52 protein-coding genes, 1 tRNA gene and 4 pseudogenes (2 of these 57 cut by a window edge) are annotated in these 57,671 nt (G+C 63.5%); 27 read left to right on the top strand and 30 right to left on the bottom strand.

The annotated features are described in order from the left end of the window. Positions 1 to 105 carry the 5' portion of an SDR family oxidoreductase gene (locus ACO07W_RS07905; RefSeq protein WP_421842194.1) on the bottom strand. The gene continues 738 nt to the left of window position 1, outside the view, so only the first 105 of its 843 coding nucleotides appear in the window; its start codon is at positions 103 to 105; its stop codon lies beyond the left edge, outside the window. 389 nt (positions 106 to 494) lie between these two features. Between ACO07W_RS07905 and ACO07W_RS07910 the strand changes: the two are divergent. Further along, a pseudogene (locus ACO07W_RS07910) lies at positions 495 to 2,249 on the top strand (TIGR00374 family protein); the annotation flags it as partial. A 21-nt stretch (positions 2,250 to 2,270) separates the two neighbouring features. Here ACO07W_RS07910 and ACO07W_RS07915 read toward each other — a convergent pair. After that, entirely contained in the window at positions 2,271 to 3,497 is a 1,227-nt protein-coding gene (locus ACO07W_RS07915; RefSeq protein WP_421845748.1) for an IS110 family transposase, read from the bottom strand. A 367-nt stretch (positions 3,498 to 3,864) separates the two neighbouring features. Between ACO07W_RS07915 and ACO07W_RS07920 the strand changes: the two are divergent. Together ACO07W_RS07920 and ACO07W_RS07925 are read left to right on the top strand one after the other, a co-directional pair. Continuing rightward, positions 3,865 to 4,485, top strand: a pseudogene (locus ACO07W_RS07920) (lysylphosphatidylglycerol synthase transmembrane domain-containing protein); the annotation flags it as partial. A 157-nt stretch (positions 4,486 to 4,642) separates the two neighbouring features. Then, the gene (locus tag ACO07W_RS07925; RefSeq protein WP_421842196.1) at positions 4,643 to 5,308 is read left to right on the top strand and encodes an LpqN/LpqT family lipoprotein; all 666 of its coding nucleotides are present in this window, start codon (positions 4,643 to 4,645) and stop codon (positions 5,306 to 5,308) included. Here the strand turns inward: ACO07W_RS07925 and ACO07W_RS07930 are convergent. Continuing rightward, positions 5,305 to 6,246: a class I SAM-dependent methyltransferase gene (locus ACO07W_RS07930; protein WP_421842198.1), complete on the bottom strand. Its 942-nt coding sequence runs from the start codon at positions 6,244 to 6,246 to the stop codon at positions 5,305 to 5,307. The two genes, ACO07W_RS07925 and ACO07W_RS07930, sit on opposite strands and share 4 nt — an antisense overlap. A gap of 232 nt (positions 6,247 to 6,478) precedes the next feature. On the opposite strand from ACO07W_RS07930, the gene ACO07W_RS07935 reads away from it, so the two are divergent. Next, on the top strand, positions 6,479 to 6,964 hold the full coding sequence (locus ACO07W_RS07935; protein ID WP_421842200.1) for a hypothetical protein: 486 nt from the start codon (positions 6,479 to 6,481) through the stop codon (positions 6,962 to 6,964). 332 nt (positions 6,965 to 7,296) lie between these two features. Beyond that, complete coding sequence (locus tag ACO07W_RS07940) at positions 7,297 to 8,550, top strand: alpha/beta hydrolase family protein (protein WP_421842202.1); 1,254 nt, start codon at positions 7,297 to 7,299, stop codon at positions 8,548 to 8,550. Positions 8,551 to 8,602: 52 nt separating this feature from the next. Here the strand turns inward: ACO07W_RS07940 and ACO07W_RS07945 are convergent. The 4 genes and pseudogenes from ACO07W_RS07945 to ACO07W_RS07960 form a co-directional block, all read right to left on the bottom strand. Then, positions 8,603 to 9,118 (bottom strand): annotated as a pseudogene (locus tag ACO07W_RS07945) (VOC family protein); the annotation flags it as partial. Positions 9,119 to 9,143: 25 nt separating this feature from the next. Further along, positions 9,144 to 10,288 (bottom strand): IS3 family transposase gene (locus tag ACO07W_RS07950; protein WP_421840069.1). Its coding sequence is split into 2 segments (ribosomal slippage): positions 9,144 to 10,021 and positions 10,021 to 10,288, totalling 1,146 coding nucleotides; the frame shifts between segments, so codons are not numbered across the junction. Between the two features lie 78 nt (positions 10,289 to 10,366). Then, a pseudogene (locus tag ACO07W_RS07955) lies at positions 10,367 to 10,675 on the bottom strand (VOC family protein); the annotation flags it as partial. A gap of 13 nt (positions 10,676 to 10,688) precedes the next feature. Then, positions 10,689 to 11,780: a TIGR03086 family metal-binding protein gene (locus ACO07W_RS07960; protein WP_421845866.1), complete on the bottom strand. Its 1,092-nt coding sequence runs from the start codon at positions 11,778 to 11,780 to the stop codon at positions 10,689 to 10,691. 287 nt (positions 11,781 to 12,067) lie between these two features. On the opposite strand from ACO07W_RS07960, the gene ACO07W_RS07965 reads away from it, so the two are divergent. Together ACO07W_RS07965 and ACO07W_RS07970 are read left to right on the top strand one after the other, a co-directional pair. Next, positions 12,068 to 13,588, top strand: coding sequence for a PE family protein (locus tag ACO07W_RS07965; protein ID WP_421842204.1), 1,521 nt, complete (start codon positions 12,068 to 12,070; stop codon positions 13,586 to 13,588). A 433-nt stretch (positions 13,589 to 14,021) separates the two neighbouring features. After that, on the top strand, positions 14,022 to 15,209 hold the full coding sequence (locus ACO07W_RS07970; protein WP_421842206.1) for an FAD-binding domain: 1,188 nt from the start codon (positions 14,022 to 14,024) through the stop codon (positions 15,207 to 15,209). Here ACO07W_RS07970 and ACO07W_RS07975 read toward each other — a convergent pair. The 4 genes from ACO07W_RS07975 to ACO07W_RS07990 all read right to left on the bottom strand — a co-directional run bounded on the left by ACO07W_RS07975 (position 15,189) and on the right by ACO07W_RS07990 (position 19,267). After that, positions 15,189 to 16,604, bottom strand: a complete 1,416-nt coding sequence (locus ACO07W_RS07975) for a cytochrome P450 (protein WP_421842208.1) — start codon at positions 16,602 to 16,604, stop codon at positions 15,189 to 15,191. The two genes, ACO07W_RS07970 and ACO07W_RS07975, sit on opposite strands and share 21 nt — an antisense overlap. Before the next feature lie 136 nt (positions 16,605 to 16,740). Next, a complete protein-coding gene (locus tag ACO07W_RS07980; RefSeq protein ID WP_421845867.1) occupies positions 16,741 to 17,736 on the bottom strand; it encodes a methyltransferase in 996 nt (331 codons plus the stop codon). 138 nt (positions 17,737 to 17,874) lie between these two features. Then, a tRNA-Tyr gene (locus ACO07W_RS07985) sits at positions 17,875 to 17,960 on the bottom strand. A gap of 80 nt (positions 17,961 to 18,040) precedes the next feature. Beyond that, a complete protein-coding gene (locus ACO07W_RS07990; protein WP_421845748.1) occupies positions 18,041 to 19,267 on the bottom strand; it encodes an IS110 family transposase in 1,227 nt (408 codons plus the stop codon). Between the two features lie 378 nt (positions 19,268 to 19,645). Here ACO07W_RS07990 and ACO07W_RS07995 point away from each other — a divergent pair, with 378 nt between their 5' ends. From ACO07W_RS07995 to ACO07W_RS08005, 3 genes are read left to right on the top strand one after another with little or no spacing between them, the layout of a single operon-like run. Next, positions 19,646 to 20,137, top strand: coding sequence for a YajQ family cyclic di-GMP-binding protein (locus tag ACO07W_RS07995; RefSeq protein WP_421842210.1), 492 nt, complete (start codon positions 19,646 to 19,648; stop codon positions 20,135 to 20,137). A gap of 44 nt (positions 20,138 to 20,181) precedes the next feature. Next, complete coding sequence (locus ACO07W_RS08000) at positions 20,182 to 21,705, top strand: flavin-containing monooxygenase (RefSeq protein WP_421842212.1); 1,524 nt, start codon at positions 20,182 to 20,184, stop codon at positions 21,703 to 21,705. Continuing rightward, a complete protein-coding gene (locus tag ACO07W_RS08005; RefSeq protein WP_421842214.1) occupies positions 21,686 to 22,711 on the top strand; it encodes an NAD(P)H-dependent glycerol-3-phosphate dehydrogenase in 1,026 nt (341 codons plus the stop codon). Before ACO07W_RS08000 ends, ACO07W_RS08005 begins: the two co-directional genes overlap by 20 nt. A 91-nt stretch (positions 22,712 to 22,802) precedes the next feature. On the opposite strand, the gene ACO07W_RS08010 is transcribed toward ACO07W_RS08005, so the two are convergent. The 4 genes from ACO07W_RS08010 to grcC1 all read right to left on the bottom strand — a co-directional run bounded on the left by ACO07W_RS08010 (position 22,803) and on the right by grcC1 (position 27,027). After that, positions 22,803 to 24,005 (bottom strand): nitroreductase family protein, encoded by a 1,203-nt coding sequence (locus tag ACO07W_RS08010; protein WP_421842216.1) that lies wholly within the window; start codon positions 24,003 to 24,005, stop codon positions 22,803 to 22,805. Between the two features lie 246 nt (positions 24,006 to 24,251). Beyond that, positions 24,252 to 24,938 carry an esterase gene (locus ACO07W_RS08015; RefSeq protein ID WP_421842218.1) on the bottom strand — a complete coding sequence of 229 codons (687 nt, stop codon included), beginning with the start codon at positions 24,936 to 24,938 and terminating at the stop codon, positions 24,252 to 24,254. A 124-nt stretch (positions 24,939 to 25,062) separates the two neighbouring features. Next, entirely contained in the window at positions 25,063 to 25,923 is an 861-nt protein-coding gene (gene htpX, locus ACO07W_RS08020; protein ID WP_421842220.1) for a zinc metalloprotease HtpX, read from the bottom strand. Positions 25,924 to 26,019: 96 nt separating this feature from the next. Further along, positions 26,020 to 27,027, bottom strand: coding sequence for a nonaprenyl/(2E,6E)-farnesyl/geranylgeranyl diphosphat synthase (gene grcC1 / locus ACO07W_RS08025; protein WP_421842222.1), 1,008 nt, complete (start codon positions 27,025 to 27,027; stop codon positions 26,020 to 26,022). Between the two features lie 21 nt (positions 27,028 to 27,048). Here grcC1 and menJ point away from each other — a divergent pair, with 21 nt between their 5' ends. The 3 genes from menJ (at position 27,049) to ACO07W_RS08040 (ending at position 29,400) form a co-directional block, all read left to right on the top strand. Beyond that, positions 27,049 to 28,278, top strand: a complete 1,230-nt coding sequence (gene menJ / locus ACO07W_RS08030) for a menaquinone reductase (protein ID WP_421842224.1) — start codon at positions 27,049 to 27,051, stop codon at positions 28,276 to 28,278. A 62-nt stretch (positions 28,279 to 28,340) separates the two neighbouring features. Then, the gene (locus ACO07W_RS08035; RefSeq protein WP_421842226.1) at positions 28,341 to 29,015 is read left to right on the top strand and encodes a class I SAM-dependent methyltransferase; all 675 of its coding nucleotides are present in this window, start codon (positions 28,341 to 28,343) and stop codon (positions 29,013 to 29,015) included. A 52-nt stretch (positions 29,016 to 29,067) separates the two neighbouring features. Further along, positions 29,068 to 29,400: a DUF732 domain-containing protein gene (locus tag ACO07W_RS08040; RefSeq protein ID WP_421842228.1), complete on the top strand. Its 333-nt coding sequence runs from the start codon at positions 29,068 to 29,070 to the stop codon at positions 29,398 to 29,400. 6 nt (positions 29,401 to 29,406) lie between these two features. On the opposite strand, the gene ACO07W_RS08045 is transcribed toward ACO07W_RS08040, so the two are convergent. The 7 genes from ACO07W_RS08045 to ACO07W_RS08075 form a co-directional block, all read right to left on the bottom strand. Further along, positions 29,407 to 30,099 (bottom strand): demethylmenaquinone methyltransferase, encoded by a 693-nt coding sequence (locus ACO07W_RS08045; protein WP_421842230.1) that lies wholly within the window; start codon positions 30,097 to 30,099, stop codon positions 29,407 to 29,409. Positions 30,100 to 30,188: 89 nt separating this feature from the next. Continuing rightward, positions 30,189 to 31,316 (bottom strand): glycosyltransferase family 4 protein, encoded by a 1,128-nt coding sequence (locus ACO07W_RS08050; protein WP_421842232.1) that lies wholly within the window; start codon positions 31,314 to 31,316, stop codon positions 30,189 to 30,191. A gap of 79 nt (positions 31,317 to 31,395) precedes the next feature. Next, a complete protein-coding gene (locus ACO07W_RS08055; RefSeq protein ID WP_421842234.1) occupies positions 31,396 to 31,923 on the bottom strand; it encodes a DUF3592 domain-containing protein in 528 nt (175 codons plus the stop codon). After that, entirely contained in the window at positions 31,920 to 33,578 is a 1,659-nt protein-coding gene (menD, locus tag ACO07W_RS08060; protein ID WP_421842236.1) for a 2-succinyl-5-enolpyruvyl-6-hydroxy-3-cyclohexene-1-carboxylic-acid synthase, read from the bottom strand. Before menD ends, ACO07W_RS08055 begins: the two co-directional genes overlap by 4 nt. Positions 33,579 to 33,641: 63 nt before the next feature. Then, on the bottom strand, positions 33,642 to 34,430 hold the full coding sequence (locus ACO07W_RS08065; protein WP_421842238.1) for an alpha/beta fold hydrolase: 789 nt from the start codon (positions 34,428 to 34,430) through the stop codon (positions 33,642 to 33,644). Continuing rightward, entirely contained in the window at positions 34,427 to 35,404 is a 978-nt protein-coding gene (locus ACO07W_RS08070) for an o-succinylbenzoate synthase (protein ID WP_421842240.1), read from the bottom strand. The genes ACO07W_RS08065 and ACO07W_RS08070 overlap by 4 nt, the downstream gene beginning before the upstream one ends. Beyond that, a complete protein-coding gene (locus tag ACO07W_RS08075) occupies positions 35,404 to 37,008 on the bottom strand; it encodes an amidohydrolase (protein WP_421842242.1) in 1,605 nt (534 codons plus the stop codon). The genes ACO07W_RS08070 and ACO07W_RS08075 overlap by 1 nt, the downstream gene beginning before the upstream one ends. A gap of 14 nt (positions 37,009 to 37,022) precedes the next feature. Between ACO07W_RS08075 and ACO07W_RS08080 the strand changes: the two genes are divergently transcribed. The 11 genes from ACO07W_RS08080 (at position 37,023) to ACO07W_RS08130 (ending at position 47,146) form a co-directional block, all read left to right on the top strand. Then, the gene (locus ACO07W_RS08080) at positions 37,023 to 37,196 is read left to right on the top strand and encodes a hypothetical protein (RefSeq protein ID WP_421842244.1); all 174 of its coding nucleotides are present in this window, start codon (positions 37,023 to 37,025) and stop codon (positions 37,194 to 37,196) included. A gap of 70 nt (positions 37,197 to 37,266) precedes the next feature. Continuing rightward, on the top strand, positions 37,267 to 38,877 hold the full coding sequence (fadD8, locus tag ACO07W_RS08085; protein WP_421842246.1) for a fatty-acid--CoA ligase FadD8: 1,611 nt from the start codon (positions 37,267 to 37,269) through the stop codon (positions 38,875 to 38,877). Between the two features lie 202 nt (positions 38,878 to 39,079). Then, a complete protein-coding gene (locus ACO07W_RS08090; protein ID WP_421842248.1) occupies positions 39,080 to 39,982 on the top strand; it encodes a 1,4-dihydroxy-2-naphthoyl-CoA synthase in 903 nt (300 codons plus the stop codon). A gap of 50 nt (positions 39,983 to 40,032) precedes the next feature. Beyond that, positions 40,033 to 40,899 carry an SDR family oxidoreductase gene (locus ACO07W_RS08095; RefSeq protein WP_421845868.1) on the top strand — a complete coding sequence of 289 codons (867 nt, stop codon included), beginning with the start codon at positions 40,033 to 40,035 and terminating at the stop codon, positions 40,897 to 40,899. 32 nt (positions 40,900 to 40,931) lie between these two features. Then, positions 40,932 to 41,561, top strand: coding sequence for a maleylpyruvate isomerase family mycothiol-dependent enzyme (locus tag ACO07W_RS08100; RefSeq protein ID WP_421842250.1), 630 nt, complete (start codon positions 40,932 to 40,934; stop codon positions 41,559 to 41,561). A gap of 338 nt (positions 41,562 to 41,899) precedes the next feature. Then, on the top strand, positions 41,900 to 43,153 hold the full coding sequence (locus ACO07W_RS08105) for an inorganic phosphate transporter (protein WP_421842252.1): 1,254 nt from the start codon (positions 41,900 to 41,902) through the stop codon (positions 43,151 to 43,153). Continuing rightward, positions 43,150 to 43,437: a hypothetical protein gene (locus ACO07W_RS08110; RefSeq protein ID WP_421842254.1), complete on the top strand. Its 288-nt coding sequence runs from the start codon at positions 43,150 to 43,152 to the stop codon at positions 43,435 to 43,437. The genes ACO07W_RS08105 and ACO07W_RS08110 overlap by 4 nt, the downstream gene beginning before the upstream one ends. Positions 43,438 to 43,492: 55 nt before the next feature. Then, on the top strand, positions 43,493 to 43,789 hold the full coding sequence (locus ACO07W_RS08115) for a DUF3349 domain-containing protein (protein ID WP_421842256.1): 297 nt from the start codon (positions 43,493 to 43,495) through the stop codon (positions 43,787 to 43,789). A 44-nt stretch (positions 43,790 to 43,833) separates the two neighbouring features. Then, positions 43,834 to 44,943 carry an o-succinylbenzoate--CoA ligase gene (gene menE, locus ACO07W_RS08120; protein WP_421845869.1) on the top strand — a complete coding sequence of 370 codons (1,110 nt, stop codon included), beginning with the start codon at positions 43,834 to 43,836 and terminating at the stop codon, positions 44,941 to 44,943. 11 nt (positions 44,944 to 44,954) lie between these two features. Then, on the top strand, positions 44,955 to 46,319 hold the full coding sequence (locus ACO07W_RS08125; RefSeq protein ID WP_421842258.1) for a hypothetical protein: 1,365 nt from the start codon (positions 44,955 to 44,957) through the stop codon (positions 46,317 to 46,319). A 77-nt stretch (positions 46,320 to 46,396) separates the two neighbouring features. Next, positions 46,397 to 47,146: a class I SAM-dependent methyltransferase gene (locus ACO07W_RS08130; protein ID WP_421842260.1), complete on the top strand. Its 750-nt coding sequence runs from the start codon at positions 46,397 to 46,399 to the stop codon at positions 47,144 to 47,146. A 70-nt stretch (positions 47,147 to 47,216) separates the two neighbouring features. Here the strand turns inward: ACO07W_RS08130 and ACO07W_RS08135 are convergent, their stop codons facing one another. The 3 genes from ACO07W_RS08135 to ACO07W_RS08145 form a co-directional block, all read right to left on the bottom strand. Then, positions 47,217 to 47,879 (bottom strand): TIGR04282 family arsenosugar biosynthesis glycosyltransferase, encoded by a 663-nt coding sequence (locus ACO07W_RS08135; protein WP_421842262.1) that lies wholly within the window; start codon positions 47,877 to 47,879, stop codon positions 47,217 to 47,219. Continuing rightward, positions 47,876 to 48,532: a glycosyltransferase family 2 protein gene (locus ACO07W_RS08140; RefSeq protein WP_421842264.1), complete on the bottom strand. Its 657-nt coding sequence runs from the start codon at positions 48,530 to 48,532 to the stop codon at positions 47,876 to 47,878. Before ACO07W_RS08140 ends, ACO07W_RS08135 begins: the two co-directional genes overlap by 4 nt. Positions 48,533 to 48,639: 107 nt before the next feature. Further along, entirely contained in the window at positions 48,640 to 50,622 is a 1,983-nt protein-coding gene (locus ACO07W_RS08145; protein WP_421842266.1) for a hypothetical protein, read from the bottom strand. 346 nt (positions 50,623 to 50,968) lie between these two features. On the opposite strand from ACO07W_RS08145, the gene ACO07W_RS08150 reads away from it, so the two are divergent. Then, a complete protein-coding gene (locus ACO07W_RS08150) occupies positions 50,969 to 52,507 on the top strand; it encodes a hypothetical protein (RefSeq protein ID WP_421845870.1) in 1,539 nt (512 codons plus the stop codon). Between the two features lie 17 nt (positions 52,508 to 52,524). On the opposite strand, the gene ACO07W_RS08155 is transcribed toward ACO07W_RS08150, so the two are convergent. Next, complete coding sequence (locus ACO07W_RS08155) at positions 52,525 to 53,565, bottom strand: NAD-dependent epimerase/dehydratase family protein (RefSeq protein ID WP_421842268.1); 1,041 nt, start codon at positions 53,563 to 53,565, stop codon at positions 52,525 to 52,527. Next, entirely contained in the window at positions 53,562 to 54,347 is a 786-nt protein-coding gene (locus ACO07W_RS08160) for an S-methyl-5'-thioadenosine phosphorylase (RefSeq protein WP_421845871.1), read from the bottom strand. Before ACO07W_RS08160 ends, ACO07W_RS08155 begins: the two co-directional genes overlap by 4 nt. 74 nt (positions 54,348 to 54,421) lie before the next feature. Between ACO07W_RS08160 and ACO07W_RS08165 the strand changes: the two genes are divergently transcribed. Beyond that, positions 54,422 to 55,300: a 1,4-dihydroxy-2-naphthoate polyprenyltransferase gene (locus ACO07W_RS08165; RefSeq protein WP_421842270.1), complete on the top strand. Its 879-nt coding sequence runs from the start codon at positions 54,422 to 54,424 to the stop codon at positions 55,298 to 55,300. A gap of 162 nt (positions 55,301 to 55,462) precedes the next feature. On the opposite strand, the gene ACO07W_RS08170 is transcribed toward ACO07W_RS08165, so the two are convergent. After that, positions 55,463 to 55,798, bottom strand: a complete 336-nt coding sequence (locus tag ACO07W_RS08170) for a DUF4229 domain-containing protein (RefSeq protein ID WP_421842272.1) — start codon at positions 55,796 to 55,798, stop codon at positions 55,463 to 55,465. Between the two features lie 46 nt (positions 55,799 to 55,844). On the opposite strand from ACO07W_RS08170, the gene ACO07W_RS08175 reads away from it, so the two are divergent. Continuing rightward, complete coding sequence (locus ACO07W_RS08175; RefSeq protein WP_421842274.1) at positions 55,845 to 56,006, top strand: hypothetical protein; 162 nt, start codon at positions 55,845 to 55,847, stop codon at positions 56,004 to 56,006. Here ACO07W_RS08175 and ACO07W_RS08180 read toward each other — a convergent pair. Next, on the bottom strand, positions 56,003 to 57,304 hold the full coding sequence (locus ACO07W_RS08180; RefSeq protein WP_421845872.1) for a MinD/ParA family ATP-binding protein: 1,302 nt from the start codon (positions 57,302 to 57,304) through the stop codon (positions 56,003 to 56,005). The two genes, ACO07W_RS08175 and ACO07W_RS08180, sit on opposite strands and share 4 nt — an antisense overlap. 41 nt (positions 57,305 to 57,345) lie before the next feature. Next, positions 57,346 to 57,671, bottom strand: the final stretch of a protein-coding gene (gene ccsB, locus ACO07W_RS08185) for a c-type cytochrome biogenesis protein CcsB (RefSeq protein WP_421842276.1). It continues 652 nt past the right edge of the window; only the last 326 of its 978 coding nucleotides appear in the window; its start codon lies beyond the right edge, outside the window — the gene reads right to left on this strand; it ends in the stop codon at positions 57,346 to 57,348.

Consider the following 57,671-nt stretch of genomic DNA (forward strand, 5'->3'; position numbering starts at 1 on the left):
CGCGTTACGGTCCACGGCCCCGACTCGCCAACCCCTGGCGTGGAATAGCCTTGTCCCCGCGTACCCTATGCCGCTACCAGCGCCGGTGACGAAGACCGATTTCACACCCTCCGACATATGGCGCCTTCCCGTCGCAGCCAGTAGTGAAGCGAACTCAATGTGGTGCAGCGTCTCGCTACCGATGATCAGGGCGCGTACCGACCCACAGCTGATTCTAGTTCTGTGACACCACTCGGCCACCTCGATACCCGACCGGTTGACCACGCGCGCCAGGCCGAAGGTCTACGTCCCGATCGCCATTCTCCCAATGCGAGCGACTTCGCTGGCGGGAGACCTCAACGAGCGGTGCGAGGTGGACGCGCTACCCGCGTCGTGGTCGCTGCGCCGCGGGACAGGGCAGCACCCCACGGCGAATATCCGGTTAACTTGTTCCGAGGCCGCTGACCGACGCGGCACGAAGCCGAGCCGAAGATCTCTAAGGACGCTTTGCCACTATGCGAGTCGACGGGCGCGACATCACCGTTTCCGGCAGCTTGCTGCAACCTCTACGACGGCGTACCAACGACATCCTGCGGCTCATCCTGGCGGCGGTCTTTCTCGCCGCCGTCATCACAAGTTCACTGATCACCAGGCCGCAATGGGTTGCGCTGGAAAAATCCGTCTCACAGATCATCGGGGTTTTGTCGCCCACTCAGTCCAACCTGGTTTACCTGGCTTACAGCATTACAATTTTGGCCTTACCGTTCGCGATCTTGATCGGCCTGATCGTCGCCCGCCAATGGAAACTGCTGGGCGCATACGCGATCGCTGGGCTGCTGGCCGTCCTCCCGTTTTCGATCAGCAGCAACGGCATCTCACCGCCCCGATGGCACTTCGATTTGTCCGACCGACTCGACACGGTGCCGGCCCAGGTCCTCGACGACCCGCGTTGGATCGCGCTGCTGGCGGCGGTGTTGACCGTCTCGGGTCCATGGCTGCCTGCGCGCCGACGACGCTGGTGGTGGGCGCTGCTGCTGGCCTTCGTTCCCATTCACCTCGTCATCAGCGCCGTAGTGCCCGACCGCGCCCTGTTAGGCCTGGCGGTGGGGTGGCTCGTCGGCGCTTTGGTCATCCTGGCAGTAGGCACGCCCGCACTCGAAGTGCCGCTTGATGGCGCCGTGCGCGCCTTGGTAAGGCGTGGATTCGCCGTCTCGGGGCTGACGGTGGTCCAACCAGCCGGCCGCAGCCCGCTCGTCCTTTCCGCGGTCGCCCAGACTCCCGGCACCACCGCGGTGATCGAGTTGTACGGCCCACATCAAAGCAGCGGTGGGGCGCTGCGCCAGCTGTGGCGGAAGCTAAGGCTGCGCGGCACGGAGACCGCTCCACTCCTGGCCTCAATGCGGCGCACCATCGAGCATCGTGCCCTCATGGCCATTGCCATCGGCGACGCAGGACTCGCCAACACGTCGACGATCGCCGTCGCCTCCCTCGACCGAGGCTGGACGTTGTACGCGCACGAGCCCGCTCGCGGCACCCCCATCGGCAAATGCGCGGAAACGACCCCCGTCGCCCGAGTTTGGCAAGCTCTGCACGGCCTGCACGATCAGCAAATCTCCCACGGCGACCTGCGCAGCGACGAGATCACGGTCGCCGGCGGCACCGTCCTTTTCGGGGGGTTCAGCACCGCCGAATACGGCGCCACCGACACCCAACTGCAGTCCGATCTTGCCCAACTCCTGGTGACCACCTCAGCGCTATATGATGCGGAGTCCGCGGTGAGCGCGGCGATCGACGTATTTGGCCAAGACACCGTCCTGAATGCGTCGCGCCGGCTTACCAAGTCCGCTGTTCCAAACCGCGTCCGCAGTTCGGTAGTCGACGCGAGCGCAGTAATCGCCAGCGCTCGGGCAGAAGTAAAGCGCCAAACGGGCGCAGACCAGATCAAAGCCGAAACCATCACTAGGTTCAGCCGCAGCCAGGTCATTCAGCTGATACTGATCGGAGCGCTGGTCTACGTCGCGTATCCGTTTATTGGCACCGTCCCGACGTTCTTTTCCCAGCTCAGAATCGCAAACTGGTGGTGGGCCCTGCTGGGCCTGGCGGTGTCGGCACTCACCTACGTCGGCGCGGCAGCGTCGCTATGGGCCTGCGCGGACGGACTGGTGGGCTTCTGGAAGTTGTCCATCATGCAGGTAGCCAACACTTTCGCCGCGACGACCACCCCGGCCGGCGTCGGTGGGCTCGCACTTAGCACCCGGTTCCTCCAGAAAGACATCTCACGAAGTTAAAAGTCAAGCCACGAGCGAGGGAGGAGGTGGAAAGGCTAGATGTTCGGTGTAGTGCTGGCCGGTTTGCAGGCAGTGGTGGAGTTGGCCGAGGAATTTGTTGAACAGATGTCGTTGGGCTTGGTGGTTCCAGTCTCCTGCGGCGCGGCGGGTGTCGTAGTGGCGACGGGCGCCCGGCGAGGCGCGCAGCGATGCCAAAGCCCAGATGGGACCCACGGCGGCCAGGCGCCGGTTCTTGATATGGCGGTGCAACACGAGGGTTTTCTTGCCGCTGGCGCGGGTGATCGGCGCGGCTCCGGCGAATGCTTTCAGTCCGCGGGCGTCGGTGAAGCGGGCGCGGTCATCACCGATCTCGGCGAGTACCCGGGCACCGGCCAGGTTCCCCAGTCCGGGGAAGCTGGTGATGATCGTGGAGTCCGGGTGCTGCTCAAAATGGGCGGTTGCCGCCTCGGCGAGATCAGCAGCAGTGGTGCAGGCAGCCTCGAACTGACCCAGCAGCCCTGCCAATTGGATACCCATCGCGTTCTCCACGACCGGTGGTTGGTGCAGGTAGGTGTCGGTGAACACCTCCCGCAACCGTTCGATGTCACGGTCGAGATGGCGGCGGCGGCCGGCCTTGGCCAGCAGTCGGCGCAGTCGGGCCGGGGTCAGCTTGGTCGCCTGGGTGGGGGTTGGTGCAGCAGCCAAGATGGTGCGCGCATCTCGACGAGCCAGCCCGCCCTCGGGCAGGTCGGCGAACGCGGTGATGGCCGCCGGGTAGAAATCTTTGAGCACATCGCGAATCTGGTTGCCGATGTGTTGACGTGCCCATACCGCGTCTTGCTGAGCGCGGGCCAGCACCCGGATCGCCTGGGCCAACTCGGTGTCGGCGGGCAATGGGCGGTGCGCGCCGGGGTCGGTGCGCACAATATTGGCCAGCAGCACCGCGTCGGCACCATCGGATTTGGCCCCCGACACCGCATACCGTGCCCGATACCGCGAAGCCGCCAACGGGTTGATCGGATAAATCACCCGGCCAGTTTCTCGCAGCGCCGCCACCCACAGGCCACGATCAGTTTCCATCCCCACTGGTATCGGATCAGCGGCACTGTCACCGGCCTCAGCCAGCAACGTCAACAGCTGCGCGAACCCGGCCGCATCATTGCCCAGCCGTGCACGGGCTACCACCCTCCCGTCGTCATCAACCACAGCAACATCGTGATGCTCAGTAGCCCAGTCGATTCCACAAAACAAGCCCAAGACGTCCTCACTTTTTCGTCGGTGGATGGTTGCGCCGTTACCGGTGGACTCACGCGGCGCCCTAATCGCGGGACTCCAAGGTCCGTCATCTCACTAGCCGTCCGTGACTCCAGCACATCGCAGGACTTCGTTCTGTCGAAGAGCTCAAGGCTCGAGAACAACCATCAGGAAGTCACCCCTGCGACGGGCTCGGGCAACGGAATCTCACCACCAACCCGACAAGACCTGCCGCCAGACGCGCCGCTCTTTCTCAAGTCGTCGAACGACGGGAACACCAGACGTCACCTGACGGCAGATCCCGCAAGAAACAGGCCCCGGTCACCAACACCCGGACCGGTAACCAATCCCTACTAAACGATTAGGAGGTCTGAACGCGTTGCGCGCCACGGCAGCAGTAGCGCTCCAGCAGTCGGTGCAGGTGATCGTCCACATCGTGTTGCTCGTCTCGTTCAGCACCGTCGCGGGTACCTCGACCGACCTGTCCCATTTCGTTCCCAACGCCACCGCGCTGTACCTGATCGCCGGCGTGGCCCTGGGCATCGTCGGCACCTTTCTCTTCGTGCCCAAGCTGCGGCGTTGGCTGGCAACGGCGGTGCGCCCGAAGCTCAAGGAGGTGGCAACCGATCTTGTCGAACTCGCTCGCGAGCCGCGCAGATTGGCGCTTATCGTACTCGGTTGCGCGGGAACAACTCTCGGTGCAGCGTTGGCCCTGTGGGCCAGTGTTGAAGCCTTCGGCGGCGGCACCACGTTCGTCACTGTGACCGTGGTGACGATGGTCGGCGGAACCCTCGCCTCGGCCGCTCCCACCCCGGGTGGCGTCGGAGCAGTCGAGGCGGCGCTGATCGGGGGGCTCGCCGCCTTCGGTGTGCCTGCGGCCGTGGGAGTGCCGTCGGTGTTGCTGTATCGGGTGCTTACCTGCTGGCTACCGGTGTTTGCCGGGTGGCAGGTAATGGGGTGGCTAACACGTAACGAAATGATCTGACTATCCCCGAACCGCCGCGCCAAACAGGCACAAAGGCAGGCGTCGGGGTATCTCAAGCGGAGGGTCTCAGCTACTCGCGCAGTTGCTGGCCTTTCGACTAGTCTCGATTTCGGCGGGGCGGCGACGGCGCCGACCCAGGTTCCGGGAGAAGCACGTCATGAAGGAGTTCACGGCAGCAATCGCGACTGTTGCATTGAGTCTGGCCCTGACCGGCTGCGGTTCCAACAGCAAACCCGACAGCAACCCATCCACAGCGGCGGCCACCACGAGCGCTACGTCGACGACCAGTTCAGTCCGGGCCTCTGGTTCCTACTACACCATCGCCGACTACATCAAAGACAACGACATCACAGAGACCACGGTCCACCACGGCGATCCGGGCTCCCCTACCATCGACCTGGCGGTGCCCAGGGATTGGCACGTGCTCGAAGAGAGCACCGGCGCGCCCTACGGGGGCATCGTCTACGACCAGCCCGCAAATCCGCGCGATCCCCCCACGATCATCGCGCTGGTATCCAAACTGACCGGGAACGTAGATCAGGCGAAGATCCTGCAATTCGCTCCGGGCGAGTTGCAGAATCTTCCCGGATTTGACGGCGGCGACGGAACGGAGTCAACCCTTGGCGGCTTCGAAGCGTACCAACTCGGTGGTTCATACACGCGCGATGGCACCGAACGCGCCATCGCGCAAAAGACCGTGGTGATCCCCAGCGGGTACGCCGTGTTCGTGCTGCAGCTCAATGCCGATTCGCCCAGCTCCGAGCAAGTCACGTTGATGGAAGCCACCGACATCATCGACAAAGAAACGACGATTAACCCCTAAGAACCCGATCGCACGGCGGAGACGAACACGCTCTGCGGCGGCCCATCTGGCAGCTCTGGAGTCGGACGTTGGTAGCGCGTCATCAATTCCTGCATCGGCACAGCCGACACGTCCCAGCCGTGGCCGCGTAGCCAGTCAGCGACGTCGGCGCGATCCTCGAAGTACCAGAGATCTTCAAAGTTCGGGATATCCCACTTTCCTGCTTTGGCGGCGGCTTCGCGGTATTGACGCATCTGCGATCGCTGCCGTTCACGAGCAGCTGGATCGTTGAATTCGGGGCCGGGTGCCTCGACGGCAATCCGACTTCCAGCCACCGACAGCGCCTGCACACGCTCAAACAGCAGGTCCTGGGCCGCCGCCGGCAGAAACGGCAACAACCCCTCAGCTAGCCATGCGCTCGCAGCACCGGCATCAAAACCAGCCCGTCGCAATGCGGTCGGCCAGTCGTGACGCAGATCAACCGGGACCGACACATGCGTGCACGACGGCTGGGCGCCATGATCCCGCAACGTCGACGACTTGAACTCCAGCACCTTGGGTTGATCGAGTTCATACACGATGGTGCCGTCGGGCCACGGCAACCGCCACGCCCGCGAATCCAGACCGGCCGCCAAGATCACCACCTGTCGCACGCCGGCATTGGTTGCGTCTGAGAAGAAACCGTCGAAGAATGCTGTCCGCGAAGCCAGGTAATCAACCATGGCCCGCATCCGCAGCGCCAGGTCGGGTGCGGCTTCGGCAAGCTCGGGCGGCAGCTCCGGACTCGAGAACATGTTCCATATGCCGTCGCCGGCAGCGTCGAGGAATATCCGCGCGAACCGATCGCTGATCAGCGGGTTCTCGCTCCCGGTTTCCGCGGCGCGGGCCGCCGCCACCGCCAGAGCCGTCGCCCCCACGCTCTCAGTGATATCCCAGCTGTCGTCATCTGATCTGGCCACATCGCTCCTTACAATCCGGCATTACCTCGACAGTACGTGAGCCGATTTGTAGCGATCGTGCACCGCAGCGCGGGGCCAGCGGCCGAATAGGGCTGAGCACGACACTGATGGCGTGCAGCTGCCATGCCGATAGCTTCTCCGCAATAACTGCCGTGAACCGCCTCGACCACGCAAACCTGTCGGCGCTTCGAATTCCTCACCGACCGCACCGAATTAGTCCTACGGTGTTGACATGACAGAAAAGTCTTACGCAGTCGAGATCGGACACCCACCGTCGAACCTGCTGCGCATTGTGAATCCCATTCTGGCCGCCCTGTTACACACGCCGCTTGTGGGGTCGTTACGCGAACAGCTCATGGTGCTGAGCTTCAACGGGCGGAAGTCGGGGCGGCAATTCTCAATTCCACTGAGCGCCCACATTATCGACGGTGAACTCTATGCGCTGACCAACGCCGCGTGGAAACAGAACTTCCTCGACGGCGCCCCCGCGCAGGTTCTCTACGACGGTAAGACGACTGCTATGCGCGGCGAGCTCATCCGTGACCGTGCAACAGTCGCCGACCTCGCCCTGCGGTGCGCTCAGTCCTACGACGTCAAGCAGGCACAACGCATGATGGGTTTGAAATTCCGCGACCAGCGCGTACCTACTCTGGAAGAATTCGGCGAGGCAGTCGAGCGGCTACGAATGGCGGCTATCCGATTAACTCCGGCCAGCTAGCTATCTCACCAGCAGCGCTTGACTCGGTTGCCTACCGCGATGTTTGACGCCCTCGCCGAGAACCCCTGGAGTCGTCGAGGGCAGCGGGCCGGACTGCGCGTCGGCTCGCAATTCGAGTCGTTGCCCCTTCCCTACCAGCTGATGAAGGCCTAGCGTCAACCTTATGACCGGGCGTCTTGCTCTCGATCGGATCGCTACGCAAGCGCGCCTGTCGCGTCTCCGTTCCACCTGGCCACCTCCAGGCGGGCCAACGATGACAACTCCGGATGCTCGCGCCAGTCTGACTGCGATCCAATATCGCGTCAGGCCGGCTCCGGCGAAGTGGAGGCCAGATGGAGACAGGTTCCTCGTCTGACGCGGCAGACGATACTCAACCCGAGCGACGTGGCGCCGCCTACCGGCGCGCCGGTCCATTAACCCAGGCGTTACGACCATTCACCAGGACCGGCGGCTTCTATGCTCGGTCCTGGGGTAGGTATCTCAATGGTGGGCCCGAGCTTCCCATGGCACGACCCACCATGATGCTTGCGGCGCAAGCGTTTTTTGATGAGGTCGTGCTGGCGGGGTTCCGGTCGGGCCCGCCGCTTAGCACGAACCCGGATGCGGTTGCGGATGCTCGCGAAGCCGTGATCGCAGCAACTGCGCTGTATGAGCAGCGGGGTTGGCTGCAGAACCCTGAAGGGTTCTTCGCGACGCCACCACCGCTAACTGATATCACTGTCAGGCCAGTGCACAGCCGAGGACGCAGCTACGAGCGCATCGCTTTTGCCAGCGGGTACGAACCGCACGACGGTGAGCCAGGCCGGGAACGTTGGCTGGGCTACACCGCCAACAGCCGGGTATACGGATTGATGCTGCGCCACCCCGAGCCAAGGCCCTGGCTGGTGTGTGTGCACGGCGCTCAGATGGGCCGAGCCGCAATCGACCTGGCGTTGTTCAGAGCCTGGCAGCTGCACGACGACCTTGGCTTGAACGTCGTACTTCCTGTCCTGCCGATGCACGGCCCGCGCGGGCGCGGGCTGCCGCCGGGAGCAGCGTTTCCTGGTAGAAACCTGCTCGACGATGTGCACGCCGCAGCTCAGTCGGTCTGGGATATCCGCCGAATGCTGTCGTGGATCCGATCGCGGCAACCCGACTCACCGATCGGACTGAACGGCCTCTCGCTCGGCGGCTACGTCTCGGCGCTCGTCGCCGAACTCTACGAGGGTCTCACGTGTGCGATTCTTGGAGTCCCGGTCGTCAACCTGGTCAAACTGATCGACCGTCACGCTGGCCTCGGCCGCAACGATCCCCGCCGAGAGGTACTGAGGCTAGCGAAGCCCATTGGTCAGATGGTCTCGCCGCTAGCACTTACTCCTCGGCTGCCCCTGCGAGGCCGCTTCATCTACGCGGGGGTCGCCGATCGGCTGGTACACCCACGCGAGCAGGTGACCAAGCTGTGGGAGCACTGGGGTAGACCCGAGATCATCTGGTACGAAGGCGGCCACGTCGGGTTCTTCCGATCCCGGCCGGTGCAGCAGTTCGTCCAGAACGCGTTGGTGCAGTCGGGGCTCGTAGAGGCGGAGCGAATCGGCCGCAACCGCTGAATGCCGCCACTTTGCTCGTCCTCACGATGACCTCGACAGCAATAGCCCCACCTTATTGCCCAGCCTCGGGCGTCATCACGCTGAACATCGCGCCCTGCGGGTCGGCCAAGACCGCGGTCCTGCCCACCGACGGGATGTCGAAGGGGTCCACGGCAACCTTGCCGCCGTGGGCGGCAGCCTTTGTCGCTACAGCATCGGTGTCATCTACCGCGAAGTAGACGTGCCAATGGTTCGGCACACCGGGCGCCGGCGGCTCCGCGCAGCCGCCAACATCGGTTCCGCCGGCATTGAGCACCCGGTAGCTCTGGCCGGCGGCCATCTCCATCGTCGTGTGTGTCATGCCAACCACGGCTTCGTAGAACGCTAGCGCCGAATCCGGTTTCTCGGTGATCAATTCGTTCCACATGACCGTCCCCGCCACGTTGACCAACGTTGCGCCAATGTGCTGATCGGCCTGCCAGAGCCCCACGGCCGCGCCGGCCGGATCCATGATGAAGGCCATCCGGCCGGCATCCCCGATGTCGAAAGCCGGTGGCTGGTCCCCGATATCGGGTCCACCTGGAATTAGAGCCAGGTTGTTGTTGATCTGGATTTTAGTTGATGTCGCAGGCTATGGGGTGATGGGTGTGGCTGCATTGGGCAGCGTATTCGGCCGGAGTGCGATAACCCAGCGATGAGTGGCGGTGGCGGTGGTTGTGCTCGTGTTTGAAATCGCTGATCACCACCTTGGCTTCGAGCAGGTCAGTCCAGTAGTTGCGGTTCAGACACTCCTTTCGTAAGCGGCTGTTAAAGGATTCAATGTAGGGGTTTTTCCAGGGCTGACCTGGGGGGATATAGGTCAGCCCGACTTTTCCGTCGCAAAACTGCTGCAACGCTTGAGAAATCAGCTCCGGCCCGTTGTCCATGCGCAGCACCGTGGGCGGACCCCCGGCAGTGGTGAACACTCGCTCGAGCTCGTCGACCAGCGCCTCGGCGGTGATGGAGCGTGCGGTCATGTCCAGCAGCGACTCGCGAGTGTGCTCATCGAGCATCGAGGCGATCTTGACCGACCTGCCGTCGATAGTGGAGTCAAACTGAAAATCCAGCGCCCACACCACCTTGGGGGCATCGGCGATGATCGGCGGCACTGAGGGCACACCACCACGTTTGCGTGGGGAGCGGACGGCGACTTGCAGTCCCTCTTGGCGCCACAGCCGGTGGATCTTCTTCTTGTTGACCTGGTGATGCTCGTCGTAGCGCAACGCCGACCACGCACGGCGAAACCCGTGACAGGGGTGTTTGCGGGCGTAGGAACGCAGCCAGGCCCGCAGATCGGCATCCGGGTCCGCCGGGGTCTGGTCGATACGGACACGTCGGTAGGTTGAGCGGGCCAGCCCAACCGCTTGGCACGCCAACCGTTCTGAGATGCCCTTGACTTCTGTGAGCATGTCCACGGCGCGGCGTTTGGCGGCTGGGCTCAAAATTTTCCCTTGGCCACCTCACGTAGGGCGTCTTTGACGAGCTCGGCCTCGGCCAACAGCCGTTTGAGCCGCCCGTTTTGCTCGCGCAGTTCCTTGAGCTCGCGGGCCGCATCGAGATCCATTCCCCCGTAGGCTCGGCGCCAGTTGTACAGGGTGGCCGCCGATACCCCCAGCTCGGCAGCGATCTGCTCACCGGAGCTGCCGCCGGCGGCCAGCTCATCAGCTCGGCGCAGCTTGCGCACAATGTCTTCGGCGGCATACCTCTTACGACCAGCCATTTCCTTGTCCCTTCCAGCCCACGTTTAGGGCCACGAGACTCTAAAACAAGCTGGACTCATTCACGGGGAACACGCCACCGGCACCAGCACCTGTCCCCCACCGGTTGTCACCTTGCCAACTGCGACGTCAACGCTGTCCACGGCGATATAGGTGTTCCACATCGGCGGCATTCCGTCCGGCGCACCCGGCGGCATGGGTGCGATGGCGGCGACGTTTTCTCCGTTCAATGTGGCCATGGAGTACACGGCACCACCTTCTGGCATCGGGTTGTCGTCGTAGCTCCAGCCGAACAGGGACGTGTAGAACTGCTTGGCCGCCGGCGGGTCGGTGGTCTGTAAGTCGACCCAATTCGGCGTGCCCTGTGCGTATTCCGTTCTCTTGGGCATGATCGACCTTTCGTTAGTTGGCGGATGTGTGGACGAGGGAGGGGCGACGACCGGTGAAGCCGATCAGCCGATCGAGGACTCCGGCATGTGGCCCGATGGCCACAGGTTGGTCGAAGCCCGCGTAGCTGCGTGATTCAGGGGTGATGACTTCGCGGGCCACCTCCAACACGAACGCGGCCACTGGCTCGGATACCACTACCGCGCAGCCGATCGCATTCGCGAAATCCCAGGCATGAACTAGGAATTCGAGACACAGAATGCCGACCGGCAGAACCGCGGGCACCTCGTTCGAATTCAGCTCAACGGTGCCGGCCAAACCTCGTCGACGCCACGTTTCCAGCACGACTTGGGCCGCGTCGGCCAGCTGGACCTCCAGCGGCGCGGCCAGATCGCGGGGCGGGAGCTGCGCGCCCGCGGCAGCGCCGATAGCCCTCATAGATCCCATCAAATGATCGGCCAGCTGCGCGACGTCGTACTTGACGCAGGGTGTTTGCTTGGGAGCGTCACGGGGGTCAATCCGACGCAGCACGTGTTGCAGAACCGCTAATGTCGCTTCGGCGCATGACAATTCGTCTATGTGATCTGGCGCGGCAGCCCATGGGTCTGGGCCAGCATCGCCGTGCTGGCCCGCAGCGACCAGCCTGCCCAGGAAGTGATGCCAACCCTCGGCATGACGCTCAGTCTGCTCGTGCGTCAGCCCGTCATGGACGAGGTGTACCTCGGTGCCGCCATCGACTGGGGCCAGTGTGATGGTCACGGTCGACTGGCCTGGTAGAGGATCTCCACCGACCTCCCACCCCCAGGACAAGACCATTTTCTTGCCGGGGTTCAGATCGACAACGGTTCCCGCCGCGGTGCGGCCCGGGATCACGGTCCACCGATAAGCGCCGCCGACGCGCAGCTCGACGCGGCAGGCGACGGTCAGCCAACGCCGAAGCCGGTCAGTCCGGGCGATGAGCGCGAAGGTATCGGTCGAGGAAAGCGGCACAACAACGGCTGTTTCGAATGGCATGGCCAGCGCTCCTTGCGACGGTGCATGGTGCGATGCTGCGACATCACCGAATAGAAGGTGGGAGGCTGGACAGATAGCCGCATGACACTGAATTCGTTGCATTTCCGCACTGACAGAAGTGCAAGCCGCCGGCGCCAGGTCGGTTCTGCTGCAACGTCGAGCATGTCCAGCACAAAGAAATACGCTAGCTGCTGCTGACGCATTGAGCAATGAGTTCAGATTTCCTGAAACCAAAAGGAACGGCCGCACTGACGACCTTGCAGCTCCGGCTACGCTCCATTTCCAGAAAATCTCAAAAGCATGAGATAAGAAGTCAACAGCTGTACGCTGACCATCCAACTTGCTAGGTGGATGACTGTCATTTGATTAGGGGGAATTTCATGTCTTTTGTGTCTGTTGTTCCTGACGAATTGAGCTTAGCTGCTGGTGATTTGGCCGGCATCGGATCGATAATCAATTCTGCCCGCACTGTTGCGGCCGGACCCACTACAGAGGTGGCTCCCGCTGCGGCCGACGAAGTGTCAACCGCGCTGGCGGCGTTGTTTAGTGTCCACGCTCAAGAGTTTCAGACGATGAGCGCACAAGCGGCGAGCTTTCATGAACAGTTCGTGCAAACCATCCAAGGTGACGGCCTGAGATACTTTGAAACCGAGTTCGCCAACGCGCAGCAGCATCTAGCTACCCAGTTCGACAACCTCCAGCAAAATCTTCTCAACGCAGTCAATGCGCCCACCAATGCATTGTTCGGGCGCCCACTGATCGGAAATGGCGCCAACGGGGCTCCCGGTAGCGGAGCCGACGGCGGCGCCGGCGGCATCTTGTTCGGCAACGGCGGAGCAGGCGGGTCGGGGTCAGGTGGCCAAGCGGGCGGCGCTGGCGGAGCCGCCGGTCTGTTCGGCAACGGCGGAGCAGGCGGCTCCGGCGGCATCAATGGAGCGGGTGGGGCTGGCGGCAATGGTGGCTTGTTGTTCGGCAGCGGCGGAACCGGCGGCAACGCCGGCGGCTTTGGTGGCATGGCCGGCGGCGCCGGCGGCAACGCCGGGTGGTTGTTCGGCAATGGCGGTGCCGGTGGCGCTGGCGGATTAGGTGTCGGTGAGACGGGCGGAGTCGGCGGTGCCGGTGGCAACGGCGGCTTGCTGGGCGGCAACGGCGGTGCCGGTGGTGCCGCCGGCGATTCCGGCGGCACCGGTGGAGCCGGGGGCACTGGCGGCTTGCTGTTCGGTAATGGCGGCGCCGGCGGCGGCGGTGGCGTTGGCGGTGGTGCTGGCGGAGCCGGCGGCAGCGGAGGCGTGTTGTTCGGCGATGGCGGGGCCGGCGGGGCCGGCGGAGTGGAAATCACCGACGGCGAGACTGCCGGGGCCGGTGGAGCGGGCGGCAATGCGGGCTTGCTGGGCGGTGCCGGCGGCGCCGGCGGGGCCGGCGGCACGGGCAGCGGGTTTGGCAATAGCGCTGCCGTCAACGGTGGCGCCGGCGGGGCCGGCGGAGTCGGCGGCGCGTTGTTCGGAACGGGCGGGGCCGGCGGAGCCGGCGGAGTAAGCATTGGCGACGTCACAGCAGTCGGGGCCGGCGGGGCCGGTGGGGCCGGCGGCCTCGGAGGCTGGTTGTTCGGCACTGGCGGAACCGGCGGCGCCGGCGGAGTCAGCCTTGGCGGCACCGCAACCGACGGGCCAGGAGGTGCCGGCGGCACCGGAGGCAGTGGCGGTTGGCTAGGCGGCACCGGTGGAGCCGGCGGGAACTCCGTTTCCGACGGTGGCGACGGCGGCAACGGCGGCAACGCCATTCTTATCGGCAACGGCGGCAACGGCGGCAACGGCGGTTTTGCCCCAACTTCCGGCGCGGGCGGCACCGGCGGCACCGGCGGTGTACTGCTTGGCGAGAACGGAGCCAACGGATTAACCTAGGCGGCGCGTGTTTTCGGACTCTTATTGGGCCTCTTAGGGTTCGAAGCGAACGCACCACAATGGCGGTTTTGGCTGGCGAAACTGTGTCAAATCAATCTGGCTGGACCGGCTTCACACGCATTTGCTGAATAGCCGTCCCTATCCACGATAAGAATCAGGCACATCCCAAGACCCCGCCTGGCCTTAACAGGGGTCCGCACCGACATATTGGAATACCCGCCAAGCAGCCGGTGAACCCACGTACGGCGCTGCACGTGGGCCCGGTCATGACCACGCACAAATCGCCTCGGCCGGCGACTGCTACAAGAATGCGCCCAGAGTGCGACCGGGTGCGCGCTAGCGCCGCCTCAGCGCAGTAGCGGAGCGCGCGAATTCGCGATCAAGGAAACCGACAAACCCAGCGGCCTACTGCGCCGGCAGGCAGAATTGCCGTATGAGAATCGCGATCAGCGGTGCCGGCGTGGCAGGAGCGGCACTTGCCCACTGGCTCGACCGCACCGGACACAACCCGACGCTGATCGAGCAGGCCCCCACATTTCGCACCGGCGGTTACATGATCGACTTCTGGGGCACCGGATACCAGGTGGCCAAACGCATGGGCATTGAAGACCAGATCCGCGGCGACGGCTACGAGGTTCAGTCGATTCGCTCGGTCGGCCCAGGCGGGGAAATCAAAGCGAACATGGATGTCGAGGTGGTGCGCCGGATGATCGGCGGCGACTTCACAAGTCTTCCACGTGGCGACTTAGCCGCGGCCATCTACGCCAGTATCCAAGACCGCGTCGAAACGATCTTCAGTGACAGCATCACCACCATCGACGAGCACGACCATGGTGTGCGTCTAACTTTCGACAAGACCCCGCCGCGCGATTTCGACCTGGTCATCGGCGCAGATGGCTTGCATTCCAACGTGCGCCGGCTGGCCTTCGGGCCCGAGGAGAATTTCGAGCATTACCTCGGCTGCAAGGTAGCGGCTTGGGTGGTCGATGGCTATCGGCCACGCGACGAGCTGGCCTACGTCACTTACAACGTGCCCGGCCGGCAAGCGGCACGTGTCGCGCTGCGTGGCGACCGCACCATGTTCCTCTTCGTCTTCCGCGCCGGCCATGACAGCGCCGGCATGGCACCGAAAGATCAACTGCGCGAACAGTTCGACGACGCGGGCTGGGAATGCCGGAACATCCTCGCCACGCTCAACGACGTTGACGATCTCTATTTCGATGTCGTTAGTCAAGTTCGCATGGATCGCTGGTCGCGAGGCCGGGTCATGCTGATTGGCGATGCGGCCGGCTGTATCTCGCTCCTCGGCGGGGAGGGCACCGGACTGGCAATCACCGAGGCTTATGTGCTGGCTGGTGAACTCCAGAGCGCCGACGCCGATCACCGCAGCGCCTTCGCTGCATACGAGGCGCGTATGCGCCCCTTCATCAAGGCGAAGCAGGCTGGCGCAACCAGGTTCATCGGATTCTTCGCCACACGAACTCGATTCGGCCTGTGGTTTCGCAACATGGCAATGCGCACGCTGAATTTCGGTCCGCTGGCCAGCCTGTTCTCCGGCAGCGTGCGCGATGACTTCGAACTTCCTGACTACCAGATACCTCTAGCTGGAAACCGCTCCTGACGGCGTTGCGCCGCGGGCCGCCTGGCACCCGGGCGTCTGCGGTGCCGGCTGCGACGCGGAGGGTACGTCCCGCATTGCTCGCACCGTGATACGCGCGCCGCGGTGCGGCACTAAGGTGACGTGCTTGAGCTGCGGCCGTTCGTCGGCGGCCGTGGTGGTGCTCAATTCAACGCGGCGCAGGATTTCGCGCAGCACAACCCGCATCTCAACCATTGCAAACGTAGCGCCAAGGCAGCGCCGGTTGCCTCCGCCGAACGGAAACCAGGTGGTCGGGCTCAGCGTTGCACCCAGCATCCGACCGGGATCGAACCGTTCTGGGTCCGGGTACACCGCGGCGCTCGCATGCACCAACCCAATTCCCGGAGCCACCATCACCCCGGCCGGCAGCCGATAGCCAGCCAACTCGATTGGCTCAGTGAGGATCCGACCGACGTCGAACACCACCGGACGGGCCCGCAACGTTTCCTTGGTCACCGCATCGAGGTACTCGTCGCCGGTCGGATCGCCCGCCGCGCTGGCCGCTGCCGCCCGCACCGCTTTAGCCAATTCAACCGGGTGCCGAGTCAGACGCTCCAACGCCCAGGACAAGCTGGTGGCAGTGGTGTCGTGCCCGGCAGCCAACAACGTCATTAGCTGGTCGCGCAACTCGTTGTCAGTCATCGTCTGTCCGTCATCGTCGGCCGCGCGAACCAACATGGCCAGCACATCGGTCCGGCCCGCGAGATCAGGATCAGCACGTCGGTCTGCGATCTCGGCGTAGAGCAGCTCGTCGGCTTCTGCGATGCGCCGACGCAAGCTCCTAAACGGTCGACGGCTCAGCAGTCCCGGGACGGTAAGTGCCAGCGTTTCCCAAATTCCCACATCCAGAAGTCGCGGCATAACCCTGCGCAGCGCACCCAGCCGGTCCGGGTCAGTGGCACCGATCACCGTCCGCAGGATTACCTCAAGAGTGATCTCGGAGGTCTTGGGCGCGACGGCGAACCTTTTGCCCACTGGCCAATCCGCGATGTTTCGGGCTGCGATGTCGGCCATCTGCTCGGCCTGGCGCCCGACCGCATCGCGATGGAACGGCGCCAGCATCAGTCGGCGCCGGTCGCGGTGCACGTCATCGTCGATCACCAACAACGAACTGTCCCCGAGTAGCCCACTCAACATCGTGTTTGCTTCACCGGCATGAAAAATGCTCGGAGCGCCAGCAAAAACCGCCTTGATGTCGGCTGGATCAGTCAGATACACGATCGTGCCGAGACCAGCGATTCGCACCGTAAAGACACTGCCGTAGCGACGTCGGCAGGCGGTCAAATAGCTCGTGGCATGCCGCAACATCGCGGCAGCCTGCAGGGCCCGAGGGAGGCGCGGCCCAGGAGGCAGCGCAGACGCCGCGGTGGCGATCATGGACCCGATTGTACGGTCAATGTTGGCAGTATTGACTCGTATGCGAATTTGCTCTCAACACACGCGTTGATGAATTCCGACGGCCAACGCATCGCGGTCTTCGAGAATGCAGCAGGAATCGACGAGCCGCGCCCGGCTACTTGTATGCAACCGCCGCGCTCGAACCCGCGGCCAGCGGAATCACCTCGAACGACCGAAATCCGGCCGAGCTGCACCATTGCCGAAAGTCAGAACCGGAGTAGTCGAACGCGTCGCCGAATTCGATCAGCATGTTCAGCGACATCGTGAGCCCCAACGTGTTCTCCCGTCGTGCGTCGTCGATGAGCGCCTCAATGACGATGAAAGCTCCGTCTTCGGGCAAGGCCGCATAGGCTTTGGCGATGAGCTGTTGTTTTCGGTCAAGGTTCCAGTCATGCAGGATCTGGCCCATCGTTATCACATCAGCGTCCGGGAGCGGGTCGGCCAGAAAATCGCCTTCAATCGCTTGCACTCGCTCGCCGAAATCCTCAGCCGCCAGTTTTCGGCGTGCGATCTCGGTCACTGCCGGTAAATCGAAACTAACGCACTGCAGGTGCCGATGGGCTGCGCCCACGACCCGCGACAGCAATCCGTCCGCGCCACCCACATCGCATAGGCGTCGGTAGCGCTCGAACGGAAAGCGTTCGGCAAGCAGTTCGACGTTGCGCCGCGACGCTGACTCCATCGCGGACATGAAGATCTCAAGCTTCCGAGGGTCGGCATAGAGCGCCTCGAAGAACGGCCGACCGGTGTGCTTGACCTCGCTCTGCGCCTGGCCGGTCCGGAGCGCCTCGGTTAGATCTGCCCACGAGCGGTAGTTGCGTTCGTCCCAGATCTTCAGCAGGCCGCCCTGGTAGGCCGGACTTGCCTCGTCCAGAAAGTACGCCGTCTCCGGCGTATTTCGGTATCGCGCTTTCGCTCCGTCGCCATCTCGCGCCAGCAAGTCCAGCGACACCAATGCGTCGAGAAAATCCGTTGCCGGCCGCTTCACCAGCCCGAGCCGTTCGGCGATAGTTTCGGCCGTCAACGCCTTGTCGCCGAGTTCGGTAAAGAGCCCAAGTCCAACTGCTGAGAGCAGGACCTTCGATGCGCAGTAGCCTCCGCCGATCGCCATGATTCGGTCGGGACTCAATCGGTCAGTCACTGAACCTCCCGAGATCGCTCGAGCACGAGTGCGGCCAGCGGCGTGGGCCTGCCGACCGCCCCTCGGAAGAGAAGGCAAGGCCAGCGCCGCCAAAAATGCTCTGACCAGTGGTGGCAGGTACTGGATTCGAACCAGTGTAGGCATAAGCCGACGGATTTACAGTCCGCTCCCATTGGCCGCTCGGGCAACCTGCCGCCTAGCAATGTACAACGAGCGGGTAGACAGATCACAACGGCTATCACCAAATGAGAAAGACATCTCACGAAGTTAAAAGTCAAGCCACGAGCGAGGGAGGAGGTGGAAAGGCTAGATGTTCGGTGTAGTGCTGGCCGGTTTGCAGGCAGTGGTGGAGTTGGCCGAGGAATTTGTTGAACAGATGTCGTTGGGCTTGGTGGTTCCAGTCTCCTGCGGCGCGGCGGGTGTCGTAGTGGCGACGGGCGCCCGGCGAGGCGCGCAGCGATGCCAAAGCCCAGATGGGACCCACGGCGGCCAGGCGCCGGTTCTTGATATGGCGGTGCAACACGAGGGTTTTCTTGCCGCTGGCGCGGGTGATCGGCGCGGCTCCGGCGAATGCTTTCAGTCCGCGGGCGTCGGTGAAGCGGGCGCGGTCATCACCGATCTCGGCGAGTACCCGGGCACCGGCCAGGTTCCCCAGTCCGGGGAAGCTGGTGATGATCGTGGAGTCCGGGTGCTGCTCAAAATGGGCGGTTGCCGCCTCGGCGAGATCAGCAGCAGTGGTGCAGGCAGCCTCGAACTGACCCAGCAGCCCTGCCAATTGGATACCCATCGCGTTCTCCACGACCGGTGGTTGGTGCAGGTAGGTGTCGGTGAACACCTCCCGCAACCGTTCGATGTCACGGTCGAGATGGCGGCGGCGGCCGGCCTTGGCCAGCAGTCGGCGCAGTCGGGCCGGGGTCAGCTTGGTCGCCTGGGTGGGGGTTGGTGCAGCAGCCAAGATGGTGCGCGCATCTCGACGAGCCAGCCCGCCCTCGGGCAGGTCGGCGAACGCGGTGATGGCCGCCGGGTAGAAATCTTTGAGCACATCGCGAATCTGGTTGCCGATGTGTTGACGTGCCCATACCGCGTCTTGCTGAGCGCGGGCCAGCACCCGGATCGCCTGGGCCAACTCGGTGTCGGCGGGCAATGGGCGGTGCGCGCCGGGGTCGGTGCGCACAATATTGGCCAGCAGCACCGCGTCGGCACCATCGGATTTGGCCCCCGACACCGCATACCGTGCCCGATACCGCGAAGCCGCCAACGGGTTGATCGGATAAATCACCCGGCCAGTTTCTCGCAGCGCCGCCACCCACAGGCCACGATCAGTTTCCATCCCCACTGGTATCGGATCAGCGGCACTGTCACCGGCCTCAGCCAGCAACGTCAACAGCTGCGCGAACCCGGCCGCATCATTGCCCAGCCGTGCACGGGCTACCACCCTCCCGTCGTCATCAACCACAGCAACATCGTGATGCTCAGTAGCCCAGTCGATTCCACAAAACAAGCCCAAGACGTCCTCACTTTTTCGTCGGTGGATGGTTGCGCCGTTACCGGTGGACTCACGCGGCGCCCTAATCGCGGGACTCCAAGGTCCGTCATCTCACTAGCCGTCCGTGACTCCAGCACATCGCAGGACTTCGTTCTGTCGAAGAGCTCAAGGCTCGAGAACAACCATCAGGAAGTCACCCCTGCGACGGGCTCGGGCAACGGAATCTCACCACCAACCCGACAAGACCTGCCGCCAGACGCGCCGCTCTTTCTCAAGTCGTCGAACGACGGGAACACCAGACGTCACCTGACGGCAGATCCCGCAAGAAACAGGCCCCGGTCACCAACACCCGGACCGGTAACCAATCCCTACTAAACGATTAGGACGGACCCCGTGGCGGATTCATCGTTCGACGTTGTCAGCAAGATCGACCGGCAGGAGGTCGACAATGCGCTCAATCAGGCTGCCAAGGAGTTGGCCACCCGATTCGACTTCCGCGGCACCGACACCACGATCGCGTGGAAAGGCGAGGAGACCGTAGAGCTGACCTCGTCGACCGAGGAACGCGTCAAGGCTGCCATCGATGTCTTCAAGGAAAAGTTGATCCGCCGCGACATCTCGATGAAGGCTTTCGATGCCGGTGAGCCGCAGGCCTCCGGCAAGATTTACAAGATCACCGGAACTCTCAAACAGGGCATCAGCAGCGAGGACGCCAAGAAGATCACCAAGCTCATCCGTGACGAGGCGCCCAAAACTGTCAAGACCCAGATCCAGGGTGACGAGGTCCGCGTCTCCAGCAAGAAAAAGGACGACCTCCAGTCGGTCATAGCCCTGCTGAAACAAGCCGATCTCGACGTGGCGCTGCAATTCGTGAACTATCGGTAGAAACCGACCGCCCAGCGGGCGTCTACCCCAAGCGAGGTGTCGAGTTGACCGCGACTCCCCAGGAAGCCGCCGGCAGCGACGCGGAAGACGCCGGCTATGTCGATGTCATCATTGTCGGCGCCGGCATCTCCGGGCTCGGTGCCGCCTATCGGATAGCCGAGCGCAACCCTCACCTGACCTATACCATCCTGGAGCGCCGGGCACAGATTGGCGGCACGTGGGACTTGTTCCGCTACCCTGGCGTGCGCTCCGATAGCAGCATCTTCACACTGTCGTTTCCCTTCGAGCCATGGACTCGGAAGGAAAGTGTCGCGGACGGCACCCACATCCGCGAGTACCTGACCGCTACCGCCCACAAGCACGGCATCGATCGGCATATCCAATTCGGCAGCTACGTCAGGTCCGCGAATTGGGACTCGTCGACCGACTCCTGGACAGTCACCGTCGACCAAGCGGGTTTCCAGCGGCGCTACCGCGGCCGATTCCTGTTCTTCGGCAGTGGTTATTACAACTACGACGAGGGTTACACCCCTGAATTCGCCGGCATCAAGCAGTTCTGCGGCAGGGTTGTGCATCCACAGCACTGGCCCGAGGACCTGGACTACACCGGCAAGAGGATCGTGGTGATCGGTAGCGGCGCCACCGCGGTCACGCTAATCCCTTCGCTGGCAGAGCGCGCGGGAAAGGTGACAATGCTGCAGCGCTCACCCACCTACCTCATCTCGGCGTCCAAGTACAGCATGTTCGCCGACTTAGTTCGGAAGATATTGCCACGCAAAACATCCCACATGATTATCCGCATGCGCAATGCATTGCTTGAAGCGCTGATCTGGTTTCTGGCGCGCAAAGCACCGGGTTTGATAAAGCAGATGCTGCGCCGCGTCGCGATCAATAACCTCCCTGACGGATACGACGTCGACACCCACTTCAGGCCGCGGTACAGCCCATGGGACCAGCGGCTGTGCCTGATCCCAGACGCTGACTTGTATCGCGCCATAGCCGACGGCCGCGCAGCGGTTGCCACCGATCACATCGACCATTTCGACGCGACCGGGATCGTACTTGCGTCCGGCGAGCGAATCGACGCAGACATCATCGTCACAGCCACCGGTCTGCAGCTGCAAGCGCTGGGCGGCACCACGCTCAGCATCGATGGCACAGGGATTAGTCCCCAAGACCGCTTCGTCTACAAAGCGCACATGCTCGAAGACGTACCCAACCTGTTCTGGTGCGTGGGTTACACCAACGCCTCCTGGACGCTGCGCGCCGACATGACGGCACGGGCAACCGCGAAGTTACTCACCTACATGGGAGAGCACGGCTACACCCGCGCCAGCCCGCACCGCGGCGACGCACCGATGCCGGAGAAGCCGGCTTGGGACATTCAGGCCGGCTACGTGGCGCGATCCCCACACGCACTGCCTAAGTCCGGCACGAGACGACCGTGGAATGTTCGCCAAAACTACTTCGCCGACGCCATCGACTATCGACTCGACCGCATCGAGGAGGCAATGGTGTTCGGCCGTATCCCGCAATACGCTGAACTCAATGGCAGACCAGATGCGTGACCCCAAAGTGGTTGTCCTCGGTGGCGGTTCCTGGGGCACCACCGTGGCATCCATTTGCGCACGGCGCGGACCCACGCTGCAGTGGGTACGGTCGGCGACAACCGCAGACGACATCAACACCTGTCACCGCAACAGCCGTTATCTTGGCGACGAAGTTGTGCTGAGCGACACTCTCACCGCCACGACCGATTTTTCCGAGGCAGCCAGCTGCGCCGACGTTGTCATCATGGGAGTCCCCTCGCACGGTTTCCGAGGGGTGCTCACCGAGTTGAGTAAAGAGCTGCGCCCCTGGGTTCCGGTGGTGTCCCTGGTTAAGGGGCTCGAGCAGGGAACAAACATGCGGATGTCACAGGTCATCGAGGAGCTGCTGCCGGGTCATCCGGCAGGCATTCTGGCCGGACCGAACATCGCCCGCGAAGTAGCCGAGGGCTACGCCGCCGCTGCAGTACTTGCGATGCCGGACCAACATTTGGCAACCCGGCTCTCGGGGCTGTTCCGTACCCGACGCTTCCGGGTTTACACCACCGATGACGTTGTGGGTGTCGAGATGGCGGGTGCCCTCAAGAACGTCTTCGCGATCGCGGTCGGGATGGGCTATTCGCTTGGTATCGGCGAAAACACCCGCGCTTTGGTGATCGCTCGCGCATTGCGCGAGATGACGAAACTTGGTGTGGCATTGGGTGGAAAGGCCGAGACCTTCCCCGGGTTGGCGGGTCTTGGCGATCTGATCGTCACGTGCACCAGCCAGCGCAGCCGCAACCGCCATGTCGGTGAGCAACTCGGCGCCGGCAAACCAATCGACGAGATCATCGCATCGATGAACCAAGTTGCCGAGGGCGTCAAATCCGCCAGCGTGATCATGGAGTTCGCCAATGAGTTCGGCCTATCCATGCCGATTGCTCGCGAAGTAGATGCCGTGATCAACCATGGCTCGACCGTTGAACAGGCCTATAGCGGCCTGGCCGCTGAGGTACCGGGACACGAGGTGCACGGCTCAGGGTTCTAGGCCAGCGGTGAATCGCTGAGCGCGTCTCTCGCCAGGTTGCAACCGCCGCTGCGGCTCGGCCCCGCGGAGACACAAGGCGCGCTGCCCGGTTCTACGCCCCCGGAGTGCTGCCCGGCCGACGTTCGTCGCTTTGGTCAGCGATCCAGCTCACGTCGTAACGCGGCAAGTCGGGGAAATCACAACTGCCACGGGCATCAGCCGGCAGAACGCCGAGATGTCCGGGGATCTTGAGCGCGTCGCATCCAGTTTCCCAGTTCGCGCACCAGATACCTAGCGCGACCGGGGCATAGAACCGTGAGGTGGTGGTGGTGCAGAAGTCGAATCGCACCACTTTCTGTTCGGCTCCGTCGGGCTCGGTGACCGCTGCGCATCGGGTGGTCTGGGCGTTGTAGGACGAGGGCGACCACTGACAGACCTCGTAGCAGCGCCCAAAGGACACAAACGGAGCGACATCGATCGCAAGCGGTTCCTGGAAGCGCGGATCGGCGAAGAAGAGCGACTCCAGCGGGAGGCGGCGATGCGCTGCGCGCTCCATCACGCGGATAAACAACGGCTTGAAGCGTGATCGGTATCCCACGGCGCAGACGCAGACCACGTGATCCGCGTCCGGATCGAACCGGTCGCCGAGGTGTTCGACGACGCTGGACTGGTCGGCGCCAGGGCCGATCCAGCAGGTGGCCAAGCCCATTCGAGTCGCGTGCAGGACCACCTTTTGGAGACTGCGCCCAACGTCGATGATCGCCAGACGACCGTAGTTTCGGGGGGCTATCGCAACCAGGAATTCGTGTGCGCCCACGCCGGGCCAGATCCTCAACGGGGCTTCAATGTACTCAAGACGGATCGGGCTGGTCCCGATCAGGCGGTCGAGTCGAGTATGTTCGTCGACCGCCCGCATCAGCTCTGCCCGATCGGCCTCCGCGAGATCGCGGCTTTGGAAGGAGTGACAAGAGCGTCGCGAACGGATCAGGTCGAAGGTGTCGAGGTCGTCCTCACGAGGCGGCCGCGACTCGCGTGGACGCACTCCCCATTTCACGGTTATGACGTCAAAGGCCGCCGCGGCAAGCAACATCAGGGCGACTGTGAGAGGCGGCCAAAACAACACCGGCCGCCAGACTCCAATCAGCCATCCGAGAGCCGAAATGACGAGCAAAACGATCGCGACATTTGCGGTGACGAGATACTGCAGCCAACCCGTGAACTGCAGCCGCAGCTTCAACCGCCACAACAGCGAACGCCGCGATCTTTCGGTTGGGTACGCGTCGTGTTCCTTTGGCCGCAGTTGTGGTTGCGTCATCGTCGACCTCCCGTCAAGGCTTTGATGCCACGGTAGCGCCGGGATAGACACTAATGCAAGTAACCACTTTCATACAGCGCAAAAACGCTGTTCCGACCACCGTTACCCCCGCGCGGTGTGGATTGCCCAGCCCGTCGCCCGAGCCAATAGCGCAGGTGAGAATTCGGCCAAACACCCTCGTGGACAGGCTTGCGGACAGCCAGCCGCAACGGGCGTTGACCCAGAGCAGCGGTATCCGCGTCGCGACTATGCCAGCATCGGGTCGATCGCCGAGCGCGGGACGGTTACCTGGATTGGGCCGGCCGCTTCGGGCAGCAACTCACCAGGATTGAAGAAGAAGACCAATCCGTCATTCTTGATCGCGAAATTCTGATAGTTCGCCGGGTCCAAACCGACATTCGGCGCTATCGACACCTGCTGTTCCATCTGCTTGGCCAGTTCACTCTGGATGATGGGAAAAATGGTCGGCAACGGATCCGTATCGGGCTTCCACACATTGTCGTATGTGATCGCCTTACGATAGGCCTGATCCCAATTGAAGGCCTTGTAGCTGGTTTTCGGGACCGCCCCACCGACGTTCTCGTAGGTCTTGAGCACCAAAGACTCCGTACCCCGCGGCGGCACCGCCGACTCGAATGTGGTTGATGTCACATCTAATTCGTAGGGCGCTGCCCGCGTCTCAGACGAATCTGCCTGGTCGAGAAATTTGTCGCGCAACTCTTTGACGTATTCCGTTAGCAACTTCTGATCCGGGTAGAAGCTCGGCAAATTGATGTCGATGCTGTATCCGGGCCGCGTCATCAGGATCTTGCAGGCTTCTTCCGTCTTGACACCCTCGAGTTCGTCGCAGTAGCTCTTGGGCGCGGCCACCGCAACACCTGGACAACTGAACAGAACCATGGCCACGACAACCAGGGGCAATTTGAAGCGCATGTCGAATTCCTCCGAGGCAACTAGCTACCGGCAGCCAGGGACTAGAGGTTGGCTACCGTGGGTTTCGCGTCGACGACCAAGATAGGCCATCGCGCAGCCGGCCTCACTGCCACTCGGTCGGGCGTCAGCCCCGCGCCATCTGCTCCAGCCGACGAATGCGGTCATCGATAGGCGGATGGGTCGAGAACAACGAACCGATCCGCTCACCCGCACGGAACGGGTTGGCGATCATTAGGTGCGCTTGACTGGCCAGCTGTGGCTCAGGCGGCAGCGGAGCCGCCTGCACGCCGCCGGAGATCTTGCGCAACGCCGAAGCCAATCCCAGCGGGTCTCCGGTAAGAACGGCACCCGACTCGTCCGCCTGGTACTCACGTGACCGCGACACCGCCATCCGCACGACGGTCGCAGCGATTGGGCCCAGCAACGCAACCAAGATCAGCGCAAAAGGATTGCCATTGTCGCGGTTACCGCCGAACATGCCAGCCCACATCGCCATATTGGCCAGCGCGGTGATCACCGATGCTAGCGCCCCGGCGACGCACGAAATCAGGATGTCGCGGTTGTAGACGTGGGACAGTTCGTGCCCCAAAACGGCCCGCAACTCGCGCTCATCGAGAATTTGCAGAATTCCGGTGGTACAGCACACCGCAGCGTTGCGCGGGTTGCGTCCGGTGGCAAAAGCATTTGGTGCTGTGGTGTCGCTGATGTATAGCCGGGGCATCGGCTGGTGAGCGCTCGTGGCCAGCTCCCGAACGATCCGGTATATCAGCGGTGCCTGCAATTCAGATACTGGCTGCGCGTGCATCGCGCGCAGGGCCAGTTTGTCGCTGTTGAAGTACACGAAGACGTTCATTCCGACCGCGAACAGCGCCGCCAAAATCAGCGCGGTCCTGCCGAACAATGCGCCGGCGGCCACGATCATCGCGGACATACCGACCAACAGCATGAAGGTCTTCAGCCGGTTGGCATGCGGATGCCAGGTCATCAGTGTGTGCCCTCCTGCGAACACCTCATCTGGACTATTACAGCTGGTATAACGCCCCACACAACCACACAGGTTCCGAAACCGCGGTAATCCCCTTCAGCCATGCCGGCTGATCGTGTATTCAACCAGCGCAACCAGTGCGCGCCGGCCAGGAACGTCGGGCAACAGGTCCAGTTCGCGACGCGCCTGAGCCGCGTATTGCGCCAGGACATCTTTGGCCTTCTCCATGCCCGGCGACGCCCTGAGGAGCCCCAGCGCCTCAAGCACCTCGGCGTCATCGCCAACCGGCCCGGCCAGCAGCTCACGCAGCCGATCGGCATCAGAACCCGATTCCCGCAACGCATAAAGCATCGGCAACGTATGCACGCCTTCGCGTATATCGGTGCCCGGCGACTTGCCCGAGTCATCGGATTCGCTGCCGATGTCGATGATGTCGTCGGCAATCTGAAACGCGGTACCTACGATGCCGCCCAGCCGGCTCAGCCGTTCGATCTGATCGTCACCGGCACCGGCGAACATTGCGCCGAAACGCCCGGCCGCGCTAATCAGACAGCCCGTCTTCTCATACACCACCTTCAGGTAGTGGTCGATCGAATCCTTACCCTCGGCAGTGCCGCGAGTCTCACGCATCTGGCCTGTCACCAACTGAGCGAAGGTCTCGGCGATAATCCGGACCGCATTTGGCCCTAGTCGCGATACCAGCCGCGATGCAGTGGCAAACAGGTAGTCACCAGCCAGGATCGCGACATTGTTACCCCACCGCAGGTTGGCGCTGGGTGCGCCGCGACGGATCTCAGCCTCGTCCATCACATCGTCGTGATACAAAGTCGCCAGATGCACGAGTTCGATAACTGCGCCGGCGATTGTCACTTCCTCGGCATCGGGCTGGGGCCCCAACTGCGCCGATAACACGGTGAACAAGGGCCGAAACCGTTTACCTCCGGCCAGGAACAGATGCAAAAGAGCATCAGTCATCACCTCATCGGCACCGCGCAGCTCTGCGTCCATCAGCTGTTCGACTCGCGCGACGCCGTCGCGCGCGATCGTGGCGAATTCGGCGTCGCCGAAATCGATGCCCGCCACCACCGTCGCCGGAGTTCTCATTCGACCAACATACTGGTGAGCGTGGAGACCAGAGCCCCTGGAGCCGATGTGGTGGTTGTGGGCGCCGGACCAGCTGGGTCGGCGGCGGCAGCCTGGGCTGCCCGCGCGGGGCGCGACGTGCTGGTCATTGATTCCGCCAGCTTCCCCCGCGACAAGGCATGCGGCGACGGACTAACCCCACGAGCGGTCGCCGAGCTGCGCCAGCTAGGTCTGGGAAGCTGGTTGGATGGCCGCATCCGGCACCGCGGACTGCGGATGAGCGGATTCGGCAGCGAGGTGGAAGTTGACTGGCCCGGCGCGTCATTCCCGTCGCACGGGAGCGCGGTGGCACGCATTGAACTCGACGACCGGATCCGAAAAGCCGCAGAGGATTCTGGGGCAGAGATGCTGCTCCACTCCAGAGCTGTTGGCGTGCAGCATGACGAGTCGAGAAGAGTGGCCTCGGTGAGGTTGGACGACGGCACCAAGGTCCGCTGCGGTCAGCTGATCGTTGCCGACGGCGCGCGATCCACGCTGGGCCGCACGCTGGGCCGGCAATGGCACAAGGAAACCGTATACGGTGTCGCTGCCCGCGGGTATCTAGCGACTGCCCGCAGCGACGACCCGTGGCTGACGTCGCATCTGGAACTTCGCTCCCCCGACAACGCCGTGCTACCGGGTTACGGCTGGATTTTCCCGTTGGGCAACGGCGAGGTGAACATCGGCGTGGGAGCGTTGTCGACATCAAGACGGCCGGCGAATCTGGCGTTGCGGCCGCTGATCGCCTCCTACACCGACCTGCGACGCGAGGAGTGGGGCTTCACCGGTCCACCGCGAGCGGTGGTGTCGGCGTTGCTACCGATGGGCGGCGCGGTGTCGGGGGTTGCGGGCCCGAACTGGATGTTGATCGGCGATGCCGCCGCCTGCGTCAACCCGTTGAACGGCGAAGGCATCGACTACGGGCTAGAAACCGGGCGGTTGGCCGCCGACCTCCTGGACTCCCCTGACCTATCGCAGGCCTGGCCGTCGCTGCTGGCTGACCACTACGGCCGCGGATTCTCGGTCGCGCGCAGACTCGCGTTGCTGCTCACCTTCCAACGGTTCCTTCCCACGACCGGACCCATCGCGATGCGCTCCACAAAACTGATGAGCATCGCCGTTCGGGTGATGGCCAACCTGGTTACCGACGCCGACGCCGACTGGGTGGCCCGGGCTTGGCGCGGCAGCGGACGCCTATCACGGCTGGTCGATCGGCGGTCGCCGTTCAGCTAAGCCGGCGCCGCCCTGTATATCAATTTGATTGACATATATCAGTTTCCTTGATATACAGGGGCATGACTGAATCGATGGATCTCGAGTTCGAATCGGCCTACCGCGGTGAGTCAGCCCAGTTCGGGCACGGAATCCGACCCCCCTGGAGCATCAATGCACCCCAACCCGAGCTGGCCGCCCTGATCGAAGAAAACAAGTTTCACGGCGACATCCTCGACGTGGGCTGCGGAGAAGCCGCAATTTCGCTCACGCTGGCCGAGCGCGGCCACACCACGGTGGGACTAGACCTATCACCTACCGCAATAGCTTTGGCGCGGGCCGAATCCGAGAAGCGGGGTCTGACCAAGACCAGCTTCGAGGTGGCCGACATCAGCTCGTTCACCGGATACGACGGCAGGTTCGGAACCATCGTCGACAGCACGTTGTTCCACTCCATTCCGGTCGAAGCACGCGCGGGCTACCAGAAATCGATCCGCCGCGCCGCCGCGCCGGGCGCGTCTTACTTCGCACTTGTCTTCGACAGGGCGGCGATCCCCGACGGGCCAATCAACGCGGTCACCCGCGAGGAACTGCACGACGCGGTCTCCGGATACTGGGCCATCGACGAGATACGGCAGGCCCGCATCTACGCCAAAGCTCCAACGAATTTCTTCGGGATGCCCGGCGTCGAGCTGCGCACGGAAAACGACGGCCTGCTATCGGTCGGCGGCTGGCTGTTGTCGGCGCACCTCAGTTGAGGAGACGCTGTTGCCAAGTTGGTCTAAGCAGTCGGAGGGTATAGTTCAGCCGATGAAGAGGCTCGCGGTAAGCGTTGCGATGATAGCGGCGGCGATCGCCCTCGCCGGGCCGGCGCAGGCTGACGACTACGACGCGATTTTTGCCGACCAACTCCACGGATTCGGCATTTACGGCCCGCAGGACTACAACGCCTGGCTGGCCAAGATCAGCTGCCAACGAATGGATAAGGGCGTGGACGGTGACGCCCACAAGTCGGCCGCCTTTATCCAGAACAACCTGCCTACCGGAACGACCCAGGGGCAGTCGCTGCAGTTCCTCGGCGCCGCGATCGACCACTACTGCCCCGAACACGTAGGGGTCATGCAACAAGCGGGCAACGGCTAGGCTCGGTCACTCCGGCGACTTGTATCCGGCATGCAGGGCCACAATGCCACCGGTCAAGTTTCGCCACCGCACATCCGACCAGCCAGCTCGCGAAATCCGGTCCGCCAGCGTCGCCTGGTCCGGCCACGCCCTGATCGACTCAGCGAGGTACGCGTAGGCTTCCGGATTGCTGGAGACCGCGCGCGCGACTGTCGGCAGGGCACGCATCAGGTACTCCTTGTAGGCGGTCGCGAACAGCGTGTTGGTCGGAGTGGAGAATTCGCACACCACGAGTCGCCCCCCCGGCCGCGTGACGCGGGCCATCTCACGAAGTGCAGCAGGCTGATCGGCTACGTTGCGTAGCCCAAAACTGATAGTGACCGCATCGAACACCCCGTCGCCAAACGGCAACTGGGTCGCGTCACCGGCGACCTTCGGCACTTTTCGCGCACCGCCAGCCGCGAGCATCCCCACCGAGAAATCGGCCGCAACGCACCAGGCCCCGGACTTCGCCAGCTCAACGGTCGACACCGCAGTTCCCGCAGCCAGATCCAATACCTTCTCGCCCGGCCCGATTCGCAGGGCCGATCGGGTGGCTTTCCGCCAGTAACGGTCTTGCCCCAAAGACAGCACCGTGTTCGTCAGGTCGTAGCGACGAGCAACGCCGTCGAACATCGAGGCGACGTCTTGGGGGTCCTTGTCCAGGGCCGCACGACTCACATCGAAGACGCTACCTTGGCCTCGCACACGATGCGGCTCGTGGCGCCGCACCCACGTCTCCCCCGCCCGTGAACAAGGAGAAAATGCGGCTAGGCCGCCCGCGCCCTGCGCCGGCCCTGCACCGCCTCATAGTGACCAAACAGCTCGTCGCAAATCACCTGCCAACTGCGGCCCAACACACTGCGCCGGGCCGCCGTTGAGTAACCGTTTCGGTGTCGGACCAGGTGCGCGACGGCCGCGGGCAGCCGGGCCCCGAACTCGGCAGTCGGCAATAGCAGTCCGGTGCGTTCCGGGGTGACCAAATCGCGCGGGCCGCCCGCGTCAGGGGCAATCACCGGCAGCCCTGACGCCAGCGCTTCCTGCACGACCTGGCAAAACGTCTCATGTTCACCGGGATGCACGAAAACGTCCATGCTGGCATACGCCGCGGCGAGTTCATCGCCATACAACGCACCAGTGAAAAGGGCGTTTGGCATTGCCGACTGCAGCTTGGGGCGGTCGACTCCGTCGCCGACGACGACGAGCCGAACGGCTCCTTCAGACGCGAGAACCGCAAGCCGCTCGACATGCTTCTCAGGCGCCAACCGACCGACAAAACCAACGATCGGCCGACCGTCCGGCGACCACTCCCGACGGAGCGCCTCATCCCGCGCTGAGGGCGCGAACCGGAACAGGTCGACCCCGCGCGCCCACCGGTATACTCGCGGGATACCTTGGGCAGCAAGGGCTTCCATCGTCGCTGTCGAAGGCGCCAAGGTTCGGTCGGCAAGACTGTGTAGGTGGCGAAACCACGCCCACGCGGCCCGCGAGGTCATCGGAATGCCGTAACTTGCCGCGAAACCCGGTACGTCAGTTTGGTAAACCGCGACCGTTGGCACACCAAGACGACGCGCGGCCCGCAACCCGCCATAGCCGAGCAATGCCGGTGAAGCCAGATGCACAACATCGGGACCGAATCCGCGGAGTACGCGCAGAATTCGAGGGGTGGGTAACCCCAGCGGCAGCGTAGTGACCTTGGGAAACATCCGCGACGGCACCCGGTGCACCCACACACCGTCGTGGAGGCGGTCTGCGGGGGGTTCACCCGGCAGCGAATCCGGGGCGATGACGAGGGCTTCGTGGCCGGTTCGACGCAGCTGCTCGAGGATCCGGACCACCGAGTTACTGACACCGTTGACCTGCGGGAGAAACGACTCGGCAACGATTGCTACGCGCACGTCACCACAGTTTCAGCGCCGCCTGTCGACAAGGTTGCCGACCGGCATACACGGCGCGAAATCTGATTCTTCGAAATCCCTATGCGGGCGATTGGCCAAGCCCATCATTTGACTCGGCCCGGTGGCTAAGCCGCCTATCTAGCAGCGCCAGACCGAACAGCATGATCGTCGCGGCAATCCAGGCCACCACCGCGATAGATCCTGCCGGGATGATCGCGAGACCGGCGTCGCGCTGGCGCACCCGAACCAGGTCGGGATCCCTCTTGTTGTATTCGACGTAGATCCGCATACCGGTGGCCAGCTCCGACGGATACAACACGCCAAGTTCGGGTCTATAGGTGATGCGCTCAGGGGTGACGAATTCGATGGTCGAGCGCCGGGGTCCCGCACTGAGCACCTGTGCTTGAGCCACACCCATGTTTCGGTCGATAGCCAGATCGTTGCGCCACGCACCGGCCACCAACAGCACCGATTGCAGCGTGACGAGACCGGCTAGGATCAGGACGGTGATTCGCGCCCACCGCACCACGATCCTTGCCCTGGTGTCAGGTAATTCTTCGCTGGTGCCGTGGATCAGGACGCGCAGCAAATGTCTTGGGGATTTCACAGCGACGCCCTAATGGCGGCGTGGAGTTGCCGCAACGAGGAGCGGTCCGCTTTGACCTCCAGCACCCGCATGCCGGTAGCGGGTTCGTCGAGGGCTGCCGGGAGGTCGCTGACTTCGATCTGTCGGCTCTCCACGTGGTACGCCCGGCACAACGCACCCACGTCGACGTCGTGCGGCGTACCGAAAATACGCGACGAAACATCGGAGAACCGTGGGTCACCCTGCTCAAGCAATTCGAAAATTCCGCCGCCGTTGTCGTTGGAGACCACGATGGTCAGCTGCCGAGGTGTCGGTTCGGTTGGTCCGATCAACAACCCTGAGCTGTCGTGGACGAATGTAAGGTCGCCGATCAACGCGATGGTGCGGGCCGGGTTATCCGGACCGCCGGTGCACTCGTGGGCCAACGCCGCACCGATAGCGGTGGACACCGTGCCGTCGATCCCGGCGACGCCGCGGTTGGACCGCACTCGGATGTGGTGGGTGTCGATACCAACCAGGGCCACATCCCGCACCGGATTGGAAGCGCCGAGCACCAGTTGGTCACCGGGTCGCACCGCATCAGCCACCGCCGCGGCGACATGCAGTCCGGTGGTCAACGGGTGCGCCGCGAGCTGCTCCCGCACTGTCTTAATGGCACGCCGGCTTAACTCCGCACATTGGCTTAGCCACGCCGGTTTCGGAACCCCGGCGGTAACGGCCCGCGTACCCGTGGCCTGCGAGTTACCTGAGACGTCCGGCCAGCGCGGTCCGGTCGTGAGCGCATAAACCGGAACGTTCGGGTCGGCCAGCAAGGCCGCCACCGGCCGGTGCAGTGTCGGACGACCCAGCATGATCACCTGCTCGGGTCGCAGTAAAGGCAGTACCAGCGGGTGTAGCGGGTTGATTCCCGACTGCGGGACAGGGGCTGTCGGCTCGGCGACAGTTGGCAGTTCCGCCAAGTTTGGGTGCACACCTGCACCGTGCCCAGCGATGACGATGGTGTCAGCCGACAGGTCAATATCCAGAGGCTGATCGAAGCTCACCGGCGGGGTGTATGTCCACGGCCTGCCATCTGATCGCCCGGGCGGAAACGCCACGCCATCGACTTCTGGGTCGGGCACCAGAGGTTCGCGCAACGGGATGTCGAAGTGCACAGGACCCGCATTCGCGGTGCGAAAACCTCTGGCTGCAACCAATACTCGACAAGTAGCAGATCGCCAGGTCGCGTTACAAACAGCGAGCCGTTCGGGAGCGTCCTCGGCTAGCCCCAGACTGATCGTGGCCCGCACTTGAGAGCCAAAGTAGCCCAGCTGCTCCATGGTCTGATTGGCGCCGGTGCCCAACAACTCATAGGGCCGGTTCGCCGAGAGCACGATCAGCGGCACCCGAGCGTAATTGGCTTCAACCACTGCAGGGCCGAGGTTGGCCACCGCGGTGCCCGAAGTCATCGCGACACAAACAGGCGCGCCGGCTGCGACCGCTAGTCCAATAGCCAGGTAACCGGCAGTGCGTTCATCGATTCGAACATGTAATCGAATACGGCCTGCGCGGTCCGCGTCCTGCAACGCAAACGCCAGCGGCGCGTTCCGGGAGCCGGGACACAGCACCACATCGCGAACGCCGCCGCGGATCAACTCATCAACGACAACACGTGCCTGAGTCGTCGAAGGATTCATCACTACAGCGTGTCACAGCCTGGTGACGACGCCAGCCGGGCAACCCTGATGGCGACCGCCCTGTCATGGCACCGCGCTGGCAAAGAACTTCAGCACCGCGGTGTTGACCGCCTCCGGCCGCTCGAAGAATCCGAGATGACCAGCGTCGGGTATGTGCAGGTAGCGACCGTTCGGCAAGGCGTCGGCGACCTCCCGCCCCAGGTAGGGCGGCGTCACTACGTCGTCAGCGAAGCCAATCACCAACACCGACGCGGCGATATTGCGGTAGGCCGGCAATCGGTTGCCCTGCGGGGAAACGTCAAGTTGACAACGTAGACCTGGCGTCGACTTGGTCGGCCACATATTGAACATCGCGATCCAGTCGCCGATAGCCGCGTCGTCGTTCAGGGTTTTGCGTGAAAAGCTCTCCAGCAAACGGATTTTCGCATCATAGGCAGTCGGCAGCTCAACGCCCGCCGCAAATAGCTCAGCCTCGGCCTGGCGGAAAAACTCACGGGTGCGGTCGAGGCGACCGCGAGTAGCCATCAACACGGCCGAGCTGACCAGCTCCGGCCGGGCGACCATCAGTTCCTGTGCGATGAACGCTCCCATCGACACCCCGACGATGCGGGCCGGAGCGATGCCCAGCGACTCGATCAACGCCGCGGTGTCGGCGACCATCGTTTGCGTTGTGAAGCCCTCTGCGTTTTCAGTGGCCCCGATTCCGCGATTGTCGAAGGTGATGACGCGATATCCGGCGGCCAAGAATGCCGGGACCTGATGAGGATGCCAGGTGCGGCCGGCACCGCCACGACCAGCAATGAAAACAACGGGGTCACCGGTGCCGCGGTCGTCGTAAGCCAGGTTGGTCACCCGAACGACGGTACAAGCAGCGGATAGCAGGCTTTGACCCGGTCGATCCACCACTGCCGCCGGTTCTGCCGTGCGCCGAGCGCTTGCAACCTAGCCGGGTCGGGTACCGCTGGCCCGACCCGCACAAAGCCGTCGACGGGTGCCACGGTCTCAATGACATCTTCGACGAACAGCCCACCGGTGCCCAGCCCGCATGCATGGCGGAGTTCCGGCAGAGCCGCGGCGGCGGTTAGTCCGGTCCCAATCCCAACGGCCGAATCGAGTGCACTGGAGACCACCACCGGAACGTTGATCTGTGCCGCAATGTCCAGCAGGGCCGAAACACCACCCAGTGGAGCTACTTTGAGCACCGCGATGTCTGCGGCTCCGGCCCGCACGACGCCCAATGGATCGGCAGCTTTTCGGATGCTTTCGTCGGCGGCGATCGGCACGTCGACCATTGCACGCAACCGAGCGAGTTCGGCGACCGTGGCGCACGGTTGTTCGAGGTACTCCAGCGGACCATCAGTTGTCAGCGCGGTCACGGCCTGCACCGCCTCCTGCACGCTCCAACCGCCGTTGGCGTCCACCCGCACCACCGGAACAATTTCGCGCACCGCGTTAACCCGGTCGACGTCGTCTGCCAGTGACTGCCCGGGCTCGGCGACCTTGACTTTTGCCGTGCGGGCACCCGGGAACCTGGCCAGCACCTCTTTTACCCCGGCGGCGGCAACAGCCGGCACGGTGGCGTTGATGGGGATCCAGTCGCGTCGGACCGGCGGCGGCTCATAGAAGGCAGCCCGGATCGCCGACGCTAGCCACACAGACGCCTCTGCGGCCTGGTATTCGATGAAGGCGCCGAATTCGCCCCACCCCATCGGGCCGTCGATCAAGGCGACTTCACGCGTAGTGATACCGCGGAAACGCACCCGCAGCGGCAACGCTACGACGTGCAGGCGATCCAACAACACGTCCACATCCGGCAACGTGAGCATCACTGTCGGTAGACCTGGCGGCCCGCCAGAAACGTCGCACGCACATCGAGATCGGCGATCCGTGCGGGCGGTACGGTCCGCGGGTCCGCCGACAACACCACCATGTCCGCGTATTTTCCGACTTCTAGCGAGCCAATCACGTCATCGGAGAACAGCTGCCATGCAGCATCGATGGTCTGGGCACGGATTGCCTGCTCTACCGTCAATCGCTCCTCCGGCGCCAGCACCCGCCCGCTCGGCGCTACCCGGGTCGCGGCGACACTGATGTTGCGCAGCGGCTCCTCGGGCGTAACCGGTGGATCGTTGTGCAACGAAATGCGCATACCGGCGGCCACTGCGGATCCCGCTGGCATCCAATGCGATCCGCGCTCCGGCCCGAATAGATCATCGACGATCACGTCACCCCAGTAGTGGATATGGTCGACAAAAATGCTGCATGTGACACCCAGTTTTGCCGCTCGCTGAAGTTGACCGGGTCGGATGGCGCCGACATGTTCGAGCCGCAACCGGTGGTCATCGCGGGGATGCCGGCGCAGCGCCTCCTCATACACATCGAGGATGGTGTCCACGCCGGCGTCGCCGTGTACGTGAGCGGCAATCGGCCAGCCCAACGGGAAGTACGCTCCGACGATTTCGGCGAGCTGTTCACGGCTGTAGTTGGCGTGGCCGCAGGATCCCGATGGCACCCCGATAGCGCGAGTTGCCGCGGTGTCCAGATACGGAAAGGAGATGTCGATATTGCCGATCCACGGTGACCCGTCCACCCAGATCTTGATTCCGACCTGGCGCAGCATGTCATCACCTTCGCCGGGCGTCGCATCGGTGGACATCTGCGGGTTGGAGATCTCGTAGGTGCGTAGGCGGACCGTCAGCTCACCGCGCAGCTGCTCGATCAGCGGACGAAATGACGGATCGAAAGCCATCTCAGCACAGGTGGTCAACCCCGCACGGTTAAGCCGAGCGCACTCGGCATGCAGCATCCTCGGGTAATCACCAGGGTCGATCGCACCGCTCAGCAGTGGCAACACCGCGCCAGTTTCCTCAGCGGTGCCGTCGAGGTCACCGTTGGCGTCACGGCCGTAGCTGGCTCCCTTAGGGTTAACGGTGTCGCGGGTCAGACCATAAAAGCGGGCGGCGTGCGAGTTGAAATAGGCCTTATGCCCAGAATTGTGGATTATCACGACCGGCCCATCGGGCGCCACCTCGTCGAGCCAGGTCAGCGTCGGCTCTGGAAGGCCGGACTGCAGTAGCGAATCCCACCCGATCAGGTAGGCGCCGGCTCGTCCCCGTGCCGACGCCTCGCGGCGGACCGCTTCGACAACATCGTCCGCGTTGCTCATGGTAACTGGGCGTATGTCCACGATCCGGTCTGACAGGGCGACGGCTTCAAATAGCGGATGGCCGTGTGCCTCAATGAATCCCGGCATAACGCAGCCATCTTCGACATCGATGATCTGAGTGTCGGGTCCGATGAACTCGGCTACCTCAGACCGGTCACCCACGGCGACTATCCGTCCTTCGGCTACTGCGAGCGCCTCGGCCGTTGGCCTTGCCTCGTCCACGGTGAGCACGGTTCCGGTGACAACGACATCTGCATCGGCCATGAGCCCTAATCGTAGTGGTGATCGCGAGTGCGGCCGAGCCGAACGAAGCGGGTCACCACCAGCCAAACCCCGTGGTGATCGCGAGTGCGGCCGAGCCGGACGAAGCGGGTCACCACCAGCCAAACCCCGCGGTGATCGCGAGTGCGGCCGAGCCGGACGAAGCGGGTCACCACCAGCCAAACCCGTGATCCTGATCGGGAAACGCCGGGAATCAAGGGCGCGGCGGAGACTTATTGCAACACGTTCTAGTCTTGGCCCATGAGCGACGAGCTGCTGCGCAACCCGACCCACAACGGCCACCTGCTGGTGGGCGCACTCAAGCGCCACAAGAACAAGCCAGTGCTGTTCCTCGGCGACACCACGCTGACAGGCAGCCAGCTGGCCGACACGATCAGCCAGTACACCCAGGCGTTCGAGGCTCTGGGCGCAGGCACCGGCGTCGCAGTCGGTTTGCTATCGCTCAACCGCCCCGAAGTTTTGATGATCATCGGCGCCGGCCAAACTCGGGGGTTTCGGCGCACTGCGCTGCATCCACTCGGCTCACTGGACGATCATGCTTACGTGTTGTCCGACGCCGGTATCAGCTCGCTGATCATCGACCCCAACCCGATGTTCGTCGAACGCGCGCTGGGGCTGCTGGAGCGAGTGGACTCGCTCCAGCAGATCCTGACCATCGGCCCGGTGCCCAAAGAGTTGCAACACCTCGACGGCCAAGTGGTCGACTTGTCAGCCGAGGCCGCTAAATACGATCCACAACCACTGGTGGCAGCCGATCTGCCGCCAGACCAGATAACCGGCTTGACGTACACCGGCGGCACCACTGGCAAGCCCAAGGGCGTGATGGGCACCGCGCTGTCAATCAACACAATGACGTCGATCCAGCTCGCCGAATGGGAATGGCCGAAGAATCCGCGATTCCTGATGTGCACACCGCTCTCGCACGCCGGCGCCGCGTTCTTCACGCCCACCCTGATCAAAGGCGGCGAGATGATCGTGGTAGCCAAATTCGATCCGGCAGAAGTGCTCAGAATCATTGAGGAGCAACAAATTACGGCCACCATGCTGGTGCCGTCGATGTTGTATGCGCTGATGGACCACCCAGACTCACACACCCGGGACCTGTCGTCGCTGCAAACCGTCTACTACGGCGCTTCGGCGATCAACCCGGTGCGGTTGGCTGAGGCGATCCGCCGGTTCGGCCCGATCTTCGCTCAGTACTACGGCCAATCTGAAGCACCGATGGTGATCACCTATCTGGCCAAGGGCGATCACGACGAGAAGCGGCTGACCTCGTGTGGGCGTCCCACGCTATTTGCGCGCGTCGCGCTGCTGGGCGAGGACGGTCAGCCGGTCCCGTTGGGCGAGCCCGGCGAAATCTGCGTCGGCGGTCCGCTGCTGGCGGGCGGCTACTGGAATTTGCCTGAGGAAACCGCGCGGACCTTCAAAGACGGCTGGCTACACACAGGCGATATGGCCCGAGAGGACGAAGACGGCTTCTACTACATAGTCGACCGGGTCAAGGACATGATTGTGACCGGTGGCTTCAACGTGTTCCCTCGCGAAGTCGAAGACGTTGTCGCCGAGCATCCGGCCGTCGCGCAGGTGTGTGTGGTCGGGGCACCTGATGAGAAATGGGGCGAGGCTGTGACCGCGGTGGTCGTACTGCGTTCCGACGCGCCCCGCGACGACGCCGCGATCGCTGCCATGACCACCGAAATCCAGAGTTCAGTCAAGGACCGTAAAGGCTCTGTGCAGTCACCCAAGCGGGTGGTCGTAGTCGATGCGCTGCCGCTGACCGGGCTGGGCAAACCGGACAAGAAGGCCGTCCGGGCACAATTCTGGGCAGGCGCCGGTCGCGCCGTCGGCTGATTCTGAGTTAAGACGTCAATCTTGGCGTCGGTGGCTAATGTGAACGACACAAAGACGGCAACCTGCACCGAAATCACCCCGACAACAGCGCCGGCGGTCCGACGCACTGTCGGCTGCTTCCGCCCTGGGCTCGTTACCGACCTGGCACGGATACGAATAGCCGCAGCAACGGCATCAGCGGCCAGAATGGAGTTCAAGCGCCTTGAGTGACAATCCGTTTAACGCCAAGGCGTGGCGCACTATCGACGGGTTCGATGATCTGACCGACATCACCTATCACCGCCATATCGAGGACGCCACGGTGCGGGTAGCGTTCGACCGCCCCGAGGTCCGAAACGCGTTTCGCCCACATACCGTCGACGAGTTGTACCGAGTTTTGGACCACGCCCGGATGTCCCCCGAGATTGGCGTGGTGTTGCTGACCGGCAACGGCCCTAGCCCGAGGGACGGCGGCTGGGCATTCTGCTCCGGCGGTGATCAGCGGATCCGCGGCCGCAGCGGTTACCAGTACGCGAGCGGAGACACCGCGGACACGATCGATGTAGCACGGGCCGGAAGGTTACACATCCTCGAAGTGCAGCGGCTTATCCGATTCATGCCCAAGGTGGTCATCTGTTTGGTCAACGGGTGGGCAGCGGGCGGCGGGCACAGCTTGCACGTAGTCTGCGACCTCACTCTGGCCAGCCGGGAGCACGCACGGTTCAAACAAACCGATGCCGACGTTGGCAGTTTCGACGGCGGGTATGGCAGCGCCTACCTGGCCCGCCAGGTAGGCCAGAAGTTTGCCCGTGAGATCTTCTTTTTGGGCCGCACTTACGACGCCGACCAGATGCATCACATGGGTGCGGTCAACGATGTCGTTGAGCACTCGCTGCTGGAGACGGCAGGCATCGAGTGGGCGACAGCAATCAACGCCAAATCGCCCCAAGCACAGCGGATGCTGAAGTTCGCGTTCAACCTTCTCGATGACGGCCTGGTGGGGCAGCAGCTGTTCGCTGGCGAGGCCACCAGACTTGCATATATGACCGACGAAGCCGTCGAGGGCCGCGACGCATTCCTGCAGAAGCGCCCCCCAGACTGGAGCACTTTCCCCCGCTACTTCTAGAGCGGCAGGCGCCGGCCCAGAACAGGCGAATAGACTCGCCACCTGTGAACATGAGCCCACGCCGCCGGCTGTCCGAACTGATCACGCTGACCGGTATGCGGCCGCCGGCTACACCGCAGCTGCTGATCAACCGACCCGCGATCAAGCCGGTCGACCTCGAAGGCAAACGCATCTTGATCACCGGCGCCTCTTCGGGCATCGGAGAGGCCGCGGCCGAGCAATTCGCACGGCGCGGCGCCACAGTAGCCGCCGTCGCGCGCCGCCAGGACTTGCTCGACTCGATGGTGGACCGAATCACAGCGACGGGCGGCACGGCATTGTCGATCCCCTGCGACCTCTCGGATATGGATGCTATCGACGCTCTGGTCGCCGATGTCCAGGAGCGTATTGGGGGGGTAGACATTCTGGTCAACAACGCCGGCCGCTCCATCCGGCGGCCACTGACCGAGTCGCTGGAACGCTGGCACGATGTGGAGCGGACGATGGTGCTCAACTACTACGCCCCGCTGCGGTTGGTTCGGGGGTTCGCGCCAGGGATGATCGAGCGTGGCGATGGCCACATCATCAACGTCACCACGTGGGGTGTGCTGACTGAGGCCTCACCGCTGTTCTCGGTGTACAACGCATCAAAGGCGGCACTTTCAGCGGTGAGCCGCATCATCGAGATCGAATGGGGCCAGCAGGGCGTGCATTCGACGACGCTGTACTACCCGCTAGTGGCGACTCCGATGATCGCACCAACCAAGGCCTACGACGGCGTGCCGGCGCTGACGTCAGAAGAAGCTGCCGAGTGGATGGTTACCGCCGCGCATACCCGTCCGGTGCGGATCGCGCCGCGGATAGCACTTGCGGCGAAGGCGCTCGATAGTGTCGGCCCCCGATTGCTCAATGGTCTCTTGCAACGGCGCAATAATTAGTCGGCGATCTTCAATAATCCCGGGAGTTTGCGATGTCTGACATCTGGACGACCATCTCGGCCGAGCGCAGCGCACTCGCCGACGACCTCGGCACACTGACGACATCGCAATGGGAACAACCGTCCTTGTGCACCGGGTGGACGATCCGTGACGTCGTCGCACACCTTTGCGCGACCGCGGCACTGAGCCCAGCCACGTTCTTTCTAGGGATGGCCAAGGCCGGGCTCAACTTCGGACGGTTTGCCGACGGTCAGATAGCCAAACATCGGGGCTCCGACCCGGCCGCTACGTTAGGCACGTTCCGCAGTCTTCAGCATTCCACTTCCGCACCGCCAGGCCCAAAGGTCTCCTGGCTCGGCGAGGTGGTGGTCCACGGTGCCGATATCCGCCGTCCGTTGGGAATTTCCCACAGCTACCCGCCTGAAGTGGTTCGTCAGCTGATCGACTTCTACAAAGGCTCGAACCTGCTCATCGGCTCCAAGAGCCGGATCGCGGGGCTAGCCCTACGCGCCACCGACGACTCCTGGCAGCACGGCGAGGGGGAGCCGGTCGAGGGCCCCCTGATATCCCTGCTGCTTGCGGTAACCGGACGCGGCGCCGCATGCGACGACCTAGCAGGGCCGGGCGTATCGGCGCTCCGCGACCGCTGCGTCGAAAACTGATCGCGACACGTCATCGACGTGGTAGACACGAGGCCGTGGAGATCTTGGCCCGCCAGATGCCTCTGCGACCGGCGAACTATTCACGGTCGATTGCGTGCGAGGCACGTCGCGCCCCGATGGGCCTGCGCGAGATGCGTGGGCCCGATTCGGAAGGAATCACGCTGATTTTCATCGACGTTTCCGAGAGATCAGCTGATGCATCAAGACCCCTGACGTTGAACGCGCTCGAACAACCGGTGAACTGAAAGCTAACATCTAGCGACGAATCGTGGCCTACCCGCATTTCACGCCGACGCTCGTTCGACAACCAATTACGCCGACTACCAGAATCAGGGCTTGTGAATCTCGAGTTGTTCCTCTTGATCATCGTCGTGATTACGGCGCTGGCGTTCGACTTCACGAACGGGTTCCACGACACCGGCAATGCCATGGCGACCTCCATTGCCAGCGGAGCGCTCGCGCCACGGGTCGCGGTGGGGATGTCTGCGGCGCTGAACCTGCTCGGCGCGTTCTTGTCCACCGCCGTCGCGGCGACGATCGCCAAGGGCCTGATCGATGCGAATCTGGTGACGCTGGAATTGGTCTTCGCCGGTCTGGTTGGCGGGATCGTCTGGAACATGCTGACATGGCTGCTCGGTATCCCGTCGAGTTCATCGCACGCTTTGATCGGCGGCATCGTCGGCGCCAGTATCGCCGCCGTAGGTACGCGCGGTGTGATCTGGAGTGGCGTGGTTTCCAAGGTCATCGTGCCGGCTGTGGTCGCCTCGCTGCTGGCCACCCTCGTTGCAACGACTGGCACTTGGATGGTTTACCGGATTAGCCGCGGTATCTCTGAAAAACGCACATCAGGCGGTTTCCGACGCGGCCAAATCGGCTCAGCGGCGTTGGTTTCGCTGGCGCATGGCACCAACGACGCGCAGAAGACCATGGGCGTGATCTTTCTCGCGCTGATGTCCTATGGCGCCGTCAGCAAGACGGCGTCCGTACCGCCGCTGTGGGTCATCGTAAGTTGCGCGGTAGCGATGGCCGCTGGAACGTACGTCGGGGGCTGGCGAATCATCCGTACCCTGGGCAAGGGCCTGGTGGAGATCCAACCGCCCCAAGGCATGGCCGCAGAGTCATCATCGGCAGCCGTGATTTTGCTGTCCGCACATTTCGGCTATGCGCTGTCCACGACGCAGGTCGCGACCGGGTCCGTACTGGGCAGTGGGGTCGGCAAGCCGGGCGCCGAGGTGCGTTGGGGCGTTGCCGGACGAATGGTAGCCGCATGGCTGATCACGCTCCCGCTGGCCGGGTTCGTCGGGGCAAGCACCTATTGGCTGGTACACGCCATCGGCGGATATCCCGGCACAATCATCGGGTTCGGGCTGCTGTGCCTGGTCGCTAGCGCCATCTGGCTGCGGTCACGCAAAGCACCGGTTGGCCACGAAAATGTCAACGCCGACTGGGAAGGCAGCCTGACCGCTGGCCTCAATTCGTCCCAGCCGGACGTCCCGGATCTAGCCGAGCCCGCACCGCCGGCGCAGCGAGCACCCAGTCCGGTGCCGGGATTTGGCGAAGACAGCGCGGCCACCGCGAGAAACGCGTCATGAGCACCTGGTTTAACTACACGGCGACGCTGAAAATCCTGATCTTCAGCCTGCTGGTGGGCGCCGCGCTGCCCGCACTGTTCGCGGTCGGAGTGCGGTTGCAGGCCATCGGTGCCGCGAGCACCGATGATGGCGCCACGACACGTCGCCGCCCAGCGCTGATCGTGGGCGGTTGGGCGATCTTCGCCCTGGTTCTGGCGATGATCATCACCGGGGTGCTGTATATCGCCCGCGACTTCATCGGGCATCACCTCGGCTTGTTCATTTTGGGAGCCACACCGACGTAACATCGGATCGTTGGCCCGCAGCAGGAGGGCCACGTCAGCGCGAAGGTGCCACCGGGTGAACCACTTCCTCACTTCGATCGTCTCCTGGCTGCGCGCTGGGTACCCTGACGGCGTTCCCGCGACCGACTGCTTCGCGTTGCTCGCTCTGTTGGCGCGCCGACTGAGCAACGACGAAGTCACTGCTGTGGCCAGCGAACTGGTGCGGCGCGGCGAGTTCGGCAACATCGACATCGGCGTGGCGATCACGCAACTTACCGACGAACTGCCGGCACCGGAGGATATCGAGCGAGTGCGGGCACGTTTGGCCGCTAGGGGCTGGCCTCTCGACGACGCCCGTGAGGACTACCCATAGCCGTGCTGCGGGCGGTCAGCGTCTCGCCGGGCGCTGCGGTCCCGCTGCTGCTTCCCGCCCTACAACGAGTTCTCAATGGTCGTGATCCCGCGATGATAGCGGTGCCAGCCAACCATGATCGAGAATCTGAACTGCGCGCATTGCGCGTGGGCGAGTACATCGACGACGATGTCGCGTTGGTAGCGACGACGTCGGGAACCACCGGCGCACCCAAAGGTGCCCTGCTGACCGCCGACGCCTTGATTGCCAGTGCATCGGCCACCTACGACCGTATCGGCGGACCGGGATGCTGGCTGCTAGCCGTGCCGTCTTGTCATATCGCCGGTCTGCAAGTGCTGGTGCGAAGCGTCCTGGCGGGTTCGGTTCCGGTCGAGCTGGACGTCTCCGCAGGATTCGACGTCAGTCAATTGCCAAGCGCCGTAGAGCGCTTGGGCCCTGGCCGCCGGTACACGTCGCTGGTCGCGGCCCAGCTGGCCAAGGCGCTCAACGATCCGGCAGCCGCCGCCGCGCTCGCTGAACTCGATGCTGTTCTGATCGGTGGCGGACCAGCTCCATCACCGATCCTCACCGCCGCGGCGGCCGCCGGCATCACGGTGGTGCGCACCTACGGTATGAGCGAGACCGCTGGGGGCTGCGTCTATGACGGCTTTCCACTGCAGGGAGTGCAGCTGCGCATATTGGCCGATTCCCGCGTCGCGGTCGGCGGAAAGACTCTGGCTAAGGGCTACCGGAACCCCATCGAGCCGGATCCGTTCGCCGAATCGGGCTGGTTTCACACCGAGGATCTGGGCACCCTGGATGATTCGGGCGCGCTAACGGTGCTGGGCCGCGCGGACGAGGCGATCAGCACGGGCGGTCTGACTGTCTTGCCGCAGCCCGTAGAGGCCGCGCTGTGCACCCACCCCGCGGTGAGTGATTGTGCCGTTTTTGGAGTTGCCGACAACCGACTGGGGCAGCGGGTCGTCGCCGCGATCGTGGTCAACGATGATTGCCCGGCACCAACCCTCGACGCGCTACGTGCACACGTGGCGCAAACCCTCGACATCACGGCCGCTCCGCGCGAACACCATGTTGTGGACGCAGTCCCTCGACGCGGAATCGGCAAGGTGGATCGGGCGGCATTGGTGCGACGGTTCACTCGGCCCGATCAATAGGCTGGGCAATCGTGAGGATAGGTCGCCGGGGGGTACCCCCAGAAGTATTGACAGTCACCGTCGGGGTCGTCCTGGTTGCGGCCGCATTCGTGCTGCCGAGAGTAGACCGGGGAATCAGGCCGCGCCTCGATACCGGACCCGAGCAGTTTGCGATGCATGCCGGCTCCGCGCCGATCTTCGGTCTCTGGGATGTCCATGCCGGCTGGGGCACGGCTCCGGCGATCCTCATCGCTGTGGCAGCCGTGGTGTGGGGAACAGTCTTAGCGCAACGACTTTCCTGGCGGATGGTGACGTTAGGCAGCTGGGCCACCGCGTGTGCATGGGCGTTTTCCCTGGCGATGATCGATGGCTGGCAACGCGGCTTCACAGACCGGCTGACCACCAAAGACGAATATCTGTGGCAGGTGCCTGGAATCACCGATATCCCGGCCACTTTGCGCACGTTCTCGAGCCGGATTGTCGACTTCCAACCGAATTCATGGGTTACGCACGTGTCAGGGCATCCGCCAGGCGCCTTGCTGACCTTTGTATGGATGGATCGGATCGGTCTGCATGGCGGCGCGTGGGCAGGGTTGCTCTGCCTCGTCGTGGGCACCAGTGCGGCGGCAGCCGCCCTGATTACCGTGCGTGTTCTTGCCAGCGAGGACATAGCTCGGCGGGCGGCGCCGTTCGTTGCCGTTGCACCGACTGTGATCTGGATCGCGGTGTCCGCAGACGGATACTTCGCTGGCGTCGCCGCCTGGGGCATCGCGTTGCTGGCATTGGCCGTGCACGGCACGGTGCGGTTCCCGACGCTGGCAGCCGCCGGGGCGGGCCTGCTGCTCGGGTGGGGAGTCTTCCTCAACTACGGCTTAGTGCTGATGGGGCTACCGGTGCTGGCGATACTGCTCGGGGCAGCTCACTGGCGGGACGCTCTGCGGACACTGGGGCCGGCCGTGGTAGCCGCGTTGGCGGTGGCAGTGGCCTTCGCCGTTGCCGGGTTCTCTTGGTTCGACGGTTACACCCTCGTTCAAGAGCGCTACTGGCAGGGCATCGCTCACGACCGACCGTTCCAGTACTGGTCCTGGGCCAACTTGGCGGCAGTCGTCTGCGCCATCGGGCTGGGCAGCGTCGCGGGTATCGGTCGAGTATTCGATAGGGCCGCAGTCTGTCGCCGATCCGGATTCCACTTACTGCTGCTGGCGATGCTAGCCGCCATCGTTTGCGCTGACCTGAGCATGCTGAGCAAAGCGGAGACCGAACGGATCTGGCTGCCATTCACGATCTGGCTGACTGCCGCGCCCGCCCTGCTGCCACCCCGTTCACATCGTGTGTGGCTGGCCATCAACGCTACCGGAGCACTGCTGCTGAACAGCATCATCTTCACACACTGGTAGGCGACTACGCGATGACGAGGCCGTCAAACACGAGATCCGATGGCTGCCCTGGTACTTCGGCAGAGAATGGAGACAACATGGTAACCAACTACAACGAGGGCGATATCGCCGAACAGTACAAAAAGACGAAGAACCTTCCCGTCCGATCCAGAATTGAGGCGTACTCGTTCCTGAAATGCATCGGCGATGTGACGGGGAAAAGCGTTCTCGATGCCGCCTGCGGTTCCGGAGATTACACTCGCGTTCTCAAACGCGCCGGCGCCACTGCCACAATGGGATTCGACATCTCCGAGAAGATGATTAGCCTTGCCCGCGACCAAGAAGCTCGCGAGCCACTGGGCATCGAATACGACGTCGCCGACGCTCGGTCGGTTGTGCCGCAACAAGATTTCGATATCGTCGTCGCAGCTTACCTTTTGGTGTACGCGCGGAACCGCGACGAACTCAGCAGGATGTGCTACGGCCTAGCGTCCCGTGTCAAGCGGGGCGGCCGGTTCGTGACTCTTACCACCAACCCGGAACTGTACACGTTTGAGCAGGTACCCGACTATCGCAAGTACGGATTCCAGATAAGGCTGGCCGAGGAAACATTTGAGGGAGCGCCCATCGAGCTGACCGCGTTCATTGAGGACACCTCCTTCGTTATCGAGAACTATTACCTGCCGATTGAGGCGTATAGATCCGCCCTCCACGAAGCAGGATTTCGCGATTTCGTTGTACACATGCCTGAGCTTGCCCCGGAACCCGACGTTGCTCGCGAGGATGATTACTTCGACGAATACTTGAAGTATCCGCCTGCGGTCGTCATCGAGTGCGTCCGCATCTAGCCGGCAACAGCGGTGTATCAGTCAAAGACTACGAGTCTGTTTGCCGCAGAACACGCGCGGAGCTGATAGCTCAGAGACCAGCCGCTCTAGTGACCTGGGCGAACCGACTCTCAGGGCGGCAGGCATCGCGCACCGCGGCAACGTCGGCGACGACATCGAAGTCGGCCAACTGTTCCAGCCGCGTCACATCAATACCATTGTTGTGCAATGCCTTCAGCGTAAGTTCCCCGGTATCTGGTTGAGACATCGGAACAGCGCGCAGGCACTCGGCCGCAGCCGCATGGCGAACCCCAAGCATCCACCAGCCGCCATCGTGCGCCAACCCGAGCACCGCGGGCGCCTTGAGTAGTTGACGTGCGCAATCGATCAGCAAATCGACGGTCACCTGCGGGGTGTCCATCCCGATCTGTAACACCGGTTGCCCATTGGCCGCATCGGCGTGTGCATTGGCAAGCCGGTCAGCGAAGTCGGTGCCTCGCTGCTGGATCACCGTGAAGGAATCGAGTCGTTGACGGATCTCGGCGGCGCCGGCGGCGGTCTCCAGGTCGCCGGTCAGCGCTACCACTTTCGCGGCCACCGGTGCGGCGGCAACGACGTCGAGGGTATCGAGCAGCGCGGCGGCGGCGATATTGGCGGCGACCTGGTCTCCGACCGTCGCGGCCAGCCTTGTCTTGGCCAGACCGGATGACGGCGCCTTGGCGACCACCAACACTGTCACCGGTAGGAGACTCACGAAATCACCTTCCAGAAGTCCAAAATCGCGATCACGCTCCCCCGCAATGAACCACTGACCTTAGATTTTCCGCCGGTCCGAGGACCGTAGCTGACATCGAGTTCGACCACGCGCCAACCAGCAGCCCCGGCACGGACCAGCAGTTCCAGTGGGTAGCCCGAACGTCGGTCGACGACACCCAGAGCTAGCAGTGCCTCTCTCCGGGCTACTCGCATGGGCGCTATGTCATGCACCGGCAAACCATGACGAGTGCGCAGCCGCCAGCTCATCACGACGGTGCCCACCCGGGCGACCCACGGCCAGCGCAATCCGGGCACCGGCCGACGCCTACCGGTCACCATGTCGGCACCTTGGTCAAGGACGGCGACCAGGCGGGGCAGGTCGCCTGCATGCATCGAGCCGTCCGCGTCGAGAACGGCAACGATGGGGGTGGTCGCGGCGACAACACCCGCATGCACGGCCGCCCCGTATCCGGGCCGTGATTCGGCGACCACTTGGGCGCCGTGTTGGGCGGCGACCGCGGCAGTGCCATCGGTGCTGTTGTTGTCCACCACGAGTGCCCGATAGCCGGCGGGAATCGCGGCAAGCACCGCCGGCAGCGACTCCTCCTCATTGAGACAAGGCAGCACCACCGTCACAGCGTCCTCGGGCATAGCCCCCCAGAGTAGGCGAGACGGTAGCGGCTCGATGCAGGCGCCGACCCGTGCGGAGGCCCCGCTCGGCAGCCGGTTCAACCACCATCTCCAGACGTCGGCTCGGATCAGCCGGCCCCGGAACCACCCGAACCAGACCCGAAACCACCACCCCCAGCCCCGGAACCACCCGAACCAGACCCGAAACCACCACCCCCAGCCCCGGAACCACCCGAACCAGACCCGAAACCACCACCCCCAGCCCCGGAACCACCCGAACCAGACCCGAAACCACCACCCCCAGCCCCGGAACCACCCGAACCAGACCCGAAACCACCACCCCCAGCCTCAGAACCACCCGAACCAGACCCGAAACCACCACCCCCAGCCTCAGAACCACCCGAACCAGACCCGAAACCACCTGCGCCGGCTGCTGGGTCGCCGAGCGAGCCAGTCGGCTGCTGCGGCTCCGAAGCCACCGTCGTCGGAGCCACGGTCGTTGACGCAATGGTCTCGGGTGCCGTCGGAACCGCACTCGACGTCGGAACCGCACTCGACGTCGGAACCGCACTCGACGTCGGAACCGCACTCGACGTCGGAACCGCACTCGACGTCGGAACCGCACTCGACGTCGGAACCGCACTCGACGTCGGAGCCACACTCGACGTCGGAACCGCACTCGACGTCGGAGCCACACTCGACGTCGGAACCGCACTCGACGTCGGAGCCACACTCGACGTCGGAACCGCACTCGACGTCGGAGCCACACTCGACGTCGGAACCGCACTCGACGTCGGGGCGGTCGTCGTCGGCGAGATAGTCACGGTACGCGGGGGTACGACCGGTGGAATGGGTATCCGGGGCCTCAAACCGGGCAGGGGAATGATTATCGGGACCGGAACCGGCACTGGCGCGGGCACCACACCGGGTGGGGCCGGCGCCGGGACCGGCGCAGCAGGTGTCCCTCCGGTTCCTTGGCGCGGAATCACATTCTGGACCGCCGGAATGGTGCCGCCCTGAAATCCTGCCGTGGGTGCGTCAGGCGGTGGCGGTGGGACAGGCGCCTGTTGTTGAGTTGGAAGCAGAGGCAGAAATTTTCCCGGCTGAGCGTTCTGGTGTCCCTCGACGGGCTGGGAAGCCGCGGTCGGCCGGACTGTGACTGCTACTGCGACCGCTAGCGAAGCGAACCCGACGACCGCGAAAGCGACAACGGCGTTGCTGATCAGCAATGATCGCCTGTTGAGCGGCACCCGACCGGACTCAGCTGCGCCATGGTCGTCGGCGTCGCCATATTCATCGAAACCTTCGATCTGCTCAACCGGAAGCAATTCGTCCTCGCCGGTCTGTGAGTACGCCAGCTGTGCATCCGAATTCTCTTCCTGATTCGACTGAGCTACCTCCGCCGGAGCGAGAAACGTAGTCGTTTCCCCGGGTACCGCAGGCTGAGCCGTGGTCATCTGTGCTGTGCCGGCCGCCAGCGCCGCACCATGCGCGAGCGCGAAGGTGGGATCTTCCGGGGTTTCCACACGCATGGTCGAAGCACCACGAAGCTGGTCGGCGAGCCCGTTGAGATCAGAAGAAGTTAGCTCGCTTGAGGCGCCCACCAAAAACACGTCGCCCTGGGCACCTGCCTCGTCGCCAACCCGCGCCACCAACGTTTCGAAAGCTGCCGCGTCGTCGGCGCCATCAACCGGCCCGGCAGCTAGAACAGTCGGTGGCGATTCCTGGACGCCCGCCACGGATAATGTCGCCGTCTCATCACCGACCAGCAGAACGGCAGAGCCCGACACACTCGCTGTTCGCGATAGCGCTGTCGCAGCATCCGGCTCCGACAGCACCTCCACATCCTGTACTCCGGAATTGTCGAGGGATTGCCGCAACTCGTCGGCCTTCTCCGAATCTGGCCAGCACAACCGAGTGGCAACCAGGCGGTGGTTCTCCTCGGCCAGCAGCTGATTCGTACCAGCCACAGTCTCGGTCAGCACTTCGACGGGGTTCTCGGCCACATCGACCTCGTATTGGTCGATCACGGCGTTGTCACGACCAGCAGACTCGACCAGGACCAACCGCGCGACCCGCCCGGTGACCGCCACCCCCAAAACGACGTCCATCTGCGGCTCTCCTTTAGTTAGCCACCCCACGACCAGCAATGCCCGGCATCATTACACTGCGATACCGTCGGCCGTGTTCGTCGATCGGGCGCCGAGGTTCCTCTATGAGCGCAGCGTAACCGGATTCCCCACCGGCGGGACGGTCACCGCGGAACCGCGACCGCCAAACGAGCCAAGCGGTACCAGTGCGCGTCGTCCGGACGGAGAATATGTTCGCAATCGAACAACACGGTTGGCCCAGCAGGGGGGTTACTCGCCGGCGGGCCGAACCGGCACCATTGACAACCGACCTTGATCTCCTGGGGGCATCGTGAGCCAAGCCAGCGACGATACGCCCACCGGCCCGATTGCTAGCGCTAACCCGGACTCGGTCACAGTCCGAGACTCGGCGCCAGACCCGGTACGAAAGCGAAACGCTATACGCGATCAGACCGCCGCTACCTTGGTGGTCATCGCGCTGTTCTTCCCGTGGAACCTGTATTTCGGCTGGGGAATCCCCGGCAGCAGCAGATCGTTGTTCGTCGTCCTCGCGCTAGCCACAATGCTGTCCTTGGCAGCTCTGGCGGTGACCTATGTTGGCCCCTGGAAGCTGTCCGGCACGCGGTTTAACCCTGTTCTGCTCAGCCGGCTTCGTCTCGGGCTCAACGTCCCCTATCTGCTGCTTTTGCTGGGCTTCGTCGCATATGACGTATTCGAGACGATCCGCACGGGTGGAACAGTTCACATGCCAGGCGGTGTTGGGCCGGGAGGGTGGCTCGGTATCGCCGGCTCGGTGCTGGCCGCCCAGCCGGCGATCGCCAGCCCAACCGCAGGCGATGGCGAACACCGAGGCTGGCTGAGCACCGCTCAGATCGTCGGCTGTTCCTCTATTGCCGCTGCCGCACTCGGCTCCGGCTACAACCTGTACTGGCGGGTGCGGTACGCATTACCCGACTCCAACGGTTCGGCTGAATTTGGCAAACAGAACATCGCGGTGATCGTAACCGCGGTGGTGTATGGCGCGGCTGCGCTCGCCGCGGTACTAGTGGCGTCTAGGTGGCTGCTTCAGGGCACCAAGGCCGCACGGTTCACGATCCTAATGCTCGGCGCGTCGACCCTGGTTTCCGGAATCATCGTGTGGAGCATTCCGGTCGGCCGCGAAATCGACGCATTCCACGGTATCGCGCAGAACACATCGACGGCAGGAGTCGGGTATGAGGGCTATCTCGCGTGGGCGGCTTCCGCAGCGATATTCGTGCCACTAGCCACGTTCAACTCTTCCTCCCAGACCTCATCTACCGACAAAGACGGCTGGCGCGCGGCGACCCGAAACGGCTTGCTGCTGATCGTTGTATGGTGCCTGAGCTCAGTGGCGATGAGAATCACCGACCTCGGCGTCGCGGTGACGTTGAATTTCCCCTTCTCACGCTACGACACGATGACGCTGGCGGCATTCGACCTGTTCGCCGCGCTACTAGCGCTATGGCTGCGCGTCAACCTGCTCAATACCATCGTGCCGGCCAGAATTATCTCCTCGCTGTGTGGCCTTCTCGCCGCCCTCACCGTTGCTCGCGTAATTTTGGGCATCGCACTGGCTCCACGTTTCCAGGAATCCCCCGCCGTTTCGGCGAATCCCGTTTACGGGAACAATCTCGCCCAACAGATCACCAGCACCTTCGATGTGGTGCTGTGTGGACTGGCGCTCTGCATCGTCGCCGCGGTCGTCGTCAGCGGACGCCAGCGCCCGCTCACGCGACCCCCGCGACACCCACGAAGGGGACCGACCAGCGTTGGGAACGCGCCTACCAAGGTCTTGTCCAGTCCGGCGCCCCGGATCTTCCGGTCGGCTGCTCGCGGGCAACAATTGCGTCCGAAGATCTTCCGGCCACCTGACAAGACCTCGTAGAGCCAGCTAGCCGAGCATCAACGAAGCGGCGCGAACGCGAATTCGCGCAATCCCTCGCGGGGTTCCACCGCCGCGCGAAACGCCAGCACCTCGGCTGCCCGCGCGGGATCGGCGACAATGTGGCGCACATCGCCACTGCGGTACTGCCCGGTGATAGCCGGCGAGATGTCGCAACCTCGGGCCTCGCAGAGCGCGGTCGCCACATCCAGGATCGAGATCGGCCTTCCGGAGCAGACGTTGACCGCAGTAAAGCCACCCGCGTCGGTCGCAGCCAGATTGGCCGCCGCCAGGTTGGCGGCCGCCACATCGTCGACGTGGACGAAGTCACGCATCTGACCGCCATCTTCGAAAACCCTTGGCGGCTGACCATTTTCGAGTGATGAACGGAAGATCGCCGCAACTCCGGAGTATGGGGTATCACGCGGCATGCCGGGACCGTAGACGTTGTGGTAACGCAATGCCACCACCGACCCGCCCGTTGATTCAGACCACGCCAGCGCGTAATGCTCCTGCGCCGTTTTACTTGCCGCATACAAGCTTCGCGGCTGCAGGATGGCGTCCTCGTCAACCAACTGCCACTTCAGCTCCTCACTGCCCAGCGGGCAGCGATGCTCGAAAATCCCGGCATCGAGGTCGACACTCTGCCGCGGCAACGGGTCGACGGTTCCATGCGCCGGACATTCATAGCGCCCCTGCCCGTAAACCACCATCGACGACGCCAGCACCAGGCGACGGACCCCGGCGGCGAACATCTGCGCCAACAGCACCGTGGTAGCGAAATCATTATGACCGCCATAGGCCGGTGCGTCAGCTGCGTTCACCCCGGCACCCACCATGGCGGCCTGATGACAGACCAGATCAACACCAGCCAACAGCGGAGCCAGCGCATCGGCGTCACGGACGTCGACCAAGTGACATCCCCGGGGTAGCACTGGATTCAGGCCGTGCGCGGCTGGCAGCAACATGTCCACGCCGACCACCTCATGGCCCGCTTCCCGCAGTGCAGCGCCCACCCGGGAACCGATGAAACCGGCCGCGCCGGTAAGCAGCACCCTCATGGCAGTTCAAACGGCAAGGCGACACCGGAATGTTGCAGACAGTGGGTACACGTTCGCTCGTCGGCGACCCGTCCTATTGCCGCCTCTACCAACTTCTTGAGCAGTTGCATATTTTCCCCGAATCCGGCGTACACCTCGGCAGCCTTGACACCCTCACCCAGGGTGACTCCAGCATCCACGTCGGTCACTAAAGCGATTGCCGCATAGCATAGTTCGAGTTCCCGAGCCAGTATCGCCTCTGGGTAGCCGGTCATGTTAACCAGGCTGAACCCAGCCGCTGCAAACCACTGGCTTTCCGCGCGGGTAGAGAACCGCGGTCCTTGGATCACCACCATCGTGCCGCCGTCAACCGCTCCAGGCAGGCCGGTTACCGCGGTCCGCAGCGTCGGGCAGTATGGATCGGCGAAGGTGGCGTGCACACCACCGGAGTCGAAGTAGGTGTCAGCTCGGCCGCTAGTTCGGTCAACCAGCTGATCCGGAACGACAACAGTACCCGGCCCGATTTCGGGGTTCAGGCTGCCGACCGCGCATGGCGCAAAAACCCGCCGCACACCGAGCCCGCGCAGCGCCCACATATTGGCCCGGTACGGCACGGTGTGCGCCGAGTAGTAATGATTTAGCCCGTGCCTAGGCAGAAACGCGACTTCGTGCCCCCCGATTGCGCCTACGGCGATCGGAGCGCTCGGTTTGCCGTACGGGGTGTCCACAGTGATCTCGCGCACAGATCCATTGGACTGTTCAAGGAACGTGTAAAAGCCGCTGCCACCAATCACTCCGAGCATCCGCCTATTGTCATGCATCGCCTCGCGTCGATCGCTCGTGCCTGGCTGCGTCAGCATCCTGGCAGGATGTTTTAGTGGCCAGTTTCACGCAGTGGATTTCCGGCGCGCGACCGCGCACGCTTCCGAACGCAGTGGCACCGGTGGTCGCCGGTACCGGCGCCGCGGGGTGGCTGAACGGCGCGGTGTGGTGGAAAGCGCTGCTCGCGCTCGTCGTCGCAGTCGCATTGACTATCGGAGTCAACTACGCCAACGACTACTCCGACGGCATCCGCGGCACCGACGACTATCGAGCCGGACCGTTGCGGCTGGTCGGCTCGCGGCTGGCAAACCCGCGCTCGGTGCTGGCCGCGGCGGTCCTGAGCCTGACGGTTGCTGCGGCGGCAGGCTTAGTGCTCGCGGCACTGAGCGCTCCTTGGCTGATCGTGGTCGGCGCCATCTGCCTCGCCGGAGCCTGGCTATATACCGGCGGAGCACGACCCTACGGCTATGCGGGCTTCGGTGAGCTGGCAGTTTTTGTGTTCTTCGGCTTGATCGCGGTACTCGGCACGCAATACACCCAAGCATTACGTATCGACTGGGTAGGAGTGGTGCTGGCGGTATCGACAGGAGCGTTGTCGTCATCGGTGCTGGTGGCCAACAATCTGCGCGACATACCCACCGACGCGCAGTCAGACAAACTCACTCTGGCAGTCCGGTTGGGTGATCAACGCACCAGGGTGCTGTACCAAGCACTGCTGGCTACCGCTGGAGTCCTGAGTCTCGTACTGATCATTGCGACGCCGTGGTGCGCCGCCGCGTTGGTGGCGACTCCGCTGGCGCTGCGAGCAATGGCGCCGGTTCGCGGTGGCCGCAGCGGCGTAGAGCTGATCCCAGTACTGCGTGACACCGGTCTGGCGATGGCAGTGTGGGCGATCGTCATGTCAGCTGCGTTGTTCTTGGCCCATCAGATCTAGACAGATTGTCGGCTTGGCTGCCGTACGGGTGTTTTCGCGCAACATCTACGAGTCCATCAATCTCACGTGTCTGTTGGGACGGCTGCGGCTACACCGCGCCACCGGTATTAGGTTGTCATTCTGGTGAAGTCCATTGCGAGTCTGTGAAGTTGAGCGCACACTTCACTGCTCATCAGGCACCTTGCCGGGCGCAGCCTCACCGCGCAGCCTGGCACGCAACTGCTCACGTTCTGCGCGTCGACGCTCGCCCACCGTCGCCAGCGCAGCGGTAGCACGACGCCGCAACGGGCCGAACAGCCATATACCCAGAGGCATTGCGATAATCAGGGCGAACAACGCGGCAACGACGAGCGGGAATTCGGCCACTCCGACCAGCCGCGCCACGCCGTAAATCGCACCGCCTAGCACCACCGCGAGGAGCAACCGCGCCACCGCGTAGATCACCACATCAATAACGCCGCGATACCAATCGGGACTGTCGTTAGGCGCTTCTGACACAGTCTGAGCCTACGACGCGAGTATATTTACTGTCAGGAGGTGTTGAGTGCTCTACCTGCTCCTCGTCCTGGTTTTGGGGACACTGATCTACGTAGGCTGGCGCGCTGCGCGGGCGCAGGCCAGCCGACCGAAAACTCGCGTCATCGGGCCCGACGACGACCCGGAATTCTTGCGGCGGTTGGGACACGGGGACAACAACCCACGCTAGGCGAAATCCGGGTTCGACCGGCGCAGGTCGCCCAGGAACGCATCGGCAATCACGGCCGCCAATTCGGTTAGTGCGTCGCGGGTCTCCCGCTTGAGCCGTCCAAGAGAAACCTCTGCCCCTGCCTCCAGATGCGGGTCGAACGGCACTATGCGTACTGCACGGCAGCGCCGAGAGAAATGCTCAACCACCTGTTGCACGTCAACTTTGCCTGAGCGTGGTCGGACGCCGTTGATGACCGCGATCGAGTTACGCACCAGGTCCTCGTGACCATGCGCGTCCAGCCAGTCCAGCGTCGCCGAAGCGCTGCGTGCACCGTCAATGGATGCCGAGCTGACCACGATCAGCGCATCGGACTTTTCGAGCACCGCCGACATCGCTGAGTGCAGCAGTCCAGTACCGCAATCGGTGAGCACCAGGCCATAGAACCGTTCGAGGATTTCCAGAACACCGACGTAGTCGTCGGCGCCGAAAACGTCCGATACGGCCGGATCGCTGTCGGATGCCAGGACCTCCAGCCCGCTCGGACTCTGAGACGTATAACCGCGGACATCGCTGTAACGCTCGATGCCGTCGGCGTCACGCAGCAAGTGTCGCACCGTGGCCGGGGTCTCCAACGAAACCTTCTGGCTCAGCGTGCCGCGGTCTGGACTGGCGTCGACCGCCACCACCCGGTCGCCGCGCACCGAGGCGAAGGTGGACCCGAGGGTGGCGGTGATCGTGGTTTTACCGACACCCCCCTTCAGCGACAGCAGCGCGATCCGGTAGCAGCCCCGCAGCGGCCGATTGACCTGCGCGACGAGGTTGTTGTGGCGAGCAGCCCGAGCGCCCTCCCCCACGTTGATCAGCCGACCAGAGAGCACATAAAGCAACCGGCGCCAGCCCTCTGACGGCGGCGGCTTTACCGGGCGCAGCAGCGAAGTAGTGGCCAGTTCCGGATAGGGCGTTTGCGGAACCGGGTCCGGGTTATATGCAGGCCTTTCAGCGGGGCCAGCGGTCTGGACAACTAAAGCACTCGACCCTTCGCCCGGTCCATCGAAACAGTCGCTGTATGCCGCCGCATCAGCTTGCTCGATATCGGCAATGGGTGCGGATTCCCATGCCGACGTTTCTGTAGCTGGCGGCACACCCGCAGACTCGTCTGCGAAGCCCCCGTCGGATGTCTCGTCATCGGATTCGGTGAGCAGCGCGCCCGAATAGGGCAAAGCAGGCAACTGCACCGTCGGATGATCCGTGCCTCCATCTTCGTCATCGCTCGGAGGCGCACTTACCCCAGCCGTTGGATTCTCAGACACGTGAATCCCCCTTGTTGCACTAGCTAATGTCGATTGCTGCCAAATGCTCAGCCCACTCCCGCATAGGAGTGCAGGCCGACAGTGACCAGGTTAACGAAGAACAAGTTGAAGACCATGGCCACAAATCCGACGGCGTTGATCCACGCCGCTTTCCTGTCCCGCCACCCGGCGGTCGACCTAGCGTGCAGGTAGGCCGCATACACCACCCAGGCAACGAACGACACCGTTTCTTTGGGGTCCCACCCCCAGTACCTGCCCCAGGCTCCTTCGGCCCAGATCGCCCCGAATATCACCCCGAAACCGAACACCGGGAAGGCGAAGATCGTGGTTCGGTATGCGAGCCGATCCAAGGTCTGGGCGTCGGGCAACTTCT

The sequence above is a fragment of the Mycobacterium sp. genome, from assembly GCF_965230835.1.
GTDB lineage: Bacteria > Actinomycetota > Actinomycetes > Mycobacteriales > Mycobacteriaceae > Mycobacterium.

What these genes read in the sequence shown, in the direction of transcription:
- ACO07W_RS08100 (WP_421842250.1), top strand. Translation starts at nt 40,932, where the DNA reads ATGTCTGACATCTGGACGACCATCTCGGCCGAGCGCAGCGCACTCGCC.
- ACO07W_RS07925 (WP_421842196.1), top strand. Translation starts at nt 4,643, where the DNA reads ATGAAGGAGTTCACGGCAGCAATCGCGACTGTTGCATTGAGTCTGGCC.
- ACO07W_RS08035 (WP_421842226.1), top strand. Translation starts at nt 28,341, where the DNA reads ATGACTGAATCGATGGATCTCGAGTTCGAATCGGCCTACCGCGGTGAG.
- ACO07W_RS08145 (WP_421842266.1), bottom strand. Translation starts at nt 50,622, where the DNA reads ATGGACGTCGTTTTGGGGGTGGCGGTCACCGGGCGGGTCGCGCGGTTG.
- ACO07W_RS08070 (WP_421842240.1), bottom strand. Translation starts at nt 35,404, where the DNA reads ATGCTCACGTTGCCGGATGTGGACGTGTTGTTGGATCGCCTGCACGTC.
- ACO07W_RS08095 (WP_421845868.1), top strand. Translation starts at nt 40,033, where the DNA reads ATGAGCCCACGCCGCCGGCTGTCCGAACTGATCACGCTGACCGGTATG.
- ACO07W_RS08130 (WP_421842260.1), top strand. Translation starts at nt 46,397, where the DNA reads ATGGTAACCAACTACAACGAGGGCGATATCGCCGAACAGTACAAAAAG.
- ACO07W_RS08010 (WP_421842216.1), bottom strand. Translation starts at nt 24,005, where the DNA reads ATGACGCAACCACAACTGCGGCCAAAGGAACACGACGCGTACCCAACC.
- grcC1 (WP_421842222.1), bottom strand. Translation starts at nt 27,027, where the DNA reads ATGAGAACTCCGGCGACGGTGGTGGCGGGCATCGATTTCGGCGACGCC.
- ACO07W_RS07965 (WP_421842204.1), top strand. Translation starts at nt 12,068, where the DNA reads ATGTCTTTTGTGTCTGTTGTTCCTGACGAATTGAGCTTAGCTGCTGGT.
- ACO07W_RS08140 (WP_421842264.1), bottom strand. Translation starts at nt 48,532, where the DNA reads ATGCCCGAGGACGCTGTGACGGTGGTGCTGCCTTGTCTCAATGAGGAG.
- ACO07W_RS07975 (WP_421842208.1), bottom strand. Translation starts at nt 16,604, where the DNA reads ATGATCGCCACCGCGGCGTCTGCGCTGCCTCCTGGGCCGCGCCTCCCT.
- ACO07W_RS08160 (WP_421845871.1), bottom strand. Translation starts at nt 54,347, where the DNA reads ATGCTCGGAGTGATTGGTGGCAGCGGCTTTTACACGTTCCTTGAACAG.
- ACO07W_RS07935 (WP_421842200.1), top strand. Translation starts at nt 6,479, where the DNA reads ATGACAGAAAAGTCTTACGCAGTCGAGATCGGACACCCACCGTCGAAC.
- fadD8 (WP_421842246.1), top strand. Translation starts at nt 37,267, where the DNA reads ATGAGCGACGAGCTGCTGCGCAACCCGACCCACAACGGCCACCTGCTG.
- menD (WP_421842236.1), bottom strand. Translation starts at nt 33,578, where the DNA reads ATGAATCCTTCGACGACTCAGGCACGTGTTGTCGTTGATGAGTTGATC.
- ACO07W_RS08040 (WP_421842228.1), top strand. Translation starts at nt 29,068, where the DNA reads ATGAAGAGGCTCGCGGTAAGCGTTGCGATGATAGCGGCGGCGATCGCC.
- ACO07W_RS08155 (WP_421842268.1), bottom strand. Translation starts at nt 53,565, where the DNA reads ATGAGGGTGCTGCTTACCGGCGCGGCCGGTTTCATCGGTTCCCGGGTG.
- ACO07W_RS08005 (WP_421842214.1), top strand. Translation starts at nt 21,686, where the DNA reads ATGGCAGACCAGATGCGTGACCCCAAAGTGGTTGTCCTCGGTGGCGGT.
- htpX (WP_421842220.1), bottom strand. Translation starts at nt 25,923, where the DNA reads ATGACCTGGCATCCGCATGCCAACCGGCTGAAGACCTTCATGCTGTTG.
- ACO07W_RS08110 (WP_421842254.1), top strand. Translation starts at nt 43,150, where the DNA reads ATGAGCACCTGGTTTAACTACACGGCGACGCTGAAAATCCTGATCTTC.
- ACO07W_RS08075 (WP_421842242.1), bottom strand. Translation starts at nt 37,008, where the DNA reads ATGGCCGATGCAGATGTCGTTGTCACCGGAACCGTGCTCACCGTGGAC.
- ACO07W_RS07940 (WP_421842202.1), top strand. Translation starts at nt 7,297, where the DNA reads ATGGAGACAGGTTCCTCGTCTGACGCGGCAGACGATACTCAACCCGAG.
- ACO07W_RS07970 (WP_421842206.1), top strand. Translation starts at nt 14,022, where the DNA reads ATGAGAATCGCGATCAGCGGTGCCGGCGTGGCAGGAGCGGCACTTGCC.
- ACO07W_RS07980 (WP_421845867.1), bottom strand. Translation starts at nt 17,736, where the DNA reads ATGGCGATCGGCGGAGGCTACTGCGCATCGAAGGTCCTGCTCTCAGCA.
- ACO07W_RS08015 (WP_421842218.1), bottom strand. Translation starts at nt 24,938, where the DNA reads ATGCGCTTCAAATTGCCCCTGGTTGTCGTGGCCATGGTTCTGTTCAGT.